The sequence below is a fragment of the Perlabentimonas gracilis genome, assembly GCF_011174675.1.
In the GTDB taxonomy this organism is placed as follows: Bacteria; Bacteroidota; Bacteroidia; order Bacteroidales; family Tenuifilaceae; genus Perlabentimonas; species Perlabentimonas gracilis.
On record NZ_JAANIG010000030.1, the window covers coordinates 1 to 56,210 of the forward strand.

The 56,210-nt window shown below is 42.3% G+C and carries 45 protein-coding genes; 40 read left to right on the forward strand and 5 right to left on the reverse strand.

The features are described 5' to 3' along the window. The first annotated feature begins 122 nt into the window (after window positions 1–122). From G8O23_RS12560 to G8O23_RS12645, 19 genes are all read left to right on the forward strand, one after another. Window positions 123–1,136, forward strand: coding sequence for an outer membrane protein assembly factor BamB family protein (locus G8O23_RS12560; RefSeq protein ID WP_317169008.1), 1,014 nt, complete (start codon window positions 123–125; stop codon window positions 1,134–1,136). A gap of 21 nt (window positions 1,137–1,157) precedes the next feature. Beyond that, window positions 1,158–1,877, forward strand: coding sequence for a DUF4292 domain-containing protein (locus G8O23_RS12565; RefSeq protein WP_166365354.1), 720 nt, complete (start codon window positions 1,158–1,160; stop codon window positions 1,875–1,877). 165 nt (window positions 1,878–2,042) lie between these two features. Next, window positions 2,043–3,257 carry a PQQ-binding-like beta-propeller repeat protein gene (locus G8O23_RS12570; protein WP_166365356.1) on the forward strand — a complete coding sequence of 405 codons (1,215 nt, stop codon included), beginning with the start codon at window positions 2,043–2,045 and terminating at the stop codon, window positions 3,255–3,257. Window positions 3,258–3,277: 20 nt separating this feature from the next. Beyond that, the gene (locus G8O23_RS12575) at window positions 3,278–4,513 is read left to right on the forward strand and encodes a PQQ-binding-like beta-propeller repeat protein (RefSeq protein WP_166365358.1); all 1,236 of its coding nucleotides are present in this window, start codon (window positions 3,278–3,280) and stop codon (window positions 4,511–4,513) included. 65 nt (window positions 4,514–4,578) lie between these two features. Next, window positions 4,579–5,838, forward strand: coding sequence for a PQQ-binding-like beta-propeller repeat protein (locus G8O23_RS12580; protein ID WP_166365360.1), 1,260 nt, complete (start codon window positions 4,579–4,581; stop codon window positions 5,836–5,838). Next, the gene (locus G8O23_RS12585) at window positions 5,835–7,262 is read left to right on the forward strand and encodes an outer membrane protein assembly factor BamB family protein (protein ID WP_166365362.1); all 1,428 of its coding nucleotides are present in this window, start codon (window positions 5,835–5,837) and stop codon (window positions 7,260–7,262) included. The genes G8O23_RS12580 and G8O23_RS12585 overlap by 4 nt, the downstream gene beginning before the upstream one ends. A 2-nt stretch (window positions 7,263–7,264) precedes the next feature. Then, window positions 7,265–8,233, forward strand: a complete 969-nt coding sequence (locus tag G8O23_RS12590) for an NHL repeat-containing protein (protein ID WP_166365364.1) — start codon at window positions 7,265–7,267, stop codon at window positions 8,231–8,233. 454 nt (window positions 8,234–8,687) lie between these two features. Further along, window positions 8,688–9,263 carry a ferredoxin gene (locus G8O23_RS12595; protein WP_166365366.1) on the forward strand — a complete coding sequence of 192 codons (576 nt, stop codon included), beginning with the start codon at window positions 8,688–8,690 and terminating at the stop codon, window positions 9,261–9,263. A gap of 14 nt (window positions 9,264–9,277) precedes the next feature. Continuing rightward, window positions 9,278–10,540 carry a 4Fe-4S binding protein gene (locus tag G8O23_RS12600; protein WP_166365368.1) on the forward strand — a complete coding sequence of 421 codons (1,263 nt, stop codon included), beginning with the start codon at window positions 9,278–9,280 and terminating at the stop codon, window positions 10,538–10,540. Window positions 10,541–10,567: 27 nt separating this feature from the next. Beyond that, window positions 10,568–12,445: a PQQ-like beta-propeller repeat protein gene (locus G8O23_RS12605; protein ID WP_166365370.1), complete on the forward strand. Its 1,878-nt coding sequence runs from the start codon at window positions 10,568–10,570 to the stop codon at window positions 12,443–12,445. A gap of 4 nt (window positions 12,446–12,449) precedes the next feature. Next, the gene (locus G8O23_RS12610; protein ID WP_166365372.1) at window positions 12,450–14,795 is read left to right on the forward strand and encodes an NAD(P)H-dependent oxidoreductase subunit E; all 2,346 of its coding nucleotides are present in this window, start codon (window positions 12,450–12,452) and stop codon (window positions 14,793–14,795) included. After that, complete coding sequence (locus G8O23_RS12615) at window positions 14,792–16,348, forward strand: FAD-dependent oxidoreductase (protein ID WP_166365374.1); 1,557 nt, start codon at window positions 14,792–14,794, stop codon at window positions 16,346–16,348. The genes G8O23_RS12610 and G8O23_RS12615 overlap by 4 nt, the downstream gene beginning before the upstream one ends. Before the next feature lie 18 nt (window positions 16,349–16,366). Then, on the forward strand, window positions 16,367–17,467 hold the full coding sequence (locus G8O23_RS12620) for an outer membrane protein assembly factor BamB family protein (RefSeq protein WP_166365376.1): 1,101 nt from the start codon (window positions 16,367–16,369) through the stop codon (window positions 17,465–17,467). A gap of 210 nt (window positions 17,468–17,677) precedes the next feature. Beyond that, window positions 17,678–17,803 carry a hypothetical protein gene (locus tag G8O23_RS17570; RefSeq protein WP_262888069.1) on the forward strand — a complete coding sequence of 42 codons (126 nt, stop codon included), beginning with the start codon at window positions 17,678–17,680 and terminating at the stop codon, window positions 17,801–17,803. A 271-nt stretch (window positions 17,804–18,074) separates the two neighbouring features. Beyond that, window positions 18,075–19,415, forward strand: coding sequence for a glycosyltransferase family 4 protein (locus G8O23_RS12625; RefSeq protein WP_166365378.1), 1,341 nt, complete (start codon window positions 18,075–18,077; stop codon window positions 19,413–19,415). Between the two features lie 156 nt (window positions 19,416–19,571). Next, entirely contained in the window at window positions 19,572–20,579 is a 1,008-nt protein-coding gene (locus G8O23_RS12630) for a virulence RhuM family protein (RefSeq protein ID WP_166365438.1), read from the forward strand. Window positions 20,580–20,864: 285 nt separating this feature from the next. Next, complete coding sequence (locus G8O23_RS12635; protein WP_166365380.1) at window positions 20,865–22,034, forward strand: ATP-binding protein; 1,170 nt, start codon at window positions 20,865–20,867, stop codon at window positions 22,032–22,034. A gap of 183 nt (window positions 22,035–22,217) precedes the next feature. Further along, window positions 22,218–22,895: an ABC transporter ATP-binding protein gene (locus G8O23_RS12640; RefSeq protein WP_166365382.1), complete on the forward strand. Its 678-nt coding sequence runs from the start codon at window positions 22,218–22,220 to the stop codon at window positions 22,893–22,895. 9 nt (window positions 22,896–22,904) lie between these two features. Then, window positions 22,905–26,204: an ABC transporter permease gene (locus tag G8O23_RS12645; protein ID WP_166365384.1), complete on the forward strand. Its 3,300-nt coding sequence runs from the start codon at window positions 22,905–22,907 to the stop codon at window positions 26,202–26,204. 41 nt (window positions 26,205–26,245) lie between these two features. Here G8O23_RS12645 and G8O23_RS12650 read toward each other — a convergent pair whose 3' ends face one another. Continuing rightward, on the reverse strand, window positions 26,246–27,649 hold the full coding sequence (locus tag G8O23_RS12650; protein WP_166365386.1) for a TonB-dependent receptor: 1,404 nt from the start codon (window positions 27,647–27,649) through the stop codon (window positions 26,246–26,248). Window positions 27,650–28,830: 1,181 nt separating this feature from the next. On the opposite strand from G8O23_RS12650, the gene G8O23_RS12655 reads away from it, so the two are divergent. The 10 genes from G8O23_RS12655 (at window position 28,831) to G8O23_RS12700 (ending at window position 38,079) form a co-directional block, all read left to right on the forward strand. Continuing rightward, window positions 28,831–29,910, forward strand: a complete 1,080-nt coding sequence (locus tag G8O23_RS12655) for a hypothetical protein (protein WP_166365388.1) — start codon at window positions 28,831–28,833, stop codon at window positions 29,908–29,910. A gap of 55 nt (window positions 29,911–29,965) precedes the next feature. Next, window positions 29,966–30,562 carry a hypothetical protein gene (locus G8O23_RS12660; RefSeq protein WP_166365390.1) on the forward strand — a complete coding sequence of 199 codons (597 nt, stop codon included), beginning with the start codon at window positions 29,966–29,968 and terminating at the stop codon, window positions 30,560–30,562. Between the two features lie 176 nt (window positions 30,563–30,738). After that, the gene (locus tag G8O23_RS12665; protein WP_166365392.1) at window positions 30,739–31,089 is read left to right on the forward strand and encodes a hypothetical protein; all 351 of its coding nucleotides are present in this window, start codon (window positions 30,739–30,741) and stop codon (window positions 31,087–31,089) included. 457 nt (window positions 31,090–31,546) lie between these two features. Next, window positions 31,547–32,170: a hypothetical protein gene (locus G8O23_RS12670; RefSeq protein WP_166365394.1), complete on the forward strand. Its 624-nt coding sequence runs from the start codon at window positions 31,547–31,549 to the stop codon at window positions 32,168–32,170. 879 nt (window positions 32,171–33,049) lie between these two features. Beyond that, complete coding sequence (locus G8O23_RS12675; protein ID WP_166365396.1) at window positions 33,050–34,750, forward strand: hypothetical protein; 1,701 nt, start codon at window positions 33,050–33,052, stop codon at window positions 34,748–34,750. Beyond that, entirely contained in the window at window positions 34,701–35,174 is a 474-nt protein-coding gene (locus G8O23_RS12680) for a hypothetical protein (RefSeq protein WP_166365398.1), read from the forward strand. Before G8O23_RS12675 ends, G8O23_RS12680 begins: the two co-directional genes overlap by 50 nt. Before the next feature lie 206 nt (window positions 35,175–35,380). Further along, on the forward strand, window positions 35,381–35,869 hold the full coding sequence (locus G8O23_RS12685; protein ID WP_166365400.1) for a hypothetical protein: 489 nt from the start codon (window positions 35,381–35,383) through the stop codon (window positions 35,867–35,869). 309 nt (window positions 35,870–36,178) lie between these two features. After that, a complete protein-coding gene (locus G8O23_RS12690) occupies window positions 36,179–36,658 on the forward strand; it encodes a hypothetical protein (RefSeq protein ID WP_166365402.1) in 480 nt (159 codons plus the stop codon). Window positions 36,659–36,824: 166 nt separating this feature from the next. Continuing rightward, window positions 36,825–37,427 carry an outer membrane beta-barrel protein gene (locus G8O23_RS12695; RefSeq protein WP_166365404.1) on the forward strand — a complete coding sequence of 201 codons (603 nt, stop codon included), beginning with the start codon at window positions 36,825–36,827 and terminating at the stop codon, window positions 37,425–37,427. Window positions 37,428–37,479: 52 nt separating this feature from the next. Next, window positions 37,480–38,079, forward strand: a complete 600-nt coding sequence (locus tag G8O23_RS12700) for a hypothetical protein (protein WP_166365406.1) — start codon at window positions 37,480–37,482, stop codon at window positions 38,077–38,079. Window positions 38,080–38,470: 391 nt separating this feature from the next. On the opposite strand, the gene trpB is transcribed toward G8O23_RS12700, so the two are convergent. Together trpB and G8O23_RS12710 are read right to left on the reverse strand one after the other, a co-directional pair. Next, window positions 38,471–39,679 (reverse strand): tryptophan synthase subunit beta, encoded by a 1,209-nt coding sequence (gene trpB / locus G8O23_RS12705; RefSeq protein ID WP_166365408.1) that lies wholly within the window; start codon window positions 39,677–39,679, stop codon window positions 38,471–38,473. 483 nt (window positions 39,680–40,162) lie between these two features. Continuing rightward, on the reverse strand, window positions 40,163–41,608 hold the full coding sequence (locus G8O23_RS12710) for a sodium:solute symporter family protein (RefSeq protein WP_166365410.1): 1,446 nt from the start codon (window positions 41,606–41,608) through the stop codon (window positions 40,163–40,165). A gap of 277 nt (window positions 41,609–41,885) precedes the next feature. Here G8O23_RS12710 and G8O23_RS12715 point away from each other — a divergent pair, with 277 nt between their 5' ends. Continuing rightward, window positions 41,886–42,983 (forward strand): universal stress protein, encoded by a 1,098-nt coding sequence (locus G8O23_RS12715; RefSeq protein ID WP_166365412.1) that lies wholly within the window; start codon window positions 41,886–41,888, stop codon window positions 42,981–42,983. A 74-nt stretch (window positions 42,984–43,057) separates the two neighbouring features. Here G8O23_RS12715 and G8O23_RS12720 read toward each other — a convergent pair whose 3' ends face one another. Next, on the reverse strand, window positions 43,058–43,768 hold the full coding sequence (locus tag G8O23_RS12720) for a YebC/PmpR family DNA-binding transcriptional regulator (protein ID WP_166365414.1): 711 nt from the start codon (window positions 43,766–43,768) through the stop codon (window positions 43,058–43,060). A gap of 243 nt (window positions 43,769–44,011) precedes the next feature. Between G8O23_RS12720 and G8O23_RS12725 the strand changes: the two genes are divergently transcribed. The 4 genes from G8O23_RS12725 (at window position 44,012) to tnpA (ending at window position 46,114) form a co-directional block, all read left to right on the forward strand. Further along, window positions 44,012–44,389 (forward strand): PadR family transcriptional regulator, encoded by a 378-nt coding sequence (locus G8O23_RS12725; protein WP_166365416.1) that lies wholly within the window; start codon window positions 44,012–44,014, stop codon window positions 44,387–44,389. After that, the gene (locus tag G8O23_RS12730) at window positions 44,386–44,805 is read left to right on the forward strand and encodes a hypothetical protein (protein ID WP_166365418.1); all 420 of its coding nucleotides are present in this window, start codon (window positions 44,386–44,388) and stop codon (window positions 44,803–44,805) included. Before G8O23_RS12725 ends, G8O23_RS12730 begins: the two co-directional genes overlap by 4 nt. Before the next feature lie 214 nt (window positions 44,806–45,019). Next, window positions 45,020–45,445, forward strand: a complete 426-nt coding sequence (locus G8O23_RS12735; protein ID WP_166365420.1) for an Hsp20/alpha crystallin family protein — start codon at window positions 45,020–45,022, stop codon at window positions 45,443–45,445. 246 nt (window positions 45,446–45,691) lie between these two features. Beyond that, window positions 45,692–46,114 (forward strand): IS200/IS605 family transposase, encoded by a 423-nt coding sequence (gene tnpA / locus G8O23_RS12740; RefSeq protein WP_219932514.1) that lies wholly within the window; start codon window positions 45,692–45,694, stop codon window positions 46,112–46,114. 313 nt (window positions 46,115–46,427) lie between these two features. Here tnpA and G8O23_RS12745 read toward each other — a convergent pair whose 3' ends face one another. After that, window positions 46,428–46,655 (reverse strand): hypothetical protein, encoded by a 228-nt coding sequence (locus G8O23_RS12745; protein WP_166365422.1) that lies wholly within the window; start codon window positions 46,653–46,655, stop codon window positions 46,428–46,430. 147 nt (window positions 46,656–46,802) lie between these two features. Between G8O23_RS12745 and G8O23_RS12750 the strand changes: the two genes are divergently transcribed. The 6 genes from G8O23_RS12750 (at window position 46,803) to G8O23_RS12775 (ending at window position 55,404) form a co-directional block, all read left to right on the forward strand. Continuing rightward, complete coding sequence (locus tag G8O23_RS12750) at window positions 46,803–47,468, forward strand: hypothetical protein (protein WP_166365424.1); 666 nt, start codon at window positions 46,803–46,805, stop codon at window positions 47,466–47,468. Window positions 47,469–47,516: 48 nt separating this feature from the next. Then, the gene (locus G8O23_RS12755) at window positions 47,517–48,794 is read left to right on the forward strand and encodes a DNA cytosine methyltransferase (protein WP_166365426.1); all 1,278 of its coding nucleotides are present in this window, start codon (window positions 47,517–47,519) and stop codon (window positions 48,792–48,794) included. Between the two features lie 14 nt (window positions 48,795–48,808). Then, window positions 48,809–49,879: a helix-turn-helix domain-containing protein gene (locus tag G8O23_RS12760; protein WP_166365428.1), complete on the forward strand. Its 1,071-nt coding sequence runs from the start codon at window positions 48,809–48,811 to the stop codon at window positions 49,877–49,879. A 557-nt stretch (window positions 49,880–50,436) separates the two neighbouring features. Beyond that, on the forward strand, window positions 50,437–51,780 hold the full coding sequence (locus tag G8O23_RS12765) for a hypothetical protein (protein ID WP_166365430.1): 1,344 nt from the start codon (window positions 50,437–50,439) through the stop codon (window positions 51,778–51,780). A gap of 281 nt (window positions 51,781–52,061) precedes the next feature. Then, the gene (locus G8O23_RS12770) at window positions 52,062–54,338 is read left to right on the forward strand and encodes an efflux RND transporter permease subunit (RefSeq protein ID WP_166365432.1); all 2,277 of its coding nucleotides are present in this window, start codon (window positions 52,062–52,064) and stop codon (window positions 54,336–54,338) included. A gap of 295 nt (window positions 54,339–54,633) precedes the next feature. Continuing rightward, window positions 54,634–55,404, forward strand: a complete 771-nt coding sequence (locus G8O23_RS12775; protein WP_166365434.1) for an outer membrane lipoprotein-sorting protein — start codon at window positions 54,634–54,636, stop codon at window positions 55,402–55,404. Window positions 55,405–56,210 lie beyond the last annotated feature (806 nt).

Consider the following 56,210-nt stretch of genomic DNA (forward strand, 5'->3'; position numbering starts at 1 on the left):
GACGATATTTTGGAGCGAATCTATTTGATAGACTACTAGTTGCAGCTGTCGAAGATACTTGGTATGGAAAACTTAGGTACAATTACGGATAATCATATAATCGAATTTACGTTAACGGTGAGATCGATTCCCTAACGTATCTTTTTGCACTTGACAATACGGGGGCTATTCTATGGAAAAGTCCTATAGGTGAGGAGTGGGTTTCTTCCTACCCGGGCGCTCGATCAACCCCAACAATTGTTGATGATTTGGTTTATGTGTCGGCAGGAATGGGCACAGTTGCTTGCTTTGATGCAAATTCTGGTGAGCAGAAATGGAGTAGGAATATGCTAAAAGAATTTGGAGCTGTAAATACCCGCTTTGGCTTTGCCGAATCAATTGTAAATTATGGCGATAAAGTGTTTTGCACACCCGGTGGACCAGAGATGAATGTAGTGGCTCTTAACCGATTCACTGGCGAAGTGGAGTGGGCGTGTGGTGGTAAGGGCGAAATGCCATCGTTTTGTACTCCTTTGGTATTAGAACTGCCCAGACGAAATCTTTTGTTAACCTTCTCAAAGAGTCACTTACTGGCTATAGATATTGAAACCGGCGAATTGCTATGGACTCACCAGCAGGAGGGCGATGGCGATGTACACGTTAATACTCCTCTTTACGAAGATGGATTTTTATACTATGTAGCGGGTAATGGTAACGGTGCGGTAAAGCTCGAACTTACTGATGATGGCAATCTGGTTAAGCAGGTTTGGGCAAACAAAAAATGCGATAATCTTAATGGCGGGTTCATCAAAATTGATGATCATATCTATGCATCAGGCTACACAAAGAGAATGTGGTACTCGGTAAATACAAACACTGGTGAAATTACTGACTCATTGAAATTCGATAATGGCATAACAATTTTTGCCGACGGTAAACTTTATCTCTACAACGAAAGAGGTCGAGTATCGCTTTGCGGGGTTGATAATGGAAAATTTCAGAAGATAAGCGAGTTCAAGCTGAACCTTGGCACCAAAGCGCATTTCTCCCATCCTGTAATAAGCAAGGGGATTCTTTATATCCGAAGAGGAAACTCACTGATGGCTTATGATATTAGGAGAAAAGATTCTTCATTGGCGAGTAATGAAGAGCAATAATTTATCCCAAAATAGTTTGATATGAAAAAATATGGACTAACAATTTTAGCTATGGTAATGGGTTTTTTTACTATGGCACAAGATGTTGAGGAGATAATTAAGAGCTACTGTAAAGCCAGAGGCGAAGAAAAGTTTGCCAAGGTACAGAGCTACCAAATGGAGGGCATAAGGGTACGAAATGATGTGATGCCTGTTTCCTACTATCGATCTCGCCCTAACAAGTATATGATGAAGTTTGATGTGGGCGACCTGACTGCTTACCGAACCTATGATGGAGAAAAGGGTTGGCACACTGCTCCCTGGCGAGGAGTTGTAAACCCCGAGGAACTACCTGCAGATGCCACTGTAGCACTAGCAGGTACTGCTGATTTTGACGACCAACTTGCCAACTGGAAGGCTAAAGGCTATAAAGCGAAGTTGATGGATGACGAAAAGGTTGAGGATAAGGATCATTACGTTATAGAGCTATTTAGCACAACGGGTTTCTCCACATTGTTTTTTATTGATAAAGAAACCTATCTGCTAACAAAAATCAAAATGGTTCGACCCAGAGGAGAGCAACAGGTTACAATAGAAGTTCTCTATTCCGATTATCGTTCGATTGAGGGTATTATGTTCCCATTTATTATTGAAGAGTATACAAATGGCTATAGGATGGTAACTACTGAGTTAGACGAAGTGGTTTTAAACCCCGTTTTGCCCAACGACTTTTATAATATGGCACAATATAGGGTAGATTAGCATTTAAATTTTTTTAGCTATTGTTTAATTTGCTAGTTATTAGGTGCAATTTTATGCTAAGCCCCTATTGATATAAACAAGTTTAAACTAAAGGTTAGTTTTCTAATCAGAATGATATATATTGTGATCGTAAAATTTAGATTACTAACCTTTTAAGTTTACTGAATGAAAACCTCCTTTTCTATTCTAACCCTCGGTTTGCTTGTGATTTCTAGTTTCGCCCAAGATCTAGTGCAGTGGAGGGGCCCACAGCGCGATGGTGTTTACCTCGAATCTGGTTTGCTCAAGCAATGGCCAGCTGATGGCCCCAAAATGCTTTGGAGTTACGATCAACTTGGTGATGGACACTCTTCGGCCACTGTAACCGATGATAGAATTTTCACTTCGGGAATGACAGGGGATAAAGGATACGTTTTTGCGCTTGATCATTCAGGAAAACTTATATGGAAAACGGAGTACGGTATTGAGTGGACCGAGAATTGGAACGGATTGCACTCTACTCCGCTTTACTACAAGGGTAAATTATACATTTTAAGTGCCTTTGGCAAGTTGGTATGCTTAAATGCAAATAATGGTTCAATTGTTTGGTCGATTGAACTTTTAAAGGATTACGATGGAGTGAATATTAAGTGGGGTATTACAGAAAATCTGTTGATTGATAACGACATACTGTACTGTACCCCAGGCGGAAAAACTGCCAATGTTTTGGCTTTAAACCCCGAGAATGGAAAGCTAATTTGGAAAGCACCTGCCAAATCCGAAGAGAGTGCCTACTGCTCACCTCTAATGATAACCCATAACAACCGAAAAATATTTGTTACGCATACAGCCAACTCTGTAATCGCACTCGATCCCACCGATGGCAAAATGCTGTGGTCGTTTCCACATCCCAACAAATGGTCGGTGCACCCTAACACGCCAATCTACAACAACGGATATTTATTATGTTTTAGTGGTTATGGACAAGGTGCTGTGATGCTAAAATTATCACAGGACGGCAATAGCGTATCTGAAGTATGGCGTAATAAGAAGATCGACAATCAGATGGGTGGGCTTGTTCTGCATAATGGCAAAATCTATGGATCGGGGCATAACTCAAGGTCGTGGCATTGTGTCGATTGGAAAACGGGTGAAACACTATACTCCAACAAAATTGCCGGTAACGGCAACATAATTTCTGCCGATGGAATGCTATATGGATACGGCGATAATGGTGAGGTTGTGCTAATTAAACCAACTGAAAATGGTTTTGAAAAAGTAAGCTCATTTAGGGTTACCAAAGGCTCTAATCAGCATTGGGCGCATTTGGTTATTCACAATAAGAAACTATACGTAAGGCGAGGAACGTCGCTTATGGTTTACTCAATTGCCAATAATTAAATCACCTATATATGAGAGCGATGAAGAATCTATTTTTATTACTTACAGTTTCGTTGCTATTGCAGAGAACATCATTTTCTCAGGTAATATCGGAGTGGAGAGGTATTGGCAGAACAGGTGTTTATAACGAAACCGGCTTGCTAAAGGAATGGCCTAAGGATGGGCCACCACTTCTATGGTCAGTCAGTAATCTTCCAGTGGGAAACTCTTCGGTGGCAATAGCCCATAATATGATATTTACCATCGGACTTGAGGGTGAGATGGATGCTATAGTTGCAATGGATATGAAGGGTAACATAGTTTGGCAAAAACCATTCGGAAGAGCGTGGACCCAATCGTATCCCGAGAGCCGTGCTACACCAACAATCTATGGCGATTATTTGTACATATCCAGCGGAAAAGGCGACTTAGCCTGCTTTAAAGCTGTAAGTGGGGATCTGGTTTGGGAACGAAAGATAAGTGAAGAGTATGGAGGTACTTATGGCCGTTGGGGGCTTGCAGAGTCATTAATTGTACTTGATGGTAAGGTATTTTTTACCCCCGGAGGAAAGGAAACCACAATGGTTGCCTTGGATAAACTAACTGGTAAAACTATTTGGAAATCCAAAAGCCTAAAGGATAATCCATCTTACACTTCACCACTTTTAGTTGAGTACGGCGGTAGAAAAACCATTGTGAATGTAACTGAGAACTACATTATTGGGGTAAATCCCGATAATGGGGATATTATTTGGAATTTTGAATTTGGGTCATACGCAACAGGCCGAAACAATAATATTAATACGCCTCTCTTTTCTGATGGCTACATATACGTAACTAGCGGTTATGACCATAAATGCGTTATGCTAAAGCTGTCCGATGATGCATCCAGCGTTTCCTTGGTTTGGGTCGATGATGTGCTGGACGTCCACCACGGCGGAGCTGTAAAGGTGGGCAACTATATTTACGGATCAAACTGGATAAGAAACTCAATGGGTAATTGGGTGTGCCTCAATTGGGAAACTGGCAAAGCCATGTACGAGAAGAAATGGGAAAACAAGGGTTCAATAATTTCAGCCGATGGGATGCTTTACTGCTACGAGGAGAAATCGGGTAATATTGCCCTTGTGGAGGCTACTCCCGAAGATTTTAGGATTGTAAGCACATTTCAAATTGACGCGAAGCGTGGCCCTTACTGGGCGCACCCGGTGATAAAGGATGGCATTCTGTACGTTAGGCATCGCGAATCAATTTGGGCGTATAATATTAGGAAATAAAAATTTAGGAAATTCTTGAGTCTTAGTTGGAATAACTTAAGATATTCATTCATAACACCAAACTAATGAAAGAGAGACTTTATATCCTAGTTGTTCTTGCCCTACTGGCAGGGTGCACTGCTACGCCAGAGATTGCTCAATGGCGTGGGCCAGATCGCAGCGGCATTTATCCCGATAAGGGACTTTTAAAGGAATGGCCACAGAACGGGCCAGAGCTATTATGGTCGAACGAGTCGTTACCCCAGGGGTATTCCTCGGCATCAGTCACCCAAGGTGGAGTTTTCCTAACAGGTATTGTGGACACAATGGATGTGCTGGTTGCTCTTAACAAGCAGGGCGATATATTATGGCAAACCCCTTATGGTAAAAGTTGGACAGTCTCGTTTTCCGACAGCCGAAGCACTCCAACAGTAGTAGGTAATAGGGTTTATGCTACTAGCGGCTCGGGGGTTGTGGCATGTCTCGATTCCTCTAATGGCAATGTGATATGGAGTGTGGATACACAAAAGGAGTTTGATGCGCGCTTTGGCACCTGGGGATGTTCCGAATCGCCTCTTGTTGTTGATAATAAGGTGATTTTTACCCCTGGCGGCGATAAAACCACACTGGTTGCCCTCGATAGGAATAATGGAAAAACAATATGGCAAACCCAAAGCCTTAAGGATACCGCCGCTTACACATCGCCTCTGTTGGTGCAGGAGAAAGGTAAACAGCTTATTATCAATGTTACAGGAACTTATTTAGTGGTTGTTAATGCAAAAAATGGTGAAATTCTTAGCTATACGAACTATGCAAGCCTACAGAATGAGCAGGCTATTGAGGTTTGGCCTGGTGCGCCATATACCAATACCAACACCCCAATATATAGCGATGGAAAAATCTTTATAACCAGTGGTTATAACCATGTTGGGGCAATGTACTCTCTATCCAACGATTATAGAAATCTAACCCTCGACTGGACTAGCCATACTCTCGATGTGCATCACGGTGGAGTGGTGCTAGTTGATGGTTATCTCTATGGATCAAACTGGATTAGCAATGCGCGTGGAAATTGGGCTTGCATTAGCTGGGATACTGGCGAAACTATGTACGAGAAGGATTGGTTTACTAAGGGTTCAATTATTTCGGCCGATGGTATGCTATATTGCTACGAGGAGCGCTCGGGAAATATTGCTTTGGTTGAACCCACACCTACCGATTTTAAAGTGGTAAGTACTTTTAGGGTACCCCTTGGGCGAGGGCCGCATTGGTCAGTACCTGCTGTACACCAAGGAGTATTGTATATTAGGCATGGAAATGCCATTATGGCTTATAATTTAAAATGAAGCGACTAGACAGAATTATTTCTTTTACTCTTGCAGTTATTGCTGTATCATCGTTCCTATTCTGGTTTTGGTACAACCCAGTTAAACACCTTGCAGTGAGCGTTCCGGGTTTGGACAATAGACCTGTTGGTGGACTTGATACCAGCGAGGTGGTAATTATTGGAGAGTTTTTCGAAGAATTTGGAAGCCATTCTTCATCATTAAAGGGTAAATGGACGCAGTTTAGGGGTGCCGATTTTGACAATATCTACAAGGGAAATACAAAATTGATTGATGGTTTTGGGAACGAAGGCCCCAGAATCCAGTGGAGCGTAGAGTTGGGCGAGGGGCACGCTGCTCCGGTTATATACAATGGCAAGGTCTATATCATTGATTATTTTGAGGATGAGCGTTCCGATGTTCTGCGCTGTTTTGCCCTAGAAACGGGCAAGGAGCTGTGGCGACGATCGTACCGGGTGCATATCAAAAGGAATCACGGTATGTCGCGAACCGTTCCCGCAATTAACGATAAGTACATTGTAACCATTGGTCCACGTTGTCACGTTATGTGCGCCGATCCAAATACGGGCGATTTGCTCTGGAGCATCGATATGGCGAGGGAGTTCGAAACCGAGGTACCCCTTTGGTACACGGGTCAGTGCCCGTTTATTGTTGATGATATTGTGGTGCTTGCCCCTGGAGGAACATCTTTGCTTATTGGAGTAGACTGTGCTACGGGCGAAGTTTTGTGGCGAACGCCAAATCCCGATGGTTGGAAAATGTCGCACTCTTCGGTAGTTCCAATGGAGTTCAACGGCAAGAAAATGTACGTGTATGCTGCGCTGGGTGGCATTTGCGGTGTATCGGCCGAGGGAGAGGATATTGGCGAAATCCTTTGGAAAACCACAGAGTTTTCTCCCTCTGTTATGGTTCCATCACCTCTAGTTCTGGATGATGGTAAGATATTCATTACGGCTGGTTACGGGGCTGGTGGAATGCTTTTTCAGCTAAAACCATCGAAATCTGGTTTCGATGTTGAGGTTTTGGAGAAGTACAAACCACGCGAGGGCATTGCCTCTGAACAGCAAACACCGCTATATTTAGATGGGCATATCTACTGCATTCAACCTAAAGATGCTGGTGGAACACGAAATCAGCTGGTATGCGTAAGGGAGGATGATGTTATGAACATTATCTGGACCAGCGGAAAAACCGAGCGTTTTGGCCTTGGGCCATATATGTTTGCCGACGGCAAAATTTTTATCCTAAGCGATGATGGAACCCTTACCATTGGCAAGGCATCGCCTACGGGTTGGCAAATGCTCGATAGCGCAAAGGTTATTGATGGCGTTGATTCCTGGGGACCCTTTGCCATTGCCGATGGCTACCTGCTGATGCGCGATTCAAAACAAATGGTTTGTATTGATATAAGAGCGAGGAAGTAGATATGAAGCAGAAATTATTATTGTGGTTATCTGTTGTGGCACTGCTGGTTGTGGTTGCCTTTATGGCCAAGGATTTTTTCTCGTCAAAAGATCAAAGCTCTCAAAATCCCTACGAGTACGATTTGGCAAAACTTAGGCAGGTTGATTCTTCGGCAATAGGATATAATGAGATTGGTCAAATTATTCCTGAGATTGAAGGTTTAGCAGGAATTGCCATAGATGCTGATGATAATATCTATTTAGCTGGTGATAAGGAGGTTAAGATATACAACGCTGAACATAATCTAGAAAAAACTATCTCCACATCTCTAAAATCAAGATGCATTGGAGTAGGATACAACAAATTTTACATTGGAGCTGAAGGTCGAATTGCGATTTTTGATTTCGATGGCAATAGGCAAGCTGCTTGGGAATCGGTAAATGAAAGGTCTGTTATCACCAGCATTGCAGTGAGCGAAAAATTTGTTTACGTTGCCGATGCTGGCAACAGGATTGTATATCAGTACAATCATAACGGTGAATTGCTTGGCGAGATTGGTAGAAAAGACGAGGAGAGGGGAATACTGGGTTTTAAAGTTCCCAGTCCCTACTTCGATTTGCTCATTGGTCACTATGGCGAACTTTGGGTGGTAAACCCCGGGCGACATAGGTTAGAGAGATACAACGATAATGGCGATTTGGTATCGTCGTGGCAAAGAACCTCAATGGGGCTCGATGGTTTTAGCGGATGCTGTAATCCGTCTAACATCGCAATGCTATCGAATGGCTCATTTGTTACCAGCGAAAAGGGCATTGAGCGGATTAAGATCCACCAACCAACCGGCGATTTTCTAACTGTAGTTGCTCCACCCAGCCTATTTAAGGAGGGAACAACAGGTATCGATTTGGCGGTAGATTCAACCGATAGAATCTATGTACTCGATCCGGTTCAAGGAATTGTTAGAATTTTTGAGATGAAAGATAATATTTAGTAATATGATTACCATTAATAGTTTCATAAAACTCTTTCGTCATTGCAAGAGGTCATCCAAAAATTTTGGGAATAATGGGGGGGGTGACATAAAATACAAAAAAACTCGTCATCGCGAGGGTACTTTCCGAAGCGATCTTTTTTGAAAAGATTGCTTCAACCCTCAAAGTACGAGGGTTTCGCAATGACGATATAAAAAAATTATTTTTAGAGGTTTAATCGAACTACCACAATTGAGAAAAATTATAATGAGTAAAAACACATTAAATAAAGTATTACGTTTTTTTATCCTATTGGCGATAATGGCAATTAGTGGGTACATAATGTATCAGAAAAGTAGCAATACTGCAACTAAATCACCATCGCCCTGTAGCACCTGCTGTAAGGTTAGTAGTTGCGATTTGCCTGAAGCAAAGGATTTTAAAAGTGAAAACTAGTTTCAAAAACTGTTAATAATGAACAGTATGGATAATGGCAATGGAAAGAAGATGAACCGACGTGAGTTTCTTAACAGTGGACTTCGGTTTACGGTAGCCATCGGATTGGGCGCAACCATTGGGCATCTTCTCGGAAAATCGTCGTCGCAACAAATGGTTTGGCAGCTCGACCCCACAAAGTGCATTCAGTGTGGAAAGTGCGCTACTAGCTGCGTAAAAACGCCTTCGGCGGTTAAGTGCGTGCACGTTTACAGTATGTGTGGTTACTGCGACCTTTGCGGAGGTTATTTCCGACCCGAGGCCAAGGATTTAACCACAGCTGCCGAGAATCAGCTTTGTCCCACCAGCGCCATCAAAAGAAAGTTTGTTGAGGATCCATATTTTGAGTACGAGATTGATGAGGAGCTTTGCAACGGTTGCGGTAAATGCGTTAAGGGATGTGGTGCCTTTGGGAATGGCTCGCTTCAACTACAAATTCGTCACGATTTATGCGATAACTGTAATGAATGCGCCATTGCCCGCGATTGTCCAGCCGATGCATTTACCAGAGTACCTTCAAATCAACCCTATCTGCTAACAGGTATTGAGGGATAAAACTATAAACTACAATGAAAAGAATATTTACACATATAGTTTTACTTGTTTTTCTTCTGATACAGACAATTAGCGTAAAAGCAGTTGAACGGTTTCCCAAGCCCGACTTCGAATCGGGCTACGAAACGCCATCAACCATTATGCCCGATCCCCGATCGGAGGCACTTGCCATTCTCGATGTTTTTGTGCTTATAGCTGCACTTGCCATTACTAGCTGGCTTGTACTTAAAAAGCGATCAAGACGAGGCGTGTTCTGGATGTCAATTTTTTCCATTGCTTACTTTGGCTTCTTCCGAAAGGGTTGCGTGTGCGCGGTTGGCTCCATTCAGAATGTAGTTCTGGCGTTGTTCAACCCAGAATATAGCATCCCCATAACCGTAATTCTCTTTTTTGCCATTCCAATTATTTTTACGCTGTTCTACGGGCGTACTTTCTGTGCGGGCGTGTGTCCTTTGGGTGCTATTCAGGATGTTTTTCTTTTTAAACCCATTAGTTTAAAGCCTTGGCTTTTAAAAGTTTTGGGATTGATTCCCTTTCTTTATCTAGGTATCTCCATTCTTTACGCCGCAACGACAACCGATTTTGTTATTTGCCGCTACGACCCGTTCGTTGGTATCTTTAGGCTCGATGCAACCTTTATGATGTTTGCCCTTGGCGGGGCACTGCTACTTATAGGTGTGTTTGTTGCACGACCCTACTGCCGTTTCCTTTGTCCCTATGGAGTAATCCTAAATTTGGTAAGTAGAGTTTCAAAAAAACATTTAACCATCACGCCATCGGCTTGTATTCAGTGTAAGCTGTGCGAGGATTCCTGTCCGTTTGATGCCATTGAAAAACCTGTTCCTGCCAAGGAGCGTGAGGATAGCAAAACGGCTGTTAACCGAATGATTCGCCTTGCTGTTATTATCCCATTGCTAGTATTAGCGGGCGGTTTTGTGGGTTCGCAGTTTCACGAGAATTTGGCAAGGGTAAATCCCACGGTTCAGCTGGCACAGGAGATAATGAATTTTGATGATTCCCAACCCGAGAGCTTCGAGGTTACAGCATTCCGATCGGCTGGGCGCTCGGCCGAGGATTTATATAAAGAGGCAGCTGCAATAGTTCATAGGTTTTACATTGGTGGCTGGATTTTGGGTGGTTTCATCGGGTTAACCTTTGGATTAACTCTGGCCAGCTTATCAATTTTTAGGTATCGGGAGGATTACGAACCCAACAAGGGAACCTGCTTAAGTTGCGCTCGATGCATTGATTATTGCCCAGTGAAGGAGGAGTTATAAGTTTATATTGTATTATAAAAAGTGAGTATGAATACAAAACTTAAAGATATTATCGAAAATGTTCGCCTTTGGAAAAGGGTTGCCCTTATTGCAGGGGTATATTCTTTCATCTTTTCCATTCTAATTATTGCAAACTTTGCTCAGGTTAATAGGGTTGACCCAGTAAATACAACTGTTATCAACGCTCTTGTGGAGCGTTTAAGCCAGAATCCCGACGATGTGGAACTTCGCGAGGAGATTCGCCAGCTCGATTTGCTTGCCCGCAAGGCCTACTTCACAAATCAATGGCAAATTCGTTACGGTGGATATATGCTTGCTATTGGTGTGTTGGTGCTAATTATTGCAATGCAATTTATAAGTATCGGAAAGAAAAATTTACCAAATATTGATGATAAAGAGGATTATAAATATCTGGTTTTACAGAAAAAAGCACGCTTTTGGGTCTCCGTAGGCGGTGCAACCATTGTTGTTCTTGCGCTGGTATTTGCCTTTTTAACTCAGAATCAGCTTAAGGATACCTTTACTGCAAAGGTATTGGCAGTGTCTCAGTCGGATATGCAAGAGGTAGCCGAGCAATCACCAATTAGTGAATCAGAGATAACATCAGCAGATCATTTACAAGCGGAAGAAGAAGTTATTGAAGAGAAGATTCAGGAAGTTGAGCAAGCGAAAATATCAACAGAAAAGGTAATTGAAAAGCCAAAAGTTGATACCAGTCAGCCTAAAGAGAAAACCAACGATTACGCCACCAACGAGGAGATGAAGAAGAATTTTCCCAGTTTCAGAGGTTTTGGGGGGACTGGCATAGCGTATCAAAAGAATATTCCCACTAGCTGGAATGGCGAGTCGGGCGAGAACATCCTGTGGAAAACCCAAATTCCTTTAAAAGGCTACAATTCGCCTGTGGTTTGGGAGGGCAAAGTATTCCTTGCTGGCGCAAGTACAACCAAGCGCGAGCTGTACTGTTTCGATGCCAATTCTGGCAAAATTTTATGGACAGTAAATGCCGATAATATTAAGGGTACACCAGCAAAATCGCCCAGTGTTAGGGACGATACCGGCCACTCTGCCCCAACCGTTGCGACTGATGGTAAGCGTGTTTTTGCCATCTTCTCCAATGGCGATATGATAGCTGCCGATATGCAGGGCAAAAGGGTTTGGGCCAAGAACTTGGGCTTGCCTCAAAATCACTATGGTTATTCATCTTCGCTTATCACCTACAAGAACTTAGTAATTGTTCAGTACGACGACAGCAAAACGCCAAAAATTCTTGCTTTATCATCAACCACTGGAGAAGAGGTTTGGAGCACTCCCCGCAAGGTGAAGGTTTCCTGGGCTTCGCCCATTCTGGTGAATACGGGTAAAAGGGATGAGCTAATGCTGATTTCTGAACCATCCATTGCATCATACGACCCCGCAACGGGAATGGAACTCTGGAGTATTGATGGGATGTACGGTGAGGTTGGCCCATCGCTGGCTTATGCCAATGGGATAGTATTTGGCGTGAATGAATATGCTATGATTATGGCTGTTAAGGTTGGCGAGACTCCCGAACTGATTTGGGAGGATTCCGATTACCTTTCAGATATTCCTAGTCCAGTGGCAACCGATAAGTATCTGTTTTTGCCAACTACCTATGGTGCAGTGGCCTGCTACGATGCGCAAACAGGATCGTTGTTGTGGGAACACGATTTTGATGATGGATTTTTTGCATCGCCAATGCTGGTTGAGGGTAGGGTTTATCTCCTTGATAAAGTTGGAGTGATGCAGATAATTAAGGCCGATGGGAAGTTTGAACAGATTGGTCAGGCCGGTTTAGGCGAGGCAACTGTTGCAACTCCTGCATTTTCCAACGGACGGATTTTTATAAGGGGCGAGAAGAACTTGTATTGTATAGGTAAGTAGATTTATGGAAAACAATATTTTTAAAATAGTTGATGACATTGTAGAAAGAACTGGTAGGACAGTTGATGCGGTGATCCCAATTCTACAGGAGATACAGAATCAATACAACTATCTTCCACAGGAAGCGCTAGAAAGGGTATGCCAAACAACCGATATTACTCCCTCAAGAATTTACGGTATATCAACATTTTACACCCAGTTCAGGCACAAGCCTGTGGGTAAGCATATGGTTAAGGTATGCGTGGGCACAGCTTGCCACGTAAAGGGTGCAATGCTGGTTTACGATGCCTTTAAGCGCAAACTTAACATCCCCGAAAATGACGATACCGATGCCGAAGGGCTTTTCACAGTCGAAAAGGTGGCCTGCTTGGGATGTTGCACCATTGCACCCGTGGTGCAAATAGATAGCCTAACCTATGGCTACGTAACCTCTGAAACTGTACCCGAGGTGATTTCCGATTTTCTGGCATCAAGCAACGGACAGTCGAACGGTTCAGTTCCTTTTGTTGATAGTAAGGAGTTTCAGGGCGAAATCAGAATTGGCTTAGGCTCGTGTTGCGTGGCAAGTGGAAGTTTTGGGGTGAAGGAAGAGTTGGAGAAAACCTTGGTGAAAAGCCGAATCAATGTGAATGTAAAGCACGTTGGGTGCGTGGGAATATGCAACCAGGTGCCAATGCTCGAGGTGCACAAACCCAACGAGGCGCCGGTTTACTACACCAAAATCAAACCCGATGAGGTGAGGGAGGTTATTCATCGCCATTTCAGGCCTTCCAGCCCATTAACGAGGTTAAGGGACAGTATTTACGGGGTGTTCGATAATCTGGTTTTCGATAGCGTTCCCAAATCAATTAAACGATACTCATCTGAGAGTGTAAATACTCCAGTTGCCGAATTCCTAAAGGGTCAAATCAACATTGCAACCGAGCACAGGGGAATTCTAAAGCCCTCCGACATTGATGAGTATATAAGTTTGGGTGGCTTTTCTGCTCTGGAGGAGTGTTTGAAAAGAAAATCTCCGCTTGAGGTTATTGATACAATCAAGGAGAGTGGTCTTCGCGGAAGGGGCGGAGCGGGCTTTCCCACTGGAACAAAATGGAAGCTTGTTGCCAGCGCCGAGGCTGATAAAAAGTATATTATTTGCAATGGCGATGAGGGCGACCCCGGCGCATTTATGGACAGGATGCTACTCGAATCCTATCCGTTCAGGGTAATTGAGGGGATAATAATAGCTGCATACGCAGTTGGTGCCAACGAGGGGCTATTTTACATTCGCGCCGAGTACCCGCTGGCGTTAGAACGAATTCGCGAAGCACTAAAAACTTGCGTAAGCAAGAATCTGCTGGGTAATAATATCCTTGGAAGTGATTTTTCATTCAATCTTAAAATATTTGAGGGTGCAGGTGCTTTTGTTTGTGGCGAGGAAACTGCGCTCATTGCTTCGGTTGAGGGGAAACGTGGATACCCAACTATGCGCCCTCCATATCCTGCAAAAAAGGGTTTGCGGGGAAAGCCAACCCTAATAAACAATGTCGAAACCTACTCGCAAGTATCGTGGATTATTCGCAATGGTGCCGAGGCTTTCCATAGCATTGGCACAAAGCAGAGTAAGGGCACAAAGGTTTTTGCCCTGGCGGGCAAGGTAAATCGGGGCGGACTAATTGAAGTGCCTATGGGAATTACAATCCGAAGGATTGTTGAGGAGATTGGCGGTGGAATTCCCAATGGCAAACGCTTTAAAGCGGTTCAGATTGGTGGTCCATCGGGTGGTTGTATTCCTGCTTCAATGGCCGATACTCCCATCGATTTTCACTCGCTGGTTGAGGTGGGCGCAATGATGGGTTCTGGTGGCCTAATCGTTCTCGACGAAACCGATTGTATGGTCGATATTGCCCGATATTTCTTAACCTTCACTAAAGATCAATCGTGCGGCCGATGCACATTTTGTAGGGTGGGCACAAAGCGTATGCTCGATATCCTTGATAAGATTTCCAGCGGAAAGGGTACTCACGAGGATTTGGATATGCTTGAAAATCTTGCCCACAGCACCAAAAAGGGGAGTATTTGTGGTTTAGGTAAAAGCGCACCCAATCCGGTGCTCACCACGCTCAAGTATTTTAGGGATGAGTACGAGGCGCATATCAACGGGAATTGCCCAACGGGCAAGTGTAAGGAGATGATTTCTTACGATATAACCGATGAGTGCATAGGCTGCACTAAATGCGCCCAGCGTTGCCCGGTTGATGCCATTGAGGCAAAGCCATATGAGATTCATAGTATCGATTTGGAGAAGTGCATCAAGTGCGATATTTGCAAACAAATTTGTCCAGTAAATGCGGTAGTAACACGATGATTAATCTAAAAATAAATAGCAAAGAAATTACTGTCCCTCAAGGGACAACCATTCTCGATGCAGCTAAAACAATGGGGGTTGATATACTCACAATGTGCTACCTCGAGGGGAATTCCAATCATCCATCGTGTATGGTTTGCGTGGTAAAGGATAACCATTCGGGAATGCTTTACCCGTCGTGCGCAATGCCCGTAGGGCAGGGAATGGATATTGAAACCGACAGCGAGGAGGTAATCAATGCTCGTCGTGAGGCGCTGGAACTGCTGTTAAGCGATCACGTGGGCGACTGCGAAGCTCCCTGTCGGGTTGCCTGCCCAGCTTTTATGGATATTCCCCAAATGAATAGGCTTATCGCCAAAGGCGATTTTCTGAGTGCATTAAAGGTTGTAAAGGAGGAGATTGCGCTACCCAGCATTCTCGGTTATATCTGTTCTGCTCCCTGCGAAAAGGTTTGTAGGAGGAAGCAGGTTGATAGCCCCGTTTCAATTTGTATGTTGAAAAGATTTGCAGCGGTTCACAATACCGAAAATGAATCACCATACTTCCCTCATAAGGAGTTGCCGACTGGCAAAAGTGTTGCCATAATTGGTGCGGGACCCGCTGGTCTTTCCTGCGCATTTCATCTTTTAAAATTGGGTCACTCTGTAACGGTTTTCGATTCGCATTCCGAGGCTGGAGGATCTTTGCTTAATCTACCTGAAAGTGAACTGCCCAAAACTTCGTTAAGCGATGAAATAAAGCTAATTAAAGATTTTGGGGCAGAGTTCAAACTTGAACAAATTGTGACACCTGAGGTTTTTAAAGTAGAAATCAAACCAAAATACGATGCTACTGTTTTTGCAGTTGGCGAAATAGATAAATCGAGCTCTTTTGATTTTGGTTTTAAAACCAATGAAAAGGGCATTGCTGTTAGGGATGATTTTAAGGTAAATGATTCAATTTTTGCCTGTGGTAGCGCAATCCGACCATTAAAGATGGCTGTTAAGGCGGTTGCTCAGGGCAAGGAAACGGCTTATGCAGTAAATAGATTTTTAGACGGAAAATCTGTAGATATCAGATATGATAGGTTTAACTCTAGGTTTGGACTATTGCAAGAGGCAGAGATTTCGGAGTATCTAAAGGAGGCAGAAAACAAGGGAGAGGAAGTTAACCCAAAGGTTGGAAAACTGGCTGGTTTTACTGCCGATGAGGCCATTGCCGAGGCAAAGAGGTGTATGCACTGCGATTGTCGCAAACCCAATACTTGTAAACTACGCAACTATGCCGATGATTACAAGGTAGATAGAATAAAATACGCTATGGGCACCAGAAGTACGTTGAAGAAGTATCTTCAGCATAACGAGGTGGTTTATGAGCCCGAAAAATGTATTCGTTGCGGGTTGTGTATAGAGATTGCCACAAGGCATAAGGAGAAGATTGGCCTAACGTATATTGGGCGTGGTTTTGATGTAAGGGTTCAAATACCCTTTAACCTTGAGCTAAGCGAAGCGTTAACAGAAGTTGCTATGGAGTGCGCCAATGCTTGCCCCACAGGGGCAATTGCAGCTAAATAAGCAAAAACAATTGTAATTATGGTTAGACTATTTTTGATTTTGATGTTTGTCTCCAGCCTAGCTTTTGCCCAAGAAGGGTCTAGCTGGCAGAACTTCAGGGGGAACAAATCGCTTACCGGAGAGGCAAGCGTCAATCTGCCTAAATCCTTAAAATTACTTTGGACATATAAAACCGAGGATGCCATAAAATCGTCACCAGTAATCTACAATGGCATTGTATATATTGGCTCCAACGATGGATTTGTGTATGCAATTGACAATGGAAAGCTGAAGTGGAAATACCAAACGCCCACATCAATCGAGGCTCCTCCGCTATTCATTGATAATTTGATAATTGTTAGCTCATTGGAGGGTATTGTGTACGCTCTCGATGCTTCTTCGGGGAAGCTGAAATGGGAGTATGCTACTGATGGACAGATCTCTGGAGCTGCAAACTGGTTCGTTGCTCCCGATGGTAAAGGGAAAAGAATAATTGTGGGAAGCTACGACTTCTTTTTGCACTGCATTGATGTTAAAACCGGAAAGGGAATTTGGAAGTACGAAACCGATAACTATATCAACGGAACGCCTTCGGTAAGCGATAAAACCACAATTTTTGGCGGATGCGATGGCTTTGTTTACCTGCTGGATTTGAATATGGGAACGCTTGCAGGAAAAATTGAGATTGGAACCTATATGGCTGCCTCAGCAGCCATTGAAAACGGTAAAGCCTACTTTGGCAACTACGATGGCAAATTCTATAGCGCCGATTTATCATCCAAAAAAATAGTTTGGACCTACAATGGAACAGCCCCATTCATCTCATCACCAGCAATAGCAGGCGATAGAGTGGTGATTGGCTCACGCGATAAGCATATCTATTGTTTCGAGAAATCAACTGGTAGGTTGATATGGAAATTCAGAACCCGTGGGAGCGTTGACAGCTCACCCGTAATTTCTAAAAACATTGTGGTTGTTGGCTCGGGCGATGGAAGGCTGTATATGATTGATCTAAAAACTGGACAAGAGGTTTGGTCGTACGAAATTGGAAAACCCATTATTAGCTCTCCTGCCGTTACAAATGATATGGTGGTTGTGGGATCGATGGATGGTAGTGTTTACGCTTTTGGAGTGAAATAGTATTTAATTAGAAACTGTTTAGTTAGTTTTTGAAAAGCACTTATATTATTGCCACCGGCTTTAGCCTGCTCACAGTAGCCCATAGCTATCAGGCTAACTAGGCTTGTGCTCTGATAATCTGAGTCATATCATTATTTTTTTAGATAGCAGAGCAATATGAAAGGCAAAAAAGTCAAGGTAGAATGGACTAGAGAACGCTAGCAGTTTGCTATGAGCATAGTGCGGTGGGCTGGTAAAACGGGCGGGGGCGTTGGTGGGAATGCCAAATCGTTAGCCCCATGTGCGAGGGCGCTCGCGTTCGATTTGGAGCGCTTTGGTGGAGCACAAATAGAATGAGAAAACTTTGAAAACCCATGCATGCTACGAATAAGGAATCTGCTTGATGCGTTCCAAATCGCTTACGTCGCCATGGGGCTTAAGAATTGGCAGGGCGGGTGGCAGCATCGTTTTGCCTTGATTCTTTGCTTACTTTCTCATCTAAGGAGAAAGTAAGAAGAAGTAACCAAAGAGTCATGAAGTCCCTATGTTTGAGGGAAAAACGATCTTATAATAAGTTAAAAAAAATAGTTTTAATAGTTTCTTTATGAATTGAAAAAATTATTTGAAAATGAAGATAGTAAGCATAGTCCCCGGATTTGGTGGCACATTCTACTGCGGAAACTGTTTGCGCGATAGCGCATTTGTTAAAGCCCTTCGGGCAGCTGGGCACGATGCCATAACCTTGCCCTTATATTTACCATTATCGTCAAATGGGTTTGATACCGAGAGCGATATCCCCGTTTTTTATGGAGCGGTAAATATTTACTTCGAGCAGAATTTTAGGTTATTTCGTAATATCCCCTTGTGGCTTCGTAAAATTCTCAATTCTCCGCCAGTGCTTCGCTTTGCAGCTAGGATGTCGAGTTCAACCCGCGCAACAGGCTTGGAGGATATGACCATTTCGATGCTTAGGGGAAGGGATGGGTTTCAAAGCTACGAGCTCGATGAACTTATTAGCTACCTTAAGCATCACGAGAAGCCCGATATTATTCATCTGTCCAATGCACTACTTCTGGGACTGGCAAAAGGAATTAGGGATGAGCTAAATATTCCTGTGGTTTGCACCCTTCAGGATGAGGATGTTTGGGTTGAGGTGATGAATGAGCCTTACAGGTCGCAGGTTTGGGATCTGATGTCGGAAAATGGAAATTACGTTGACGCATTTATTACCGTGAGCCAATTTTTTGCCGATAAGATAAGTCGTCTTATGACTATTCCATCGGAAAAACTGCACGTTGTCCCCCTTGGGGTCGATCCGTCGGTTTACCAGGTGAAAAAGCCAAACTTAGATGTTCCAACCATCGGTTTCCTTTCCCGTTCCAATGCTGGCAATGGATTTGAGATTCTGATAGATGCTTTTATTCTGCTTAAGCAGAATTCGCAGTTCAAAAATGCAAGGCTTAAGGTTACCGGTGGACGAACTGGTGATGATATGAAATTTATCAATAGGCAGCTCAAAAAGCTTAAGGCTAAAGGATATCAAAACGATATTGAGTTTGTTGAGGATTTCAGAACCGAGTCGTTGCGCAATTTCTTTGAGGGATTAACCCTGCTATCTGTTCCAGTGCAAAAAGGCGAAGCCTTTGGGCTTTACCAGCTTGAATCATTGGCCAGTGGTATTCCCATTGTTCAGCCTGCTGTTGGTGCTTTCCCCGAGATTGTTGCTAACTCCGGCGGAGGCTTAATCTATGAGCCAAATACCCCCGATGCTTTGGCCAAGAAGTGGGAGCAGTGCCTATTGGATAAAGATCTTATAATGCGATTAAGCGAAAATGGTAGAAAAGCCATTGAGGAGAAGTATAGCTCTACAGTGATGTTGAGCAATATGGTTGAGGTTTATAGGAACTTAGTTTGCCTTGATAACGATATGACAATTAGTACTAACCAGAGTCGGTGTGTAAATTTCTAGTTTTTCTGCGAACGAGGTAATCACTTTTTAGAATTGGTGAGAGGTTTTTTAAACCTAGTTTCTCACAATTGAAAAAATTGAAGCCAAAGGAATTGTATCATTCCATTTACCTTAACTTTGGAGTATGAAAAATCCAGAAAAGAATATATTCAGACAATGAGTAGTCAAATATTGCTGTACCAATCCGATGACGGGCAGTTAAAAATTCAGGTTCGTCTCGAGAATGAGACTGTGTGGCTCACACAAGCCGATATGGTGGAATTGTTTCAGTCGTCAAAATCAAACATAAGCGAACATATAAAGCACATTTTTAAAGAAGGAGAGTTACAAGAAGATTCAGTTGTTCGGAAATTCCGAACAACTGCAACTGATGGTAAAAGTTACGTTATAAATCACTACAACCTAGATGTAATAATATCTGTAGGTTACAGAGTAAAATCGCTTCGTGGTACGCAATTTCGTATTTGGGCAACCGAACGCCTACGGGAGTATCTTATTAAGGGCTTTACAATGAACGATGATTTGCTAAAGCAAGGCGGTGGTTACTTTGAAGAGCTTCTTGAACGCATTCGGGATATTCGCTCATCTGAAAAAGTTTTTTATCGAAAAGTGCTAGAAATTTACGCCACTAGCGTGGACTATGACCCACGAGCGAGCATTACCCAGAAATTTTTCCAAACAGTTCAAAACAAGTTGCATTGGGCTGCCCACGGGCATACAGCAGCCGAGATTATTTTCCAAAGAGCCAATGCTCAGTTACCATTTATGGGCTTAACTGCTTTTAAAGGGCAAAAACCCACAAAACAGGAAATTGGTATTGCTAAGAATTACCTTGCAGAAGAAGAATTGGCAGTATTAAACCGTTTGGTTTCGGCGTACTTAGATATTGCAGAAATAAACGCGATGCAACGGAAACCAATGTATATGAAAGAATGGATTGAAGTGCTAGACGGTTTTATTAAAATGAGCCGTCAGGATGTTCTGTCTCACGCAGGAAAAATTTCGGCAGAGATAGCCCAACGTAAAGCAATGGAAGAATACGAAGCCTACAAAAGCAAATCGGTTGATGAGATATCAGAAGTTGAAAAACAGTTTATTGCAAGCATTGAGCAAGCTAATAAGAAACTAAATTCACTGAAACCAACGAACAAAAAGAAAGTGTAATGGCGTTTCTTTATGATATACTTTTACAGGAGTTTGGTTAAATAGCTTAATTGTGATTGACGGTATAGAATTGCTAATAAAAGAAATTGAGAAACTACTTGAAGTAGATGCTTGTCAAAGAAATTGAGTATATGTCATTCCATTTCCCATACTTCTAATATTATTTCAAATGGTTACCAACAAGTATGATATAGTAAATTGCACAACACGATGAAGTATTTTGGTAATTATTGTTAATTGTGTTGTGCGTTTTTGTATCTTTGAGAAAATCAGTTTATCAAAACAATGAGAACACTCTACCAGAAATTTGAAACGCTTTTACAAAGTACTTCAACAGACTTTAAGCGATATTTGTACGATAAAGTCTCGTGGGAAGGTCGAATGACTGGGATTATAGGAGCACGAGGCGTTGGTAAAACAACTATGGTTTTGCAATACATCAAGGAAAATTTGGACAGCAAAAAGGCTTTATACGTTTCGGCTGACGATATGTATTTTGGTGAGAACAGACTGTTTGATTTAGCTGATGATTTTTACAAAAATGCAGGAGAATACCTGTTTATTGATGAAATACATAAATACAACAACTGGTCTCAAGAGCTAAAGAATATTTACGATTCATTTCCTTCTTTAAAAATAGTTTTCACTGGCTCTTCAGTACTTGATATACTAAAAGGTTCTGCAGATTTAAGTCGCCGTGCTATAATCTACAAATTACAAGGACTTTCATTTCGGGAGTATTTAAAACTATTCCACAATTTCGATACTGATACTTACTCACTGGAGCAGATAGTCAATAACGAAGTGAAACTAAAGGATATAAAACATCCGCTACCGTTGTTTAATGACTATTTAAAACAAGGTTACTATCCCTTTGGTCTCGAAAATCAGCTAGATTTACGTTTAGGACAAATCATTGTACAAACATTGGAGACAGATATTCCGCAATACGCCAATCTCAATGTAGGAACAAGCCGTAAATTAAAGCGCTTGCTTTCGATCATTGCGGAAAGTGTTCCTTTTAAACCAAATTTTTCTAAAATTTCTGGAATGATTGAAGTGAGCCGAAATTCTTTAGACGATTACTTCTTGTATATGGAAAAGGCTGGACTTATTAGTCAGTTACGAAATGAAACAAGCGGTATTCGAGGTTTAGGGAAGGTGGAAAAAGTTTATCTGGATAATACCAATATAATCTATAATTTGGTTGGTGATAAATCAAATATTGGAAATATTCGTGAAACTTTCTTTTTTAATCAAATGCGTCAAAAACACGAAGTGATATCTTCCGAAAAGGCTGATTTTGTTATTGGTAACTATACGTTTGAAATTGGTGGAAAAAATAAACAGCAAACCCAAATAAATCAAGATGGAAAATCATTTGTAGTAAAAGATGATATTGAATTTGGGTATCTTAACGTATTGCCATTGTGGGCTTTTGGGTTAAATTACTAAATATCGATGATGAAATTTCTGGGATTAATCAGGGGGTTAAAAAATGCTAGTTTTTAGGTGGGCTGGTTTATTCATCGTTTCAATTTAACTTTATCACGTGAAACTTAAACGCTGTTCTAAACCCAACAATTTTTAACACCTCCAGCTCTTATTTTTGCTTAATGGACGAGAAAACATAAAAAAATGATTGTAGAATTAACCAATATATCTAAATCGTACGTTAATCCTGGCACTAACGTGCAACGTGAGGTGTTAAGCGGTATCGATTTAACCATAAAATCGAAGGAATTGATATCTATTGTTGGACCATCGGGTTCGGGGAAAAGCACTTTGCTTAACATTATCGGTACAATAGATACCCCTTCGTCGGGTAAAATTTTATTTAAGGGTCAAGATGTTAACACTTTTAACGAAAAGCAGCTATCCGAGATTAGGAATAGGAGCATTGGTTTTGTATTTCAGTTTCATCATCTTTTGCCACAGCTTAGCTTGCTCGAGAATATTCTAGTTCCAACAATTCCCTTGCGTAGCAAGAATAAAGGCAAGGAGCTAACCGAACGGGCTATGGAGTTGCTCAGTAGCGTTGGCCTAACCGAGCGAATTCATCAGCGACCCGGACAGCTATCTGGTGGCGAGTGCCAAAGAGCTGCGTTGGTAAGGGCTTTGATCAATCAGCCTGAGCTAATCCTTGCCGATGAGCCCACTGGTTCGTTGGATCAGGATTCGGCTTTTCAGCTGGGCGAATTGCTACTCGATATCAACCGAAAGCACAATGTTGCAATGGTTGTGGTTACGCACTCGCTCACCCTAGCCGAGAAAATGAGCACAATATACAGGCTATCAAAAGGCAAACTTGTTTAGTTCATCGCTATGTCAATTCTTCGATATATTCTAAGGAGTATCAGCTTTTATCGCAAGCAACACCTGGCTCTTTTCGCTGGCACGCTTATAAGTACAGCTGTGCTAACCGGTGCGCTAATTGTTGGCGATTCTGTTAGGCTTAGCCTTAGTAAACTGGTTGATGTTCGCCTAGGAAATATCCGATACGCTTTAATGACGGGCGAGCGTTTGGTGCGCTGGGAACTTGCACAGGAATTGGGTCAAAAGTTAAATGTGCCCACAGCCTCTCTGCTTATGGCGCAGGGGGTTGCATCCAATCCCGATAATGGTGCTAGGGCAAATGGTATTCAAGTAATTGGTATTGATAAGGAATTTTGGACGCTATCGGGTATAGAGGTCGATACGCCATATGATAATGAGGTTATTATCAACAACGAGGTTGCCAAAGCCCTGAATCTTGCTGTGGGTGATGAATTCTTACTAAGGGTAAAGAAGCTGGATGCTATTCCGCTGAATGCTCCTTTTGCTCAGGATATTAATCTATCAATCGCCATTAGGGTTAGGGTTAAGTCCATCGCCACCGATGATGAAATGGGACGTTTTAGCCTAAAAAGCAATCAGGCTACACCATTCAATGTATTTCTTTCTAATCAGCTGCTTGCCAAAAATCTTGAGCTAACTAGTAAGGCAAACGTAATTCTGGTTGCGGATAAAAATGGGGCTGATTTATCTTCACAAAAGTTAGATTCTACGTTAAACAACGTCTTTTCCATAGCCGATGCTGGCCTTAGCATTCGTGAGTTACCCGAATCTTATAGGTACGAGCTAATCTCGGAGAGGATTTTTATTGATAATCCCATCGCCAAGTCAATCCTAAATCAAGGTATAACCGATGAAACGGTTTTGACCTATCTGGTTAATTCGTTTAGGCTAAACGGTAAAGAAACTCCATACTCTTTTGTTGCTGCTGCCACTCAACCGCTGGTTAATTCTTCAATTAAGGATAATGAGATCATAATCAACCAATGGCTTGCCAACGACTTGGGTGCAAAAACTGGTGATACGTTAGAGCTGAAATACTTTGTGATTGGTCCACTTCGAACGCTGAAGGAGGAATCAAAGTCATTCGTTGTAAGAGATATTATTCCCATTCAAAGTGATTTTGTAAACAACTCCTTAATGCCACTTTTTCCTGGACTTGCCGATGCGGGTAGCTGCTACGATTGGGAGACTGGAATTCCCATCGATCTGGAGAAGATTCGTCCGAAGGACGAACAGTACTGGAACGATTTCCGTGGCACGCCAAAGGCACTAATATCAATGCATCAGGGTATTACCCTCTGGGGGAATGCTTTTGGCAACTACACTTCCATTCGATTTGATATGCAGTCCATTGGATTTGATGATCTGGTACAGCATCTAACGAAAAGCATTAATCCCGCCGATTTGGGATTAGCATTTATGCCTGTTTATGAGCAGGGTATCAGCTCGGCAAAAAACTCCGTCGATTTTGGTAGTCTTTTCATCAGTCTAAGTTTTTTTCTTATCGCAGCATCAATTCTGCTAACTGTGCTTACCTATTCGTTGAATGTGGAATCGAGGAAGGAGGAGATTGGCATCTTATCAGGTCTTGGCTTTTCAAGTAGGATGATTGCAGGCATTCATCTGGGGGAGTCGGTTCTTACATCTTTATTGGGAGGAATTGCAGGAGTATTCCTAGGCATTGGCTACACTCAGGTAATTATTTGGGCACTGAATTCGGTTTGGCAGGGTGCTGTGCATACCAATATTCTTGAGGTTTTTGCATTGCCATCAACTGCAATTCTTGGTTTTTGTATCAGTGTGGCTATTGCGTCTCTTTCTATCTACCTTGTGATTGTACGAAAGCTTAAGCAACCCATATTAAGCTTGGTTCGGAGTAATTTCCAAGAGTTAATAGGCACATTTAGAAGAAGAAGCGCAATAAGTTTATTCATAGCAATTGTACTTATTTCTGTTTCGTTTGCCATTGTAGCCTTTTCCCTTTCTGATATTAATGCCATAAACCCCTCGCTATTTCTTTCTGCTGGTGGTCTTTTTCTAGCAGGTTGCATTGGGTTGATAAATTGGTTTTACAGGGTGATTGCCAATAGAAATCACCTTAAACCAATAACTCTAAATCAGCTAGCCATTACAAATTCGGCAAGAAGCAGATCGAGAAGCCTCACAACCATAGCCCTGCTAGCGCTGGGAACATTTATCATCATAATTACTGGTGCAAACCGAAAAACCTTTTATGGGGTCGAAAATCAGCGTAACTCGGGTACTGGAGGATTTTTGCTGTGGATGGAAACTACCTTACCCATTCCGTACGATTTGAATACAAACTTTGGCAAAGCCAAATTGGGCCTGGAGTACGATACCATTCTAAATAGTGTCGATTTTATTCAGCTTCACCGCCTCGATGGTGATGATGCCAGCTGCCTAAACCTCAATCAGGTGCAAAAGCCTGCCATCCTAGGGGTTAATTATCAAGCATTTGATAGCCTTGGGGCATTTTCGTTTGTTAATCACCTAAAAGGAGTCGATAAAAACCGAACTTGGCTTGAGCTGCACAACGATTATGGCGACAACACTATCCCCGCAATTGTCGATCAAACCGTTTTAACCTGGGGGTTAATGAAATCGGTGGGCGATACCATTCGCTACCTGAATGAGGCTGGCGATACCCTAAACCTGAGAATAGTTGCAGGATTAAGCAACTCCATTTTTCAGGGTAATATCCTTATCTCGGATAAGCTATTCAACAAGCATTTCCCCTCATCCAGCGGTTCATCAATTATGCTGGTCGATGCTCCTTCTGATTATCAACCTGAACTTACTGACCTTTTTAATAGTTCTTTGGTCGATTTTGGCGTCGAGGTAAAGCCCACATCGGTTCGCTTGGCCGAGTTTAACACGGTGGAAAACACCTATCTCACGGTGTTTATGGTGCTGGGTGGTTTGGGCATTGTGATTGGCACATTCGGCTTGGGCGTAGTATTGCTTCGCAATATGCTTGAGCGCCGCGCGGAGTTGGCCGTAATGCTAGCTATGGGTTTTAACATAAGGCAGCTCTTTAGGTTGATTTTTACTGAAAACCTGTTCCTTTTACTAGCAGGTTTAGCCATTGGAACTTTATCGGCAGTGATTGGAATCTTACCTTCGCTACTTTCCCCTGCTTTTAGCGTGCCCTATGGGTTTGTAGCAATACTTTTAGTTTCAGTATTTGTAAGCGGTGTTCTTTGGATATTTTTCCCAACCCATAGCATCCTTTCAAAGAATATTCTGAAAAGCATCAGGGAGGAGTAGATTTGTACGCATTATTGTCAAAAGCGTTATAAACAAATAGCTTATTTATACCCAAAAATCTTCTTTTCCCTTATAGTTTTCGAAACGTATCTCGGTACCATGGTTTCCCAGCGCTTATCGTTGCTATGCATTAGCCTTAGCACTTCATTTGGGGTTATATGCAGCCACTTGGTTTTGGCTTGGCGTAGGTTTCTTATTTTCCGATTATCAACCAGATAATCGAATATATGCTTCACATCAGGCTCCAGCTCCACATCATCAACCAGCAGTATTTTCCCCGTTTCCCTATCGAGGGCAGGGTAGATGTAGAATCGAGTATTATCGGGGAACATACGGCCCATAGCCTCGAGTATGCCACCACGCAGGCAGGTGTAGTACTTCTTCTCCATAACCCTTCTAAATGTTGGCACACCAAGAATTACACGAAGATTAAGGATTTTAAATCGATTAAAGTAGTCAACAACTTTGTAGAACTCCTGAAAGTTCGATACCAGTACGTTTTGCCCCATCCCGTTAAGCAGGTCAACTCTGTTCAGGAAATCGCGTTCATCAATCTCGCCCTCCTCCAGCAGGTTATTAAGCGTTATTTCGCATATTTGTAGCGTATTGTGTGGCGAGAAGTTTTTATCCTCCTTAAAAAGTGCGTACGATGTTTTTAGGATATCGAAACCCACGTAAGTAATGGGTCGGAATCGTCCCCTGAGTACCAGCGCGTTCTTCTTGTACAAAAAATCGGCGGGTTGATGCACCTCGCCGTGGCGGTCGAACATCACAGCGGGGGTCATCTCATTTTTTACCAGCTGCACGCATAGTAGCCTATTATCAACGTAGCAAAGGTCGGGGCCAGTCATTCGGGCCATAGTAATCTCAACGCGGTCGGTATCTAAATTATCAAGCAGCGATTGCAGAAATACATTGGGCCTATCGTGGTAGTGGAAACAGGCAAATATTAGGTTAACGCCCAGCGTGCCCAGCGTGTACTGCTGCAGCAGGCCATCATTTTCTAAAAGGCGAACGTGAATAACCACCTCGTTGGGTTCGCCCAGCTTGGAGTGCTCAAACTTAACACCCATCCAGCCATGGCCCTGATTGCTCTTTTGGTAGTTAAGCGTTTCCACCGTATCGGCAAACGAGAAGAATTTCAGGTCGGAACTACGCTTCTCGCCAAGCACCTGCAATAAATCGTTGTACTCGGCTTGTAGCATCTTCTCAAGCCTATTGAGACTAACATAACGGCCGCTATCGCCCTCGTTATAAAGGTGGTCGCTAAAGGTTTTATCGTAGGCCGATATGGTTTTGGCAATGGTTCCCGAGGCGCCACCAGCCTGAAAGAATGACCGGGCAACCTCCTGTCCGCCACCAATTTCGGCAATGGTTCCGTACTTGGTGTTATCCAAGTTGAGCATTAGCGCTTTGCGCTTGGTACTAAAAACTTCGCGTTCCATATTCGCATATTTGTCAATAAAAATAGAACAAAAAATAGAGTTTTGAGTTCATAAGGTTCATAAAGTTTAGGGTTTAAAGTTCATAGAGTTCAAAGAGTTTAGAGTTTAAAGTTCATAAAGATTGGTTGATTGACCCTGCTTGCCAGCCATAGCCGTCAAGCTAAGGATACAAAACAAACAATTATTTCTATTGAATTGAGCAGAATATGAATACCATAGCCCTCGTAGAGGGCAAATAGCGATTGAAGAAATTAATTCAAATAAATTAGCGCTTCGTAGATGCGCAATAAGGGCTGCGGATAAATATTGCACCCCTACGGCCTGCCTGCCTTCGGCAGTAAGGCAGGGGTGCTTTAAGGCTTTGCAATCTATACCCTATCGCTATGCACCCTCTACGAGCATGTGAATAAGGAAGTTAGCGACTTTAGATAAATTGAAATTGATCTTAGCCTGACGGCTATGGCTTGCCAGCAGGCAGGCTGCCTGACTGGCGTCAGAGCAGGTAGCTTGGATGAATGAGTGATTGATTGACCCTACCTCTGGCAGGATTAATTATTAGGTTGGATAGGTAGAAATTTTAAAATTCTAAAAAATAGGAACTTGCTAGCTTGAAGGAATAAACTGTTGTTAAACAAAAGATATTCAAAAGGATATACCATTGCCGCTATTTAGAAAAAGTATAAATAGTACGAAAAGATGAAATTTTTTAAAAAACCATTGTCACAAATAGCCATTTGATGACATAGTATATAAAGGGCATACTATTATTTTTAAAAACTTTGTTGATTTATGGCTATAGGGTAATGGCATTCAGCCAATCCCATACTTTGTTTACATACCTAAAGAATTGTGCTTTACAAAACCCATGGATACCTCCTCCTTGGTATGGGATATCTATGCCAAAAAAAACGCACTAAAAAACAGATATACAGGCGGTTAGGTGTATTTTTTTTATGGTAACATAGCTTGTTTTATTGAAATTACAGTATATTTGTATTGTGTTAGCACACCCTATTAATTATTAATAATTTTAACCTAAAGAATTAGTTTAATGAAAACAAAAACAAATCAGAAATGGAGACGATCCTGTGTTTTAGGAATCCTCTTCTCTTCTCTTCTCTTCTCTTCTCTTCTCTAGCTGTGATAAGGATGCAGTAGTTCCAGAGGATTTTGAAACTTCTATGGAGCTTACCGAAGGCGAATTGATTCTAAAGGGTAAGCTTGATCAAGCTGCGAAACTATTATCTAGTATTATTATAGATAAAAGTGTTTATAATGAAGTTTTACAATTTACTGGAGCGAATCGAACTACGCCTGAGATTTCATTTAAGCAAGTTATGAATAATGAGGAAAGAGTTACCAAAGGTGGCGTTATTAAGTTTTCAAACTTAAAGAACGCGCTCGAAAAAGCCTATGCAAAAAGCCAAAACGATTTTGATCTGGATGAAGACCTATTGGATTTTCTTATTGAAAATGATTGCGGAATTTGGTCACCATACTCTTTAGATAGATATTCCGAGGACAATCAATTTTTCACAGTTACAGGACATCCAATTGATGAAACTATACCAGAATCTCCAGGTTATATATATTCGGGAATTAACAAAAGCAATGTTGTGGTAAACGAGGAATATGCTGACAACAATCCCGTTTTGGTTATTACCCCCAATTATCTAGAAATTGAATATCCAGTTATAGATGATGGTATTGGGGATGTTACTAGACCCCCACGTGATATCCCAGTTTCTGCTAATAAGGATCATGAAGTGGTAACGCTGAAGCACATAAAACTAAAAACTGTCTGGAATACTTGGTTTTGGACAAGAACCTTTGATATTTACGTTGTAAGAGGAGAAGGGGCATACAATCCTGTTAATTTTTCCTTAACAGGTACCTTTACCACTAGTATACTAATTAAGTTACCAAGAGAATATGCAAAGGATAAGAAATGGTATCCAGTTAATATCGTGTGGGATACAAAATGGAGTAAGGAAAAAACAAAGCAGGTAGTGGGAGCTTATCGACATAGAAATAAAGGGACCTATAAAATAGCTGGAACTGTGGGTTATAAAGCCGACTCTGTTTCTGCACAAGTTACCGCATCTGCTGAACTTGAAGTATCAGGAACAGGGTTGGGCCATAGCGAATGGGACAGGGACTGGTTTTACGAGACCAACCACCTGTCGCCAACTTATGGTGGTGTAAAAGTAAGGCAAACAAGCAATGTCTTCGATTTTACTTTATCTATAACACAATTATAATTCTAATCAAAATGCATACGTGCTGTTAGTGCGTATGCATTTTTAAAAAAGTTTTATGAAATATTCTTTTGTACTTTTTCTAGGTTTCCTGTTTATGGGTAACCAAAGCTACTCTGCCAATCGCGATAGCATCCAACACCGGCTAGGTGTGTATTCGATGGTTTCAGTAGGAGGTGACGATTATCCCGGTCAAATGCTGGGTGTGGAGTATGGCCTAAGGAAAGGATTCTATGGTGTATCATTGGGCTACTCCCATTACTATCATAACGAAAGAAGGTACTTTCCATACTGGCCCTCCGATCTTTACATACCCTACTCATACAGCTCCAGGCTAGTTAGCCTAACCCCCTTTATCCAACCCATTAAGAAAAAATGGTTTGTGGTGGTTGTAAATGCAGGAGTAACTTTTTCCCGAGAGGATAATTTAACTCACACTGTAACTACTCCAGTAGAGATATTGCCGGGCAACTATAGACTTGAAGGGGAATACATACTTGTAACCAACTATTTTTTTGGCGTAACAGGTGGCATTGGGTTCGATTTTGAGCTGTCAAAATCATTAACTCTTTTCGCAAATAGTAAGTTGATAATTATGCAAACTCCTGGAATTGGGCAGGTACTGGTTGGGGCTGGAGTGCGTTTCAACATATAGCTTAAGGTATGAATATATAAGCAATCCCGTTAAGTTTTGGCTTTCAGGTGATTGATTCTCGACATAACGAAACGGGCAGAGTGATTGGCTACGTTGAACTCGTAAAGTGTGCTCGATTGATTGATTGAGGACGCCCTTAACAGAACCATAAAACTACCCAAAAGAGCTTTTCAGAATTGGATGAAAGACAAAATATGAGTTATTTTATCGAGCAAAATTTTCTGCTGTTGAGAGTTAAATTTTCATTCCCCTTTAATATGGTAAGAACAATTAATAATAAACTTATAATCATGGTGGGGTTTCTCCTCACCATGATTCCAGCAAAAGCAATCGCGCAGAGCTCTTCGTGTTCGGACTTTCCGCTTCTTGAAAACTTCAGAAAATGGGGGATAGTGGCAGGGCCAGTATTGTATAGTAGTGCCAAAGTCAATCCTAACTACGGAGACTACCAGCTAGAGAATTTGCCCCAACCAGGCTTTAATATTGGCGTGGTGTATGATTTTTTGCCCTATAGCATGTTCCCCTAACATTAAGGTATAAATTGAATATAGGTAGTAAATATTTCTGCTCCTTTTTGGCTGGATTTAAAGTAAAAAATCTCCTTTTGGAGAAATTAGGTACACACAATCATTTGTTAGTTAGGAACTTTCTGAGAGAAGAGAAGTTTTTGGTATCAAAGCTTATAGCCCATCAAATGCTTATCAAGGTAGTTTTATTATGGGTGCTGGGTTTTCGTATGCTTTAGAGAAAATATTACTAAATATTGACTTTATTTATGTTGCAAATTTCCAGAACGTTTTAGAAGGAGAGTACCAATTTGCCAACTTGGAAGTTTCACCCGACACAAGAGGTTCATACACCTTGTCGGGAAATTATATTGGGTTGCTGGTTACGTTAAACCTAGCTAGACCCAAAAATGAATAAGCACGAATGGTTAGGAATAAGGATTGAAAAACTATAAAACTAATTAAACAACAACATTTTATGAAAAAGTACTTTTTGCTGATGGTCATACTTTCTATCGCGTCCCATACGCTTTTTTCTCAGCGTTTAAATTCAATTGGACTTGATCTTGGTGGCTATATGATTAGAACTCCCAAAAGCCAAAAAGCTGGTGATACTTACAATCCATATATCGAGGGTTCCTCAAGCCTTGTTGGGTTAACTTACGAGAGAAACCTTACAAATACTTTTAGCTTACGAGGTGGAGGGTATTTTAACAAACAATTCAACTCAATTATTTCGGTTCATATCCCGTTGGAACTTAATGGCAAGCTAATTGGAAAAAGTAGCGAGTCGATGTACTACGCTGGTTACACATGTGGGATTAGCCTAAATTTTAACAGGCTTGTAGTTACTGGTTTTGAGTTTCCTGCGCCAAATACAAGTGCAGATGTTGATATTGAGAAAGACTTTTACATTGCACCGCATGCTGGAATACACGCCGGAGTAAAAATTGGGCGTATTGATATTAGGGTGCAAGGCCTATTCCATATTTTAATTCCAGAAATTGCCGATTTTACAACAACCTATGACGATATAAGCGAGTCGAATACCAATGGGAGTATTGGTTTGTCCCTTCGTATTGGAGGAGCTTATTGCTTCTAAAGAAGTAGCATAAACTGTCTTCTTACGTCTGGTTTATCTGTTGCTCCAGCCAGTTTTTATCTACTTTCCAGAGAGACGCTTAATAACCTAAATCTCGTTATCCCATAATAGCATGGGATAACGAGATTGTTTGTTATGTAGAGTTGGTTGTGATAAACTGCATAAAGTAAGGTGTTTAGGGTGTGCTTCCCGCAGCTGTATTGTTGAGGGTTTGACTCTAAGTCAAGCCCTCAATGCTAAGCAGAGCAACTGAAAGATTGACATACATTTGGCTGGATAGATTGGATGATAATACTCACGGGATGACATATGCTGAGCTGATAGACAGCCCCGAAAGTAGTTAATATTGAGTTGCTTGGATGCCTGCCTCTGGCAGGATTAATTATTAAGTTGGATAGGTAGAAATTTTAAAATTCTAAAGAATAGAAACTTGCCAGCGTAATGAAATAAACTGTTGTTAAACAAAAGATATTCAAAAGGATATACCATTGCCGCTATTTATAAAAAGTATAAATAGTACAAAAAGATGAAATTTTTTAAAAAACCATTGTCACAAATAGCCATTTGATGACATAGTATATAAAGGGCATACTATTATTTTTAAAAACTTTGTTGATTTATGGCTATAGGGTAATGGCATTCTGCCAATCCCATATTTTGTTTACATACCTAAAGAATTGTGCTTTACAAAACCCATGGATATCTCCTCCTTGGTATGGGATATCTATGTCAAAAAATCGCACTTAAAAAACAGATAAACAGGTGGTTAGGTGTAATTTTTATATGGTAATATAGCTTGTTATATTGAAATTACAGTATATTTGTATTGTGTTAACACGCCCTTTTAATTATCACTAATTTTAACCTAAAATTCTTTTAATGAGAAAAAATGCAAGTCAAAGCTGGAGACGATCCTGTGTATTAGGAACCCTCTTCTTCTCTTCTCTTCTCTTCTCTAGCTGTACTAAGGAGGAAACAACCCTGCTGCCAGAGCCTGATACTCCCACCGAAGTAGTACAGGTTATTAAGCTAGGAAAGAAGATGGACAACCCCTACTCGGTTAGCCTTATGCGGGAAGCCAACAAGGAGCTTGTGGCGGAAAAAGCCTTTGCCCCAACCAAAACTCCCTCCGAGACCATAGTCACAACGCACTTATATGTGCGATTTTTACCCAGTAGTCTCGATGAGCTGTACCTGCTTACCGATTCGCTAAACCTTATGCTTTTTGACCACTGCCTTACCTACGAGATTGAGCAGGAGGGCGAGTACTACCACGATCCCAGCATTCCCGAGGATCAGATAACCTGGCAGTACACAACGGTTGAGGCCAACTTTAATTTTCCTGAAGTGCAGTACGAGGTGATAGAGGAGTGCTACATCCCCGATGATAATGAGTACGAGAAGAACACCCATCTGGCCATGCTCGAGGAACGGGCACTTCGCAATGCCGGTTATCTGGAGATGTTGGAACGAAGGGGTTCGGTTGAAGCTGAAAACAGTACAAAAGGAATTTCACTTGAAAGACCCACAGGAACCATACTATTCCAAGATCCTAACAGAGGTGATGCTTCAGTGGCAGCAAAAGGATTAACCGTAAGGTGTTGGGTAGGAGCAAAAATTGGACGAGGTGTGACCAACGAAGAAGGTTTCTATAAGTGTAGCGAAAGATTTAGGGTAGGCCCTTACTATAGGCTTTACTTTTACCGCGACAACGATTGGTCCATTAAGCACAATACCATAAGCCTAATGGAGGCAAAAAATATTGGCTTAGGATATCATAATAAGAAAGGGTATGACAAAACCTTTACAGCAGCAAGGGATAAGGACGATATCCCCTTCTGTATTGTAAGCACGGCTGCCCATGATTACTACAAGTGGTGCGATGAGAACAATATCCTTAAGCCACCAACGGAACTGCGAATATGGGCCGCCTCCTTCTGGAAAGGTGGTTCTGCGCCAATGCTTAAAAGGGGGGTAAGTGCATGGTACACTGGCCCCAATTCCGATGGGTGGAGATATAATTTCGATTATTTGGGGTATGCGAACAATGCAGTTTCTGTATATAATACCCTTACCAACTGGGTGCCAGATATCACTCTTAATAATAAGGTTGGCCCAAAGGATACTTCTTTATATCGTACTACCCTACATGAGCTAGCCCATGCCAGCCATTTCCGAAAGGTAGGCGTAAGTTATTGGTCTAAATACGCCAGCTATATCACATCCTGCTATATTGATAATACTCCTTCGGTTTACGGCGATGCCTCCCGCCCTAATGCCGGCTACTGTGGCATCGGCGAAATGTGGGGCTACTACATTGGGGGGATGCTGGCCGCAAAGGAGTATAATAATGAGGATTGGCATGAGGATGTTGGGTGGTTTAGACCGGGGATATTAAGACAATTAGGTAGTAATGCTTTAATCAATAGACCACGATTAAATAACCCGTTAACTGAAAAACAGATATTCGACTGCCTAACCAGCGATATAACAAATCATACACTATTAAGAAACCGTTTAATTCAAAGATATGGACGCCAACAGGAGATTACCGCAGTATTTACCCATTTTGGGTTTTAGTTTGCTTTTGTTTTCTTTATTTTTACAATCTTGTGGTGATAAAGAGTATAGGGAGGATTATTCTTTTCGAAATGAAATGGAATTTGATATATTTTTAACAGTATATTCAGATAGTGATTTACTGAATGGTATTAACGAAAAGGAGATTGAAATAAAATCAATGTCTGAAGAGCTCTTATTAGTAAATATATCAGACCATTATAGAAAAGGTGCAGGAGCGGATTATTTTATTCGTCTAGCTGACTCTGTATCAGTTTCTAAAAAAAATACTAATGAGCTCATTATGTTTTGGCGTAAAGATGGGGAAATTTTTTATGCAAATAATTATAAAATGTTACGTGACTTTTCAGGAGCTTGGAAATATCGTAATGTTGAAAATAATTATGATTTATATTATTATCTTATGATTTTAGAAGAGTATTAATTGTGGTTTTGCATTGAGGGTTTGACTCAAAGTCAAACCCTCAATACTAAGCAGATTCTTTAATGATATGGTATCTGAATGGTTCAGACCAAAAATTTTGAGGCATATTGTTAATAATACTAGTCTAACACTATGTAATATTTTCAACTGCCTAACCAGCGATATAACAAATCATACACTATTAAGAAACCGTTTAATTCAAAGATATGGGCGCCAACAGGGAATTACAGAGGTATTTGCAGAATTTGGGTTTTAAATTGCTCGTAGTTCTGCAAATTTTCATTACCTCTCGTGAACGTGAGGTGATTGCGGAGTATTCTCTTCTTAACAAGTTGGATAAAGAAATTGAGTTGTTTCTCTATATGAGTAATGACCCTTTTGAGGGCGAGGTGAATGAATCTTACATCATCCCTAAAGAAGATTATGTGAAGTTCGTTTCCTTAAAAACAAATGATAGAAGTGGTTTTGGAGAAAAATACTTTATTGAGCGTATCGACTCAGCAAAGCTGAAAATTGAAGGATATGAGTCATTTGTGGCAATTTGGCGCAGTATGGATGATTTTGAATATGCAGAGGGATTTGAATCTCTACCCGATTTTTTTGCTTATAATAATTGGGGAGGCAGGAATAAAATTCAACACGGTGGTAGCCATGCAGAGTATCGTTTTACGTTGAAGTTGCAGGAGAAAAGGTAAATGGGATAAATTGAGGGTTTGACTTTAAGTCAAGCACTCAATACTATGACCAACCTACCTACGGGGATGCCTCCCGCCCTAATGCCGGCTACTGTGGCATCGGCGAAATGTGGGGCTACTACATTGGCGGGATGCTGGCAACGCAGAATTTACCGGGGGATTGGTATGAAGCCGAATGGAAGTGGTTTAGGCCGTACATACTAAAACGACTTGTTGAGAATGCAGGTTTAACTCCCAAACAAATCTTTGATTGTATGACCAGCGATGTGAATACTCATGAGAAACTGAAACAAAAACTTATTTCTAGGTATGGAAAAGATACACAAATTACTTCAGCATTTAGCCATTACGGTTTCTAGCCTTGTGCTCGTATTTTTTTTAAGCGGCTGTTTTGATAAGGAGAATACTATGGAATGGTCTGTGCATAATTGCTTTGATGACGATGTTGAACTTTTCGTCTATTCTAATAATGAAAACTTTGCAACAAAATTACATAGCCCTTTCACAATTGAGGCAGCCGACAGCACAATAATATTTGAAATAGTTATGCTTCGCGGCGGTAGCAGCGATTTTACGCGGTATATTGATTCTGCTAAAGTTAAAACGGTACACGATGACATATACATTGCCATATGGCGAAAGGATCAGGAGCCAATTTTTGCTGAGGGTTATGATATTGAGCAGGATTTTTTCGATTGGACAGGAGGGGATATCCCCTTTCACTATATGCTAGTCTACTCCGAGGATCATGTTAAGTTCAGGTTCTACCTGAGTAATGAGGAGCAGTAATGCTCTTACACTAACTTATGCTTATTGAGGGTTTGACTCCAAGTCAAGCCCTCAATACTAAGCAGATTCTTTTATGATTGGAACAGCAAAAATGGATACTTGATACTTCAGCTAAAGCCGTAGTGGGCACCTAAGCTTAAAAAAATATTAATTATCACATAGCATTATGAATAAGTTTAATAAAGTATTGATTATAGGAGCCCTTACGCTCCTTTGCCTAGAAACTCAGGCTCAGTTTAGCCTGACCGGGGGGCTTAACCTTTCTCGTTTTTCGACAAATTCAACAATTGAGGGCTACACCCCCGGAAGTGTAAAACTTGGATTTTATTTGGGAATCAACAAGGGGTTTGAAATCACAGAAATGTTGTCAGTTGATGCGGGGCTCCTTTTAAATTTCAAGGGGGAGAAGTATGAGTACTTCAGCACAGAATATTTGAACCTAATTTACTTCGATGTGCCTGTTGTAGCTAAAGTTCACTTCAATCTACTTGGAATCGATAGCTATGTAGGCCTTGGCCCATATCTGGGTATTGGTATTATGAGCACATATTACGATAGCAACGGAAGAAGTTATTCTCTTATAGTAAGCAATGCCAACGAGAGCGCTTACCAGCGATTCGATTATGGGCTTGCGTCAACAGCAGGAATCCGTTTTGGGCGGGTGGGATTAAACATATCCTACACGCACGGCTTGCCCAATGTGAATCAGGGGCTCTTTTTAACCCAAAAGAATAGGGTGTTTTCCCTTGGGGTAAGCTATTACCTTTAGCTGTGATTATAATATGAACAGATAGTTCGTATGGACTTTTTAAAGGTTGATTATGAAATATTTTTTTGTACTGGTTTTAGTTTTCCTTTTGTGGGGAAACCAAGCAAGCTACTCTGCCAATCGCGACAGCATCCAACACCGGCTAGGTGTGTATTCGATGGTTTCAGTAGGAGGTGACGATTATCCCGGTCAAATGCTGGGTGTGGAGTATGGCCTAAGGAAAGGATTCTATGGCGTATCATTGGGCTACTCCCAGTACCATTTTAGCGACAAATGGTTCTTTCCATACTGGCCCTCCGATCTTTACATACCCTACTCATACAGCTCCAGGCTTGTTAGCCTAACCCCCTTTATCCAACCCATTAAGAAAAAATGGTTTGGGGTGGTTGTAAATGCAGGAGTAACTTTTTCCCGAGAGGACCAGTTACGATCAACGATTACTACTCCAGTAGAGATATTTCCTGGCAACTATAGACTTGAAGGGGAATACATACTTGTAACCAACTATTTTTTTGGAGTAACTTGTGGTATTGGGTTCGATTTTGAGCTGTCAAAATCATTAACTCTTTTCGCAAATAGTAAGTTGATAATTATGCAATCTCCTGGAATTGGGCAGATACTGGTTGGGGCTGGAGTGCGTTTCAATATATAGCATAGGTCTGAAAATATAAGCAAACCCTTTAAGCATATGCTTTCAGTCGATTGATTCTCCTACATTTGGCGGATTGGTTGGATGATAATACTCACGGGGTGACTTTATGCTGAGCATATAATCACCCCGTGAGTAACTTATTTGAGTTGCTTAACTGAGTGAATAATCCATCAGTTAACGGACAGGTTGGATGACCCTGCTTGCCAGCAGGCAGGATGCCTAACGGCGTCTGAGTAGGCAGGTTAGTTGATTGCCGATTACCACCAACCAACAACTCATAACTTATCCGACTTTCCGACTTTCGACTTTCTGACTTTCGACTCTAAAAAAACGAAGCAAGCACCCAAAAAGCACTCACTCCGTTCTTTCGTTTAAACATCAAAATAGGTGCCTATTCCAGCTCTCGCTCCACATCCTTATCGCCACGACCCGAGAGGTTCACAACGGCCAAATCGCCTTTGCCTTTTAGCATTTTGGCGGCTAGCGCTACGGCGTGGCTCGACTCCACCGCTGGGATAATGCCCTCAAGGTGCGATAGCAGCTTGTAGCCCTCAAGGGCCTCATCGTCGGTTACAGGGAAGTAATTTGCTCTTCCTTTATCCATAAGGTATGCGTGCTGTGGGCTTATGCCCGGGTAATCCAATCCGGCAGCTATGGAATGCGACTCAACCGGATTTCCATCGGCATCCACTAAGCAATACGAGTAGGTTCCCTGAAAAACGGCGGGTTTACCCAGCGATAAGGTTGCGGCGGTATTCTCTAGTGTGGCTTTTCCACCACCCTCGGCGCCAAAAATTTCTACTTCCACATCTTCTAAAAAGCCTGAGAATAGCCCAATGGCATTGGAACCACCACCAACACAGGCAAATATTGATTGGGGTAATCTGCCTTCGGCATTTAGTATTTGCGCTCGCGCTTCCTGTCCAATTACGCTTTGGAAGTAGCCCACCATTCGTGGATAGGGGTGAGGCCCAACCTGCGAACCCAGCAGGTAGTAGGAGTCGGGATGCTCAATGTAGTATCCCAAGGCAGCATCAACAGCATCCTTTAAGGTTTTTGTGCCTAGATCGGTGGCAATAACCTCGGCTCCAAGTAGCTTCATACGGCGCACGTTAAGCGCTTGGCGCTCAACATCTATAGCGCCCATAAAAACTTTGCAAGGTATGCCCATGAGTGCAGCAGCTGTAGCTGTTGCCACGCCATGCTGACCAGCGCCCGTTTCGGCAATAATCTCCTTGGCACCCATGCGCTTGGCAAGAATTATTTGCCCAATGGTATTGTTAATTTTGTGCGCACCTGTGTGGTTCAAATCCTCGCGCTTTAGGTAGATGGTTGAGCCAATGTGCTCGCTCAATCGACGAGCATAGTATAGTGGCGATGGTCGGCCCACGTAGGTTTTTAGGTAGTGAACAAACTCCTTTTGAAACGATTCGTTGCGAACTTCCCTATCGAAAGCCTCGGCAAGTTTAGCCAAAGGCTCGATAAGTACTGGGGGAACGTACGCACCTCCATAATTTCCGTACATTCCATCGCTATGGTTTAGCATTGTGCTTAGGGGCGATACTTGAACTTGTGTGTATGTGATATTTGTGGTTTCCATAATTTCTTTTTTTTACTGATTTTTAACTTGTTTTGATTTTGTTGATTCAATCAATCTGCCTAACGAAGGTAGGTCATTCAATCTTTTTAGACGCTGACAGGTGCTTTGCACGCTGTCAGGTCATTAATCATCCAATCAACCTTTTATAATTCTCGTGCACATTATAGCATTGCACACAGCGCCCACGTAGGGCGCACGCTTTTGCTGGGCGGGGAGGCCCCGCCAACGCCATGTCCAAATCAGTATTAGAAAAAAATGGTTCAAAATTGTGAGTTGATGCGATTAAAAAAAAGAAAGGCCGCAGGGGTTACCTGCGGCCTTATATGGTTACTTGAGTAGTAGCAATAAGGTTAACGCCCCCTAGTTTGAGAGTTTTTACCTTGCCACCACCAAGAAATGCAAATCATTGTTGTCATTTTGCTATATTCTACTCCGCAAATTAAAATACATTTATTTTGATAACCAAACATTATCTTAAAAAAATTATGCGAGAATATTTTTTCTACCTGGGAATAAGTACGATAGAATAATAAAAACTACCAACGAGGCGGTGATGCCAAAAATATTGGGATCTAAGTTAAATGGTAGATTCACCCCTAGTATGGTGAGCGTTAGGGTTGTACCGCCCCCAACAAGCATACCCCAGAATGCCCCTATGGTACTTCCTCGTTTCCAGTAAAATGCGCCTAGAACGGGAATAAACAGTCCACTTACCATGAATGCGTATGAGTAGAGCATAAGCTCCAGCACATTCTCCATTTGCCATGCAAACAGTAAAGCGAGAACACCTATTACCAGCGTTATGATTTGCGAAACTCTAAGAGTGGACTTTTGCCCTTCGGGCAATTTAAACAGCTTACGCAAAATATCGGTTTGCACGTTGCCCGATGCCGCCATAAGGCAGCTATCGGCAGTTGACATGATGGCCGAGAAATACGCCGACATCATAAGCCCCATTAATCCCACGGGCAGTATGGTGCGAAGGAGTAGGGGTAAACCCATCTCGGCATCCAAATCGCTGCCGGGGCCAAAATCCATATAGGCAAACATACCATTCTCAAAGGCTACTCGGGCAAACAGACCAAGGATAACACCCATAAATGCCATTAGGGGCCACTCAAAAATTCCTGCAATATACCACGCACGTTGCGCTTCCTTGGCGGTGCGGGTTGAGTAAATTCGTTGGTAAAGGGTCATCCCCACAAACCAGATGGGAATAATTGTAACTGCCCAGTTTAGCAGCGTTTGCCACTCCACATTGTTGAGTGCCATGAAGTCGTGCGATAGGGTTTCCCTAATGGCCTCCACTCCGCCAATGGATTGGTATCCCAAGGGAATCCCAATGAGTATGAGCCCAGCCATTAGTATAATCCACTGGAAAGTATCGGTGTATATCACCGCTTTTAACCCTCCCATTACAGTGTATAGCACAGTTATTACACCCATTATTATTAGGGCAGTATTCAAATCAAGATTATGGAACGATGCCGATGCCAGCTTTGCACCAGCAAGTAGCTGCGAGCTGGTGAAACCTATGTAACCAATGGCTGAGATTATGCCAGCCAATAGGGCAACCCTAGGGCTATAGAAGTGCTCAAAAAGTTGAGGAAACGTAAAGAGTTTAAGTTTAGATGCTATTTTACTAGCTTTGGGTATAAGGAAAACAGCGCTAAGCCATGCGCCAATTAGGCCAGTGAATAGCATCCACGATCCCGATAAGCCCATAATAAACCCAAGACCACCAAGACCAATGGAGAACCCACCGCCCACATCGGTGGCTACAACTGATAATCCTACGTGAAAACTGCTCATGGTGCGGCCACCTACATAGTAATCGTCGGCATTTTTGTTCCTTCGGAGGAAGTAGTACCCAATACCCAGCACAAAAATCATGTAAACTACAAATACGGAGAGGTCGATAATATGCATAATACTAACTTTTTGCTGCGCTGTGTATGCTCAAGGAGTGCAGCTAGATTTAATTCGAAAAATTTGACCCATGGGTGATCATGCAGATTTGCAATCCCGATTCCCATATCACAAATCTATGGTTTTGAAATTTAAATATCAAAAAAAGTTTACTACAGGATTGATAGTCTTATGCTTGCTAATACTATTATTATCCTATGCTAAAATGGATGAATATACTTGACCGGAATCTCAATATTTTGTAAATTACCAGTGAATCCTTTAAAATGATAATGCTATGGACGACAAACTAATTGTAATAGCCAACGAGACCTATACCAGTGCGTTAGTTCTCCAAAGTTACTTGGAGTCCAATGGTATAAAGTGCTATCTAAAAAACGTGAACCTAGTTCAGCCTAACGTTTCGGATAATGTAAAGGTTCAAATAGCCGAAAACGATGTCGAAAAGGCTATCAAGCTTCTGGCTGCATATCGACAGGAGAAAGCCAAGGGGGAGGGACAGCCTCGAAAGATACTGGTACCTGTCGATTTTTCCGAGCATTCGAAAAATGCTGCCTACTTTGCGCTTAAGCTGGCCAATATCTATAAATCGGAGGTTAAAATACTGCACGTTTTCAACTCGCCAGTGGTCGATATGATTCCATTTACCGATGCGGCTAGCATCCAGATTGATGTAGATATTAGTTACCAAATTCTACAGAAAACGGCCAAGGAGAATCTAATCAAGTTTTTTAATAAGCTTCGTAAGTTTGCAGATGATAACGGGATGAAGGATGTGCGTATTGGATACTCGCTTTGCGAGGGGTTTGCATCCTACGCCATTGTAGATATGTGTAGGCGATATAAGCCAGGGATGATTATTATGGGTACCAAAAGCGAAGGGTTTAGAAGTACCGAGCTGGTGGGCAGCGTTGCTGCCGAGGTGGTTCGCGATAGCGAAGTTCCCATACTGGTGATACCCGAACACGCTAACCTGAAGGGTATTGATGAGGTGAAGAACGTGCTGTATGCTACCCGTTTCGATGATAACGATTTTGTGGCCATACGCAAGCTGGTTACCATACTCTCAGGCTTTAGCGTAAACCTGGTTTGTGCTAACGTAACCGACGATCCAGACAACAAAATGATGCTGGCTAAGCAGAAAAGCTTAAAAAATTACGCCAAAAAGACCTTTAAGAAGACCCCTATTGAGTTTGAAATGATTCGCGGCAAGAGCGCCTCTGAAGCTTTTAAGGGCTACATAACTGGTAAAAACATCAACCTAATGGCATTAACAATGCATAAGCGGGGTGTACTAGAGCGATTATTCAATCCATCGCTCACACGTAAGATGCTTTCCGATGCTGAAATACCTTTGCTAATTTTTCCCGAATAGGGTTGAAGAATTATTACGCAAAAAGCCAGAACATAGCGAGTTCTGGCTTTTTTGCATATAAAAATGCAGGTGCATTACTGCATATTGTGAAATACGTTGGTTACGTCGTCGTCATCTTCTAATTTCTCAATGAGTTTTTCCACATCGGCCTGTTCTTCCTCATTTAGCTCCTTGGTATCGTTGGGTATTCGCTCAAAACGGAATGTTTTAATGTTGTAGTCATTCTCTTCTAAAAATTTTTGAATTGGGCCAAATCCGGTGAACTCAGCAAAAATCATAATGCTATCGTCATCAGCAAATACCTCATCGGCACCAAAATCAATAAGTTCCAACTCTAACTCTTCCAAATCAACACCTTCTTTAGCCTCAACTTCAAACGAGCACTTACGGTCGAACAGAAAATCGAGCATACCTGTTGTTCCCAGCGTGCCACCAAACTTGGTGAAGTAGCTACGCACATTGGCCACAGTACGGGTTGGATTATCGGTTGCCGTTTCAACAACTATGGCTATGCCATGGGGGCCTTTGCCTTCGTATACAAGCTCCTTGTAATCCTTGGTGTCTTTCTCTGTAGCTTTCTTAATTGCCCTTTCTACATTATCCTTGGGCATATTCTCCGACTTGGCGTTCTGAATGGCCAGTCGTAAACGCGGGTTGGTATCGGGGTCTGGTCCACCTGCCTTAGCAGCAAGGGTAATTTCTCTACCTATACGAGTGAATACCCGGGCCATATTGCCCCAACGTTTTAGCTTGCGCGCCTTTCTATATTCAAATGCTCTTCCCATTTTATATGATATTTTTTTACAACACGCAAAAGTATTAAACTATCGCTTACACCATTAATGAATTATTGAATTTTTATTGCTTGAATACAATGAAAAAACAATTGACATTTGTAAGGTGTAGATAAACAGATAAATAAGGATTTTATTATAAATATCTATCAAATAATTTGTATGATAAGATATAATTGTATTACATTTGTATTAAACAAGATGATTAATACATAATGATTAATTCAAAATGTTATGTCTAATAATGATTTATTAACCGATTTACTCACTGCATGGGAAGAGACATACAAAAAAGGTCAGCTCACGCTGTGGATATTCCTTGCGCTAAAGGATGACAGAAAGTATGTGGACGAAATTAAAACTTTTGTCGAGGAGCAGTCGGGCAACACCATGACTTGCGAGGAACAAAGCCTTTACCGAACCCTACGCAAGTTTCAACACTTGGGTGTTGTCGATTTTGAAACAGGCAAGGGGAATAAGGGGCCAGAACGAAAGTACTATTTCCTTACCACGTTGGGCGAATCGCTGCTTAACCAGTTTGTACAGCGTAATATTAGCCTATTCTTTAATCAACGTATTAAACAACTACTAAATTTGGAGGAGAAGAAATGAAGTACATCACAACCAACCAGTTACGTTTTGCGATAGTCCTAATTGTGCTTACCATACCGTTTAGGTTAGGTTTAAGCCGCTTGCTCGATGCCGAAATGTTTACCGGGGCTTGGGTGCTAGCATCTGTTTACGCTGTTGTAGTTTTTGCCATGGGGTGGATTTTTGGCCGAAAAGATTACGAGTCGTTACCCATTTTCGATATCGGTTTTCGGTTTCACCTAACTACCTATATTATTTGCAACGCCATTGCCGAAATACTTTTCTATCTCAACTTTAATTCTAGGTTTGAAAATGTTAAGGTAGTTCACCTAACAGCAGTTTATTGGGGAGTATTTCTGCTGATGCATTTTGTTGTATTTATGGCAACTCGCCGTAATGCCATCAAGGGAATAAACAAATCGGAGATATTCGAATAGAAAGTGCAAATAATCAATGTTATAACCTCTGTTAGAATTGAGAGATTCTGATAGAGGTTTCTTTGTTTATGTCGATATGGCATATTGTAGTGTTTGGAAAATGTCATTATGACTTAAAAAATGATTTGGTATTTACTTTGAAATATGCTTAACCGAAGTAAAATTACAAAAACTGATGTTTAACTAAAATATGGAGGATTTAGCTATGATACCAATGTTAAGATCAAGAGGTAGTAGTGTTCCCAGCTTAGTAGATGCCTTTTTTGGCGATGATTTTCTCTCGAATTTCTTTGATAACACCAATCTGGGAACTGTTCCAGCAGTGAACATTATGGAGAACAAGGACGAGTTTGCCATTGAGGTGGCAGCCCCTGGTCTCGAGAAAAAAGATTTCAATGTGGATATTCACAACAACGTGCTAACCATCTCGAGCGAGAAAGAATTTAGGGATGAGAAAAAAGATGAGAAGGTAATGCGCCGGGAGTTTAGCTACACTGCATTTAAGCGTAGCTTTAGCCTACCCGATGGCGCCGACAGCGACAAAATTAAGGCTACATACAAAGAAGGGATACTTACCGTTACTATCCCAAAGAAAGAGGAAGCAAAAGAAAAGCCAGCACGCCAGATATCCATCTCGTAGCGTGCGGTAGATTAAGAGATTGATTGTTAAAAGGCGGGTTTTTCCGCCTTTTTTTGTTATGTGTTTGCTTACGCTCACAATAATTAGAGATTGCAGAAAAATAAATTTTAACCGTTTCCAATATGTTTGAAGTAATCAACTTACTTTTTCAGTAAATTAACCGCTTAGTATTTTGTAGTAAATGTTAGTGTATAAAATATTATATTTGATAATCAGCACTTTCAAAATATTTTAAACAATATGAATATGGCAAATACTTATACCCAGTTCTATGTGCACTTGGTTTTCTCACCCAAAAAAAAGCAATCTCTAATTAAAAGAAATTGGAAAGATGAGTTAGAAAAGTACATCACAACAATAGTGCAAAATCATAAGCATAAGATGCTTGCAATTAATTGTATGCCCGACCACATACATATTTTTATTGGTTATTATGTAAATCAGCTAGTTCCCGATTTAGTAGAAGAGATTAAAACATCGAGTTGTGCTTGGATAAAATATAAAAAATTATCGCGGTATAAGTTTGAATGGCAGAGAGGGTATGGAGCGTTTACGCATTCGCGTTCGCAGGTAGATACCGTAGTGAACTATATTCTTAAGCAGGAGGAACATCATAAGAAAACACCTTTTAAAGATGAGTACCTGGAGATTCTGCGTAAGAACATGTGAAATACGACGATAAGTATTTGTTTGAGCTTTTTGAGGATGGGAATAGCTGGGAGGATAATTAGAAATTGGTACTGGTACAAATATTACCGCTGCGCTGCAGCTCGGGGGCATAGGATGCTCTGTGGTTACCAATATTCCCGCCGCTATGCGGCTACCCATACTACCACAGCTAGCATAAAATAGGTGCGTAGCACCGTGAATAATGGTAGAGAGAGCCCGTGCAAGAGCCATCGAGGTGCAGCGCACCGTTTATACTAAACTCCACAGATATTTCCGCAGCTAACGCAGCTCGTACTGTTTTTTAGGTATGTTTCTACAACGATTTCTGCTGCGCTGCAGCTAATGCTATTCCTGTAACATAGGTGCGTAGCACCGTTAATACTTGTAGAGAGGATGTAGCGTTGCCAAAATTGAGGTGCAGCGCACCGTTAATACTAAGCTCCACAGATATTTCCGCAGCTAACGTAGCTCGTACTGTTTTTTTCTGGTATGTTTCTACAACGATTTCTGCTGCGCTGCAGCTAATGGCTTTACCGCTCATAGCGCAAGTTAATGGTTGGTGTTATTTCGATTGCAACAAATATTATTGCTGCTTTCAGCTATTTTTTGCTTTGCTATTTACTACAAAGGTTATTGCTGTTAGCATTGCAAAATATTGTATATTTACCTTAACCATATGGTGTTACCAATGAACAGCAATCAGTACCATAGCCTAAAAATTGAGTTACAAAAAATATCAGCAGAAATTCCCCTAACCTGGGGAGCGGTGCAGAATGATGCTACTGATAGGCTAGTCAATCTGTTCTCAATTCAAAGCTATACCGACTTGTGCCATAAGATTCAAGGCCTGCCTGATTCCACCCAACACTACTTTCAGCACCGTTGGTTTTTGTGGCAATGCGCTAGGTGCGATGAGCACACCTTTGCAACAAATGGTAATGTACAACCTAATCCAAACCCAAGGGATCAGACGTACGATATTGAATTTAATAGCAACCCGGTGCTGCGGTTTGATATAAAAAGTACCAAGGTGCCTAAGCAATTCCGTAGTGTAATGTCAACAGTCTTTAAACATCCTGAGCAGCTGGTGAATTTTTACTATACTCACCAAAGCACCGGGGTTCGGCGTTGTATGCAGAATCGAATATTTATAGTACATCATTCCTTTGTATCCACTCGTAATACATTAAAATTGCGTTGTGAGTGGGATTTTAAGGAGAAAGCCTTTACGGAATACGCAGAGCGAATAACCGAGGAGGGAAAGTTTATTAAGCACAGCAATGTAAAATCCGATATCATTTTTATAATCGAAAATCGCGATGGAACCCTTACAAGGCGTTTTGTGGCAGTGTAAAAATGGTTACATTTGCCATGCAAAGTGGACAAATTTAGACAATAAGTAATGAGCAATAAGTTTCACTCCATTGTAGAAGTGGCGCAAATGCTAAACCTGTCGCAAAAAACGGTGCGCCGTCATATTGCCAGCGGCAAGCTCAAGTCGGTTAAAGTTGGTGGGGTTTACCGAATCCCCGTTGATGCCCTAGAGGAGTTTATCAACCTATCGTCACAGCAACCCGAGCATTTCGATTTGGACGGTAAGGTGAAGAATCATAATAATCAGAAAAAAGTTTCTACAGGATACAGGAGAACCAACGGCTCCGATGAGGTTCGCTGGGTTGATATTGATGATGTGTGGGCACAACCTACAAAGAGTGAGCTTACGTTTGTCGATCTGTTCTCGGGTGCTGGTGGCATAACCAAAGGTTTCGAAATGGCTGGCTTAAGTGGGATTTGCGGGCTAGACTGGTTCCCCGAAGCGGGAAAAACCTACCGCCGTAACTTTTCGCATCCGTTTATTGAGGGCGATATTAAGTGCAACGATAAGAAACACGAGTTCTACCAAACGGTTAAGAGTGAGCTAAATGGTCGCAAATTAAACGTTGTGGCTGGTGGTTTCCCTTGCCAGGGATTTAGTATGGCAGGCAATAGGATTGTTGACGATCCGCGTAACTCGCTGTATAAGGAGCTGCTTGATATTGTTAAAAATTTGCAACCCGAATTTGTGGTGTGCGAGAATGTGGTAGGCCTTAGGTCGATGCTGGGCGGAAAGGTAGAGCAGATGATTCTGAACGATTTTGAGCAGGCAGGTTACGCCATTAATGTAACAGTGCTGCGGGCAGCCGACTATAGCGTTCCGCAAAAGCGCGACCGGGTAATATTTATTGGCAATCGCATTGGTAAAGAGAACTTTCATCCAAAACCATTTTTACAACCTAGCCATTATGTTACAACTGGTGAGGCCATTGCCGATTTAATGGACAAGCCCGACAACCCAAAATTTAATCACGTAGCTACTAAGCACAGACCCGATATGGCGGAGCGTATGCTTGCGCTGGAGGCTGGCAAAAGCTTGTACAAGGGCTATTCCGATGCTTGGAAAAAGTGTGCCTGGGACGAACCGTCATGCACCATAAAGGAAAACCATGGCGGGGTTAATGTGCATCCAAAGTTGCCAAGGGTACTCACTGCTCGCGAAATGGCGCGCTTGCAATCGTTCCCCGACGATTTTATTTTTGAAGGCCCCAAAAACAAGCAGCTGGTGCAGCTGGGGAATGCCGTTCCGCCACTGCTGGCAAAGGCCATTGGGCTGGCCATTCGCAAATCGTATAACGAACTTTAATATCAACAAAAAAAATGGAAGCAATTGCTTGGGTAGGTTTTTCGCAGGGGCTATTTGCCGCAATTATTATGCTTGGCAAGCGCAATCGCAGCGTGTCCGATAAGCTGCTAACCGCTTGGCTATCGTTACTGGCCATCGAGTTTTTAACCTGCGCTATCGATTACTCGGTTTTTGATTACCCACTGCTCTCGAGCTCGTTTCTGCTCTTTAATCCAGCGTTCTATCTATATGTTCAGTCGCTAATTGATACAAAATTCAAGCTAAAATATCTACAACTACTTCACCTTGTACCATTCGTATTTTTCGAATCCTTTTCCTACATACTTCACATTCCGCACGCTATGCAAGGATTTCTTGCACAGGATTCCAACTTCTGGTTTCGGGTTATATTCTCGTTGGCATCAATCCTATCATGGGCAATTTATAACTACAGCACAGCCATTACCCTATACAGGCATAGGAAACGAATTGTAAACGAATTTTCAAATATCGAGAGCAATAAGCGGGTGGGGTGGTTGCTGTTTGTGGTGTTTTTCTATAACATATACTGTTTTGCTGCCATTGCCATAGCCATGACGTCTGTTTTTGTTGATCTTGGCGTACCACTATCGCCCATATACAACTACTCAGCAATGCTACTAATGGTATACATACTAGGGTTCTACGGTTTGCAGCAGCAGGTTATTTTTGTTGATATTGAATCCGAGAACGACAAGCCACAACGCTATAGCCAATCGTTACTAACCCCTACACGCAAGAGCAAGATTAGGCAAAGCCTCGAGAGCTATTTCAACAACGAAAAACCCTACCTTAATCCTGACCTGAATATGGATATGATTTCCTCTGCGCTGGGGTATCCAAAATACCAAGTAACCGAGGTGCTGAATATGGATATTGGCAAAAATTTCTTTCAGTTTGTAAACGAGTATCGCGTGGCCGAGGTTAAAGCAATGCTCAAGGATACCAGCAATCTGTATTCTATCGAGGCTATAGGTTACGAGTGTGGTTTTAGCAGCAAGTCGTCGTTCTTCACTGTTTTTAAGCGCCTTACAGGGCTCACTCCGCAGCAGTTCCGCAATTCTTAATTAGTTTGTCGGTAATCGGTAATTCCTGCCTGCCTTGACGGCCGCCTGACCAAGGTAGTCGGATAGAGGGTTCGTAAACGTCAATCATTCAATCCTGCTCTCGTTATGCTTCGCATCCCCTCGTCAGCTATTGCTTATCTCGTCAGTTATCACTTACGAGAAAAGTTGAGACAAGCTGAGGCAGGCATTCAATCAATTCCAAATTTTATGAACCCTAAACCCTAAACCCTAAACCCTAAACCCTAAACTTTGAACTGTAAACTCTATACCTTAAACTCGTTCTTCTAAGTTGACAAAAAGCAGTTGGCAATGAATAGTGTCTACCAATCATTCAATCTTGCCAGAAGCAATCATTCAATCAATCTACCTGTCCGCTCTACCCTGCCTACCGCAGGCAGGCTGTAGTTAGACAGGCCACTGGCGGATCAATTCTCCCAGTTTAACTTTAAAAACTCCAACCACAAGCTGCGGTTCAACTTTTAAATTAAAAACCGTTATAACTCCTATGCTGCGCTAATTTTGGGATATGTTTAACCTGTTTATAAATCTGAAATTATATGAGAAGGATAGCTATCCCAATTTTAATTTTTGCGCTAGCTTCAATAAGTGGATATGGCCAAAGCATTTTCGATGATTTGACCTCCGAATCAACATCTGGCGACGATAAAGCATCGCTTAAGTTCAGCGGATTTGTTAGGGGAGTGGCGTATGGTGCTGGCGATGTGTACGATTACACCAACGCCTTTGGCGAGTTCTCGCTAATAGCCTCGCTCGAGAAGAACAAAGCCTTTTTGGTGGCCGATATGCGTGTGCGCGAGGGCGTTTTCTTTGGAGCGCGTGAGCTGCAGCTGCAACTTAAAGAGGCTTATGGTGGTTATAAGGGCGATAATGTTGATTTGTTCCTAGGTAACCAAATTGTTACCTGGGGGCGTACCGATGGTTTTAATCCTACCAACAACATCACGCCTAACGATTACTTTTTTTTTACCAACGAGCCCGATGACCAGAAACTATCGAATTTTATGCTTAGGGCACGCTTACGCCCAGCGCATACTTTCGATGTTGAACTTATTGCCATTCCATTCTATCGGCCATCGGTTTATCGGTACGACCTGTTTCAAACCGATCAGCCTGCCACTTTTGCTAGCTTGGAATACCCCACTTTGCAATTCGATAAGGGTGCGCTGGCCATAAGGGCTAACCTTGAGGAGTCGTTTATGGGCGCATCGCTCTCGTATTTTGTTGGCTATAACCCATTCTACGGATTTTCGCTAACCAACTTCTCCATTAATCCGCTTGGGGTAGAGTTTAGCCCAACGCCATACTTTATGCAAACCATTGGAGCCGATTTTGCTATTCCCATAAAATCATGGATTGTGCGGGGCGAGGGTGCACTTAGTATAACAGACGATTACCAGCAGCAGATGCAAACTCCAAATCCCGATTTCTCTTATGTTGTTGGTATTGAGCGTAGTTTTTTTGAAATCACGGCAATTTTTCAATACGTTGGTAAGTATACTTTCGATTTTGCTGAGCTTACCGAGCCAATCCTAACCGGATTCACCCCTGATGCTATGATGGAATATGCTTCTGAAATGGCCCAGTACGAATCGATGATGTACAACCGGCGCATCTTTAATCAGCAGGAGCAAACCAACCATATGCTTTTTCTCTCGCTCAACAGGTCGTTTTTTTACGAGCAACTGAATGTTGAGCTGGCTGGGGCTTACAATATTACCACCGAGGAGCATTTGTTCAGAGGTAAGGTGAAGTGGAGCCTTACCGATGCCGTGGCAGCAAATATTGGCTGTAGCTACATGCTTGGTCCCGACCAATCTATATACAATATGGCGGGTAAGGTTATGAACGGCGTGTTTGTTGGGCTTGAGGTAGGGTTTTAGGAGGAAAGTGTTTTAAAGTGCCTAGAATTCGAAGTTTAAAGTTTAAAGTTTAACGTTTAAAGTTCATAAAGTCAAAAGTCAAACCCTTAATAAACTCTAAACTCTAAACCCTCTACTTCACTGACACTTTCAGCTTGCCTGCCGTTGGCAGGGTGCTTTGCACGCTGTCAGCCGGCCTGCCTGCCCGACTACCGTGGTCAGGCGGGCTGGCAAAGGCAGGGGCAATCAACCAATCAACCAATCAACCAATCAACCAATCAATCAACATAATCTCCAAAGCTATGAACACAAACACATTTATAACTCGATACTGGCGTTGGCTAATTGTTGTGCCAATTATTGTGACGCTGCTAATGGTTTTGCCGCTTACCAAAGCGCGCATTAACCCCGATTTAATGGCTTACCTGCCCGATGATATTGAGGCTAAGCTGAACAACGATAAGCTGGAGCAGATTTTTGGCAAGTACGACCCCATACTGCTAATTTTTGAGGCCGATGATGTGCTCTCGGAACAAACGCTGCAAAGGGTCGAGGCTATTAATGCAACGCTAAAGTATTCCGAGCTGGTTGATGATGTGCTATCGCTATTCGAAACTAAGTACATTAGGGGCGAGGATGGCGCTATGATGGTTGACCCTGCGGTGCGCTATTTGCCCCAAACCGATGAGGAGCGAGAGCAGCTCAGGCAGGAGCTGAAGGAGAATCCATTGGCATACAAACTTATGGTTTCCGACAATTTTAGGTACACTTCCATCATTCTAAATGCTAACGAGGGTGTAACCGACGACCAAATTTTTGAGTTTATAGATGCTACCTTGGCAGAGAATCCTGGCGATGAGCCAGTTTATATCAACGGGTTACCCTTTTTAAGGTACGAGATACAGCGTAAGGCTATTCGCGATTTGGCCATTCTTATGCCACTGGGACTAATAATTATGCTCATCTTTCTTTACCTATCGTTTAAAGAGCGGAGGGGTGTACTGCTGCCATTTGCTGTGGTGGTAATGTCTATTGCACTGGCAATGGGGCTTATGCCCATTCTGGGGTACGATTTAAGCATAATTGCAGTAATTGTTCCCATCATGATGATTGCCATTGCCAATAATTATGGCGTGCATCTAATAGCACGTTATCAGGAACTTAATGCAAGCAATCCTAGTTGGAGCATGGCTCAAATTGTTAACGAGTCGGTTACTCAGCTGGCAAAACCCATTGTGCTTACCGCCCTAACCACCATAATTGGAATTATGGGGCTGGTTGCTCACGTTATGCTGCCTGCCAAGCAAATGGGTATTGTGAGCTCAATAGCCATTGGTTTTGCTTTGGCGTTGAGCCTGTTTTTTATTCCGGCAGTAATGCTTCGTATGCCCAAGGGTAAACCCAAAGCCTTTAAAACGGAGGGAAAAACCTCGTTTGTTAGCCATTTTCTAACGTGGGCGGGTAAAGTATCAACCCAGTCGCCCTTAAGGGTAGTGTTTGTATTTGTTAGCTTCATGATTATTGCAGGCATTGGTATTAGCAGGTTGCAGGTAAGTATCAATTTTGAGAAGATGCTACCAAGCGACCACTCGCTGCGCATTTCAACCGATATTGCCAACAAGGACTTTGGTGGCACCAAAAATATCAACATACTTTTTGAGGGCGATATTATGGAGCCTGAGGTGATACAGACCATGGATAGGTTCGAAGCCGAGCTGGAGCAAGACCCCAGCGTGGGGAGCGCCACATCGTTGGCATCGGTTATTCGTATTATTAGCCGTTCGCTTAACGAGCCCAATAGCGAGTTTTACGATAAAATACCCGATAGCCGTCAGGCTATTGCGCAGTACATTGAGTTTTACAGCATGAGCGGCGACCCCGAGGATTTTGAAAAGCTGGTAGATTTCGATTATACCAAAGCGGTTATGAATATTCAGCTTGTTGCCAACAACATGAAGGAGTTGAATAGGGTAGAGGCAAAAATTCGCAATTTGGTAAGCCAAACACCCTACGCAACCGTTGTTGCCGGGCAATGCCTAATTGAGAAGCAAATGGGCAATTCCATTGTGCGTGGGCAGGTTTACTCGCTTATATTTGCGCTGCTGGCCATTGCCATTCTTATGTGGATAATTTTCCGTGCCTTCTCGGCAGGACTTATGGGTAGCATCCCGCTGTTACTCACCTTGGTTTGTAACTTTGGCTTAATGGGCTGGTTTGGGCTACATCTCGATATTGGCAACTCGCTTATATCGTCCATAGCTATTGGTATTGGGGTCGATTACACCATCCATCTTTTCTGGCGATTAAAGTACGAGTTGGGCTTGGGCCGCGATTACAAAGTAGCTATTCTTAACACCCTTACAACCACTGGTCGTGGAATTGCCATCAACGCATTCTCGGTAATCATAGGTTTTGCCGTGCTTTTCTTTTCGGGAATTGTGCTGCTTAAAACCTTCGCTTTCCTCATCATCTTCTCGCTGCTGCTGTGCTTGCTGTGTGCCCTTATTTTGGTGCCATCGGTAGCATTGCTAACTCGACCAAAATTTTTAGAGAAAAATGGTGCAAGCCCCAAATTGTAAGGTATTTATGTTGATATTGTTTTTAAACAGATGCTTCTACTACCAACTTCGTGGAAACTGTATAAATTATAGCAAACTTAAATTTTTGGTTTGGGTTTGAAGACGGAAGACAGAAGACAGAAGAAAGAAGACAGAAGACGGAAGACAGAATTAACATACTTCAACCTTCCGACTTCCCTGCCCGACTGAATCATTCAGGCGGAGGGCTTCGGTCAAACGATCCTAAGATTTTTCCACTAAAATAGAAGTAGTACCTAACAGATAGGATTATACTAAACCAAAAAATCAGAATAAAATGAGAACATTTCTTTTTACCATGCTGGCACTTTCGCTACTATCGTTACAAACCTTTGCACAGGATGCTCGCGAAATATCAATAAAATCGTCCGATGCCATTGAATTTTCATCTATGGAAATGGCCACAACGCTATACATACATGATAACAGAGGTAACACGCGCGAGCGCCAGGTGGCAGTTGCCACAGGCACTTTTGGTGGGGTAACCAAAACGCTTATGCGGTTTATTGCCCCAGCCGATGTTCAGGGTACATCAATTCTGATATACGATTACGAGGAAAAGGGTGACGATATGTGGGTTTACCTGCCTTCGCTGCGCCGAACTCGTCGTATTGTTAGCACCGAGCGGGGCAAGAGCTTCATGGGCTCAGAGTTTTCCAATGCCGATATGAGCCGCCCTAATATCGACGATTTTGAGTACAAACTGCTGGGTGAGGAAACCTTTAACGGCAGGGATTGCTGGAAAATTGAAGCCACTGCCAAAAACCGCGATGTGGAGTTGGAGTATGGTTTTCGCAAGCGTATTTCATACATCGACAAAAGCACCTATCTGGTGCAGCAAAGCGAGCTGCTCGACCGTTTCGATAAGCCCTACAAGGTGCAAACTTTTGCCGATTACCGCAAACAACCTAACGGTAAGTACTTCTCGTTTGCCATGGAGATGAAAAACGTGCAGAACAAGCGCCGTTCAGAGATGAAGATAACCAAGTTCCAGCTGGGATCCAGCCTAAACGAGGCCAGCTTCGCTGTGGCTAGCTTGGAGAAGTAGGGATTGAGTATGTAAAGTTGAAACCTAAACCTGACAGCCCTGCCTGTCGGCAGACACGGTGCTAAGTTTCTGTCAGCGTTTAGGGTCTAAGTTATTTGGTTATCGGTTATCGGTTGCCTTTCTCGTAAAACAGCTGTTCTTTGGCTGGATGACGAGATCGGTTTTCCCTGCCTACCTTGACGGCCCGCCTGACCACTGAACTCAGGCAGCTTGCCTGCTGGCAAGCAGGGTCATTCAATCAATCATCCAATCATTCAAAACATTGTGAACCCTAAACCTTAAACTCAAAAACCAATACGTCATTGACGCTGACAGCTTGCCTGCACTTTCCTTTGGCAGGGGGGGCGCACCCTGTCTGCTGTCGCCTGACTGCTGGTAGGCAGGATAAACAAGCGACAGGCAGGGCTGTCAGATCATCCAATCAATCAACCAATCAACCTGCCTGCCCTGACGCCAGTAAGGTAGGTCTTCCAATCAATCATCCAATCACCCTATCATTCAAAACATTGTGAACCCTAAACCTTAAACCTTAAACTCAAAACCCAATACTTCATTGACGCTGACAGCTTGCCTGCACTTTCCTTTGGCAGGGAGCTTTGCACGCTGTCAGCTTGCCTGCCTGCCCGACTACCGTGGTCAGGCGGGCCGGCAAAGGCAGGGTCATACCACTTACCCCAAACTTTATGAACTTTATAAACTTTAGGCACTATATTAGCCCCAATTAAAACCGAGCAGAAAAATTGCTAAATTTCTGACGGTATGAAAAAGAACAGTTACTGGACATCAAAGCGAAAAGCTGAAGTAGT

Coding starts and splice junctions, on each gene's coding strand:
- G8O23_RS12565 (WP_166365354.1), top strand. CDS start 1,158: ATGAAAAAATATGGACTAACAATTTTAGCTATGGTAATGGGTTTTTTT.
- G8O23_RS12570 (WP_166365356.1), top strand. CDS start 2,043: ATGAAAACCTCCTTTTCTATTCTAACCCTCGGTTTGCTTGTGATTTCT.
- G8O23_RS12575 (WP_166365358.1), top strand. CDS start 3,278: ATGAAGAATCTATTTTTATTACTTACAGTTTCGTTGCTATTGCAGAGA.
- G8O23_RS12580 (WP_166365360.1), top strand. CDS start 4,579: ATGAAAGAGAGACTTTATATCCTAGTTGTTCTTGCCCTACTGGCAGGG.
- G8O23_RS12585 (WP_166365362.1), top strand. CDS start 5,835: ATGAAGCGACTAGACAGAATTATTTCTTTTACTCTTGCAGTTATTGCT.
- G8O23_RS12590 (WP_166365364.1), top strand. CDS start 7,265: ATGAAGCAGAAATTATTATTGTGGTTATCTGTTGTGGCACTGCTGGTT.
- G8O23_RS12595 (WP_166365366.1), top strand. CDS start 8,688: ATGAACAGTATGGATAATGGCAATGGAAAGAAGATGAACCGACGTGAG.
- G8O23_RS12600 (WP_166365368.1), top strand. CDS start 9,278: ATGAAAAGAATATTTACACATATAGTTTTACTTGTTTTTCTTCTGATA.
- G8O23_RS12605 (WP_166365370.1), top strand. CDS start 10,568: ATGAATACAAAACTTAAAGATATTATCGAAAATGTTCGCCTTTGGAAA.
- G8O23_RS12610 (WP_166365372.1), top strand. CDS start 12,450: ATGGAAAACAATATTTTTAAAATAGTTGATGACATTGTAGAAAGAACT.
- G8O23_RS12615 (WP_166365374.1), top strand. CDS start 14,792: ATGATTAATCTAAAAATAAATAGCAAAGAAATTACTGTCCCTCAAGGG.
- G8O23_RS12620 (WP_166365376.1), top strand. CDS start 16,367: ATGGTTAGACTATTTTTGATTTTGATGTTTGTCTCCAGCCTAGCTTTT.
- G8O23_RS17570 (WP_262888069.1), top strand. CDS start 17,678: ATGAGCATAGTGCGGTGGGCTGGTAAAACGGGCGGGGGCGTTGGTGGG.
- G8O23_RS12625 (WP_166365378.1), top strand. CDS start 18,075: ATGAAGATAGTAAGCATAGTCCCCGGATTTGGTGGCACATTCTACTGC.
- G8O23_RS12630 (WP_166365438.1), top strand. CDS start 19,572: ATGAGTAGTCAAATATTGCTGTACCAATCCGATGACGGGCAGTTAAAA.
- G8O23_RS12635 (WP_166365380.1), top strand. CDS start 20,865: ATGAGAACACTCTACCAGAAATTTGAAACGCTTTTACAAAGTACTTCA.
- G8O23_RS12640 (WP_166365382.1), top strand. CDS start 22,218: ATGATTGTAGAATTAACCAATATATCTAAATCGTACGTTAATCCTGGC.
- G8O23_RS12645 (WP_166365384.1), top strand. CDS start 22,905: ATGTCAATTCTTCGATATATTCTAAGGAGTATCAGCTTTTATCGCAAG.
- G8O23_RS12650 (WP_166365386.1), bottom strand. CDS start 27,649: ATGGAACGCGAAGTTTTTAGTACCAAGCGCAAAGCGCTAATGCTCAAC.
- G8O23_RS12655 (WP_166365388.1), top strand. CDS start 28,831: ATGGAGCTTACCGAAGGCGAATTGATTCTAAAGGGTAAGCTTGATCAA.
- G8O23_RS12660 (WP_166365390.1), top strand. CDS start 29,966: ATGAAATATTCTTTTGTACTTTTTCTAGGTTTCCTGTTTATGGGTAAC.
- G8O23_RS12670 (WP_166365394.1), top strand. CDS start 31,547: ATGAAAAAGTACTTTTTGCTGATGGTCATACTTTCTATCGCGTCCCAT.
- G8O23_RS12675 (WP_166365396.1), top strand. CDS start 33,050: ATGAGAAAAAATGCAAGTCAAAGCTGGAGACGATCCTGTGTATTAGGA.
- G8O23_RS12680 (WP_166365398.1), top strand. CDS start 34,701: ATGGACGCCAACAGGAGATTACCGCAGTATTTACCCATTTTGGGTTTT.
- G8O23_RS12685 (WP_166365400.1), top strand. CDS start 35,381: ATGGGCGCCAACAGGGAATTACAGAGGTATTTGCAGAATTTGGGTTTT.
- G8O23_RS12690 (WP_166365402.1), top strand. CDS start 36,179: ATGGAAAAGATACACAAATTACTTCAGCATTTAGCCATTACGGTTTCT.
- G8O23_RS12695 (WP_166365404.1), top strand. CDS start 36,825: ATGAATAAGTTTAATAAAGTATTGATTATAGGAGCCCTTACGCTCCTT.
- G8O23_RS12700 (WP_166365406.1), top strand. CDS start 37,480: ATGAAATATTTTTTTGTACTGGTTTTAGTTTTCCTTTTGTGGGGAAAC.
- trpB (WP_166365408.1), bottom strand. CDS start 39,679: ATGGAAACCACAAATATCACATACACACAAGTTCAAGTATCGCCCCTA.
- G8O23_RS12710 (WP_166365410.1), bottom strand. CDS start 41,608: ATGCATATTATCGACCTCTCCGTATTTGTAGTTTACATGATTTTTGTG.
- G8O23_RS12715 (WP_166365412.1), top strand. CDS start 41,886: ATGGACGACAAACTAATTGTAATAGCCAACGAGACCTATACCAGTGCG.
- G8O23_RS12720 (WP_166365414.1), bottom strand. CDS start 43,768: ATGGGAAGAGCATTTGAATATAGAAAGGCGCGCAAGCTAAAACGTTGG.
- G8O23_RS12725 (WP_166365416.1), top strand. CDS start 44,012: ATGTCTAATAATGATTTATTAACCGATTTACTCACTGCATGGGAAGAG.
- G8O23_RS12730 (WP_166365418.1), top strand. CDS start 44,386: ATGAAGTACATCACAACCAACCAGTTACGTTTTGCGATAGTCCTAATT.
- G8O23_RS12735 (WP_166365420.1), top strand. CDS start 45,020: ATGTTAAGATCAAGAGGTAGTAGTGTTCCCAGCTTAGTAGATGCCTTT.
- tnpA (WP_219932514.1), top strand. CDS start 45,692: ATGGCAAATACTTATACCCAGTTCTATGTGCACTTGGTTTTCTCACCC.
- G8O23_RS12745 (WP_166365422.1), bottom strand. CDS start 46,655: ATGAGCGGTAAAGCCATTAGCTGCAGCGCAGCAGAAATCGTTGTAGAA.
- G8O23_RS12750 (WP_166365424.1), top strand. CDS start 46,803: ATGAACAGCAATCAGTACCATAGCCTAAAAATTGAGTTACAAAAAATA.
- G8O23_RS12755 (WP_166365426.1), top strand. CDS start 47,517: ATGAGCAATAAGTTTCACTCCATTGTAGAAGTGGCGCAAATGCTAAAC.
- G8O23_RS12760 (WP_166365428.1), top strand. CDS start 48,809: ATGGAAGCAATTGCTTGGGTAGGTTTTTCGCAGGGGCTATTTGCCGCA.
- G8O23_RS12765 (WP_166365430.1), top strand. CDS start 50,437: ATGAGAAGGATAGCTATCCCAATTTTAATTTTTGCGCTAGCTTCAATA.
- G8O23_RS12770 (WP_166365432.1), top strand. CDS start 52,062: ATGAACACAAACACATTTATAACTCGATACTGGCGTTGGCTAATTGTT.
- G8O23_RS12775 (WP_166365434.1), top strand. CDS start 54,634: ATGAGAACATTTCTTTTTACCATGCTGGCACTTTCGCTACTATCGTTA.